Below are 57,671 nucleotides of genomic sequence, written 5' to 3'. Positions count from 1 at the left end.
TTCCTGTTCACCATCGGCGGCGTCACCGGCGTGGTGCTGGCCAACGCCGGCATGGACGTGGCCCTGCACGACACCTACTACGTGGTCGCGCACTTCCACTACGTCCTCAGCCTGGGCGCGGTGTTCGCGATCTTCGCCGGCTTCTACTACTGGATCGGCAAGATGACCGGGCGCCAGTATCCGGAATGGGCCGGCAAGCTGCACTTCTGGACCACCTTCATCGGCGTCAACCTGGTGTTCTTCCCGCAGCACTTCCTCGGCCTGCAGGGCATGCCGCGGCGCTATCCCGACTATCCGGACGCGTTCGCCGGCTGGAACATGGTCTCGTCGATCGGCGCCTACATCGCCTTCGCCTCGACCCTGTTCTTCGTGCTGGTCGCGATCTACACGCTGTTTGCCGGGCGCCGGGTCGGCGACAACTACTGGGGCCAGGGCGCCACATCGCTGGAGTGGACGGTCAGCTCGCCGCCGCCGTTCCACACCTACAACGAGCTGCCGCGCTTCGGGCAGAGCGCCCATCACCACTGAGCCGGGCCTGACTGACGGACGCATGCGTTGACCGACGCAACCTATACGCCGGGCGCACAGCGCGCCGCAGACGACGCGGTCGCGGCGCCCAGCGTCGCGACCGTCGGCGACTATCTCGTGCTGCTGAAGCCGCGGGTGATGTCGCTGGTGCTGCTGACCGCGATCGCCGGCATGGCGGTCGCACCCGGTACACTGCATCCGGCACTGTCGATCGTCGCGGTGCTGTGCATCGCGGTCGGCGCGGGCGCGTCGGGCGCGATCAACATGTGGTACGACCGCGACATCGACGCGGTGATGGCGCGCACCAGCGGCCGGCCGATCCCGACCGGCCGGATCGCGCCGGAGGAGGCGCTGGCCTTCGGCGTGATCCTTTCGGTCTTCGCCGTAATGACGATGGGGCTGGCGCTGAACTGGGCGGCGGCCGGCATGCTGGCGCTGACCATCGGCTTCTACGTCTTCGTCTACACCATTTGGCTGAAGCGGCGGACGCCGCAGAACATCGTGATCGGCGGCGCCGCCGGCGCCTTTCCGCCGATGATCGGCTGGGCCGCGGTCAGCGGCGACATCGGCCTGCCGTCGCTGGCGCTGTTCGCGCTGATCTTCTTCTGGACGCCGCCGCATTTCTGGGCGTTGGCGCTGTTCCGCAAGATCGACTACGCCAAGGCCGGCATTCCGATGCTGCCGGTGGTCGCCGGGGTGCGCGAGACCAAGCGGCAGATGTTCGTCTACACCGTGCTGCTGCTGCCGATCGCTGCCGCGCCGGCCTTCCTCGGCATCGCCGGTTGGCTCTATCTCGGCGGCGCGCTGCTGCTCGGCGCCAATTTCCTGCGCCATGCCTGGATCGTGCTGCGGACGGCGGACGTCGAGATCGGCGACCCCGCGATCCACCGGCCGGCGAAGCGGATGTTCGGTTTCTCCATCCTCTACCTGTTCGGCCTGTTCGTGCTGGTGCTGGTCGACGGCGGGCTGGGTCTGACCGCGCCGCTGGCCGACCTTGTGGCCGCGATGGGCGCGTGATGTCGACCTCGCCCGCGTCGCCGCGCCCCGCGGATCGGGAGAAGGAGGCGTTCGAGCGCCGGCGCCGACAGCGCAACCTGGCGGTTCTCGTCGCTCTGCTGGCGTTCGTCGTCCTGATCTACGTGGTGACGCTGGTGAAGTTCGAAGCCGTGCCGGGGGCCGGCTGAGATGGCGGCGCGGACACGCGGACAGGGGCGCACCGCACTGCTGCTGGCCGGCGTCGTCGTCGGCATGGCGGGCCTGTCGTTCGCCGCGGTGCCGCTCTACGACCTGTTCTGCCGGGTCACCGGCTATGGCGGCACCACCCAGGTCGACCGGACCGGCGGCGCCGCGCGGCCGGTGCTCGACCGCACCATCACCATCCGGTTCAATGCGGACGTCAACCCGGCGCTGCCCTGGTCGTTCCAGCCGGTCGAGCGCACCATCGACCTGCGGGTCGGCGAGAATGCGCTCGCCTTCTATCGGGCCGAGAACCTGGCGCAGACGACGACCACCGGATCCGCCACCTTCAACGTGACGCCCGATAAGGCTGGCCAGTATTTCGTCAAGCTCGACTGCTTCTGCTTCACCGAGCAGACGCTGGCACCGGGCCAGGTCGCCGACATGGGCGTCACCTTCTATGTCGACCCGGCGATCGCCGAAGACCGCAATCTTGACGACGTCACCACGATCACGCTGTCCTACAGCTTCTTTCGCGCCGCCGGGGACGGTATGACGCAGAGCAGTGCGCTCGCCTCGCCCGACTCCGGCAGCTACAACTAGCCGCCGCTCGGCACCACCACCGAACCAGCAGGGCCCGATCCCATGGCAGATCACGCGAAACCGAACCACCCCTACCACCTGGTCGACCCGAGCCCGTGGCCGCTGGTGGGGGCGCTGGCCGGCGGCACGCTGGCGGTGGGCGCGTTGCTGTTCATGCACGAGGACATCGCCTGGGTGCTGATCCTGGGCTTCCTGCTGGTGCTGCTGACCATGTTCCTGTGGTGGCGCGACGTGGTGAAGGAGGCCGAGTACAAGGGCCACCACAACCCGGTGGTGTCGCTGGGCCACCGCTACGGCATGGCGCTGTTCATCGCCTCGGAGGTGATGTTCTTCGCCGCGTTCTTCTGGGCGTTCTTCGACGCCAGCCTGTTCGTCGACGAGCCGAACCAGTATGCGCGGGTCGAGCACACCGGCGGCGTCTGGCCGCCGGTCGGCGTCGAGGCGTTCGAGGCCTTCGACCTGCCGTTCATGAACACGCTGATCCTGCTGCTGTCGGGCGTGACCGTGACCTGGGCGCATGAGGCGCTGCTGCACGACAACCGCCCGCACGTGGTCTACGGCCTCGGGCTCACCGTGCTGCTGGGCCTGAGCTTCACCGCGCTGCAGGCGATCGAATACAGCCACGCCGCCTTCGGCTTCCGCGAGGGCATCTATCCGTCGACCTTCTTCATGGCCACCGGCTTCCACGGCTTCCACGTGATCGTCGGCACGCTCATTCTGGTCGTCTGCTTCTTCCGGGCCGTGGCCGGGCACTTCAAGCCGACCCAGCATGTCGGCTTCGAGGCGGCGGCCTGGTACTGGCACTTCGTCGACGTGGTCTGGCTGTTCCTGTTCGCCGCCGTCTACTGGTGGGGCGGCAACTGAGGCTTGGGCGCGCCGGCGCCTGCTGACGGGCCCGGCGCATGCCGACACCGCTGGCGACCGCGTTCAGCTGCACCTGCCCGCGCTGCGGGCGGGGCAGGCTGTTCGACGGCTACCTCAAGATCGTCGAACGGTGCGACAGCTGCGGGCTGGCGCTGGCCAAGAACGACAGCGGCGACGGCCCCGCCGTGTTCCTCATCTTCGTGCTCGGCGCGCTGATCGTCGGGCTGGCGATCTGGACCGAGGTCACCTTCGCGCCGCCCTATTGGGTGCACGTCGCGATCTGGCCCGTCGTCACCCTGGCGCTGACGCTGGCGCTGCTGCGCCCGCTGAAGGCCTATGTGATCGCCCTGCAGTACCGGCACCGCCGCAGCGACTTTGAGCGCGACTAGCAACCGGCTCCGGCTGACCGTGGCGGCGGTCGCCGCCATCGCCGTCCTGGTCGGCCTCGGCAGCTGGCAGCTGGTCCGGCTCGGCTGGAAGACCGACCTGATCCAGCGGGCCGAGGCGCGGCTCGGCGCGCCGGCGGCGGCACTGCCCGGCGACCTCGCCGACCCCGAAGTCGATTTCCTGCGGGTGACGGTCGACGGCACGGTCGCGGCGCCCGGCGTGCTGTTCCGCCCCGGCGGCTCGGCATCGGGCCGCGCCGGCCTGCGGGCGATGGCGGCGTTCGACGTCGGCCGCAGCGACGGCGCGGTGCTGGTCGATCTCGGCTGGCTGCCGATCGACGCGCGCGGCGCGGCGATCCCGCTGCCCGACGGCCCGGTCCGCATCGTCGGCGCGCTGCGGCTGCCGGAGCCGCCCGGCTGGCTGACCGGCGCCAACGACCCGAACGGCAACCTGTGGCAGAGCTTCGACTGGCCGGCGATGGCCGCGGCACTCGGCGTGCCCGCCCTGGTGCCGGCGCTGCTGCGCGCCGAGACCGTCTCGACGCCCGACGGCGCTCCATGGGTCGCCGATGGACTGGAGCGCGGGCCCGTCGCCATCGACCTGCGCAACGACCACCTGCAATATGCCCTGACCTGGTTCGCCCTGGCCGTGGCGCTTGCCGTGATCTATCTGCTGCTCATGCGCCGCAGCCGGAAAGGACCGATGCACCGATGAACGCAGCCGCCACCCCGCCGGTTTCGGCCTATGCCGAGCTCGAACGGCGCTTCGCCCGCCGGTCCGCGATCCTCGACGCCGCCGGCATGCTGGAGTGGGACTATGCGGCGATGATGCCGGAGGGCGGCGCCGGCGCGCGCGGGCGCCAGCTGGTCGCCCTGCAGCGGGTCGCCCACGACATGCTGACCGATCCGGCGGTCGGCGACCTGCTCGATGCGGCCGAGGGCGACGCCGGCCTCGACGGCTGGCAGGCCGACAACCTGCGGCGCATGCGCCGCATCCATGCCGGCGAGACCGCCGTGCCGGCGGACCTGGTGGAGGCGTTCACCCAGGCCTGCAAGGACTGCGAGATGGTCTGGCGCAAGGCGCGGCCGGCGAGCGACTTCGCTGCGCTGCTGCCCGCGCTGCAGCGCGTGCTCGACCTGGTCCGCCAGGTCGCCGCGGCGAAGGCCGAGCGCTTCGGCTGCGCGCCGTACGACGCCCTGCTCGACGATTACGACCCGGGTGCGACCACGGCGCGGATCGACGCGGTGTTCGAGCCCTATGCGGCGGCGCTGCCCGATCTGCTGGATGACGCCCTGCGGCGCCAGGCGGCCCGGCCGCAGCCGGTCAGGCCCGAAGGGCCGTTCCCGGTCGAGAGCCAGCGGGCGCTGGGTCATGCGCTGATGCGGGCGGTCGGCTTCGACTTCGACCACGGCCGGCTCGACGTCAGCCTGCACCCATTCTGCGGCGGGGTGCCGGACGACGTGCGCATCACCACGCGCTACGACGAGGCCGACTTCGCCTCCGGCCTGATGGGGGTGTTGCACGAGACCGGGCATGCGATGTACGAGCGCGGCCTTCCGGCCGACTGGCGCGGCCAGCCGGTCGGCCACAGCTGCAGCATGGCGCTGCACGAGAGCCAGTCCCTGTTGGTGGAGATGCAGGCGTGCCGGTCGCCGGCCTTCCTGCGCTTCGCCGCCGGGCGGATCCGCGCGGCGTTCGGCGAGCGGCCCGGCCTCGATGCCGACAACCTGGCGCGGCTCTACACGCGGGTGAAGCCGGATTTCATCCGGGTCGACGCCGACGAGATCACCTATCCCGCCCATGTCATCCTGCGCTATCGGCTGGAAAAGGCGCTGATGGCGGGCGCGCTGCCGCTGGCCGACGTCCCCGGCGAGTGGAACCGGGGCCTGCAGGCGCTGATCGGGGTGACGCCGCCCGACGACCGTCGCGGCTGCCTGCAGGACATCCACTGGCCGGACGGCTTGTTCGGCTATTTCCCGACCTATACCCTGGGCGCGATGGCGGCGGCGCAGCTGTTCGATGCGGCGGTGCGCGCCGATCCGGCGATCCCGGACGCGATCGGACGCGGGGACTTCGCGCCGCTGATGGCCTGGCTGCGCACCCACGTGCACGGCCACGGCAGCCGCTATGCGACCGACACGATCCTGCAGCGGGCGACCGGGCGGCCGCTGGATCCGTCGGTGTTCATGGCGCATCTGCGCCGGCGCTATCTGGACGGGTGAACGAGGGAGGCGAGACCGATGTCACGACCCGAACGCCTGCGCCGCACGGTCGGCCTGGGCCTGGCCGCAGCCGCGCTGGCATGCAGCGCTGCGCGGGCCGAGGACGACGACAAGAAGGGCCTGTTCGGCGACCCGGTGGCGCTGGCGCCGTTCACGCTGACCGTCGGCGAGACGGGCGGCTATACCGAGATGACCGGCATCGCCGAGCGCGCCGACGGCGGCTACTGGGTCACCGGCTATGCCGAGGACGGAGTGACCGGGGCCGGAGCCGGTCTCCTGCTGCGCGTCGACCGGGACGGCGCCATCGCCGCCCGGCATGAGATCGTGCTGGACGGGCGCGTGACGCAGTTCTGGTGGCCGGTGCCGCTGGACGACGGCGGCGTGCTGGTGGCGGTTTCGCTCGACCCGTATGTCGACATGCGCGACGGCGGCCTGGCCATCGTCGACGACTCCGGCGCGGTGACCGCCCGGGTCACGCTGGCGGAACTCGGCTATCCCGGCGGCAGCGTGACCCACGTCGCCGCGTTGCCGGACGGCGGCTTCGCGATGACCGGTACGGTGGCGGTCACGCCCGAGACCGACCAGGCGATGGTGGCGCGCGTCGGCGCCGATCTCGCCCTGCGCTGGCTGGCGACCGAGGCCGCGCGCGAGCGCGACCACACGCTGGCGGCATACATCTCGGCCGTGCTTGCCGACGGGTCGACCGTCGCGATCGGCTCGTCGAGCGACGAGTATTTCGAGAAGTCGATCGGCTGGATCGCCCGGTTCGACGAAAACGGCAGCGTGTCCTGGCGGCAATGGCTGACCGGCGGGCTGCTGTCGCTGCCGCGCAGCGGCGTGACCATCTACGGCAACTGGGTCGCGGCGACGCCGGACGGCGGCGCCGTCTATGTCGCCTCGCGCCACGACCTGCAGGGCTTCGCCGAGAGCTCGCTTCTGGGTTGGCTCGACGCGGACGGCCGGGTGGTGGAGACGAGCCAGACCGCGGTCGAGGCCGGGTTCTACGCCCTCGACGTCGCCGACAACGGCGACATCCTGCTGGGCGGCGAGACCGTCGGCGACCAGCCGGTGCCGATCCTGGCGCGGCTGCAGCCCGACGGCACGGTGCGCTGGGCGCAGCCGCTGACCGATCTGCCCGGCGGCTTCGTCTGGAGCGTCGTCGAGGCCAGCGACGGTTCGCTGCTGGCCACCGGCGCCGCGACGCCGGGCGCCGACACCCTCGGCTGGATCGTGCGGGTCGGGGCCGACGGCAGCCGGTCGTGACGGCGCCGGCGCCGCGGTTGCGCCGCGGGCGCGGGATGTAACAAAACTTGCGTCGCGCCCGGCCCGCCGCTTAGCTTGCCGGCGGGCGCGGCGCCGCAGAGGCCGAGGCCGGCCCACCGGTCTGCGGGAGGACAAGGCCCATTGCGCTACGTTAGCACGCGCGGCCAGGCGCCGACGCTGGGTTTCGAGGAGACGCTGCTGGCCGGCCTGGCCGCGGACGGCGGCCTCTATGTGCCCGAGACCTGGCCGCGGCTGGACTTCGATCGCCTGGCCGGGCAGCCGTACAATGCGCTGGCGGAGGCTGTGCTGCGCCCCTATGTCGGCGAAGGGTCGCTGGCCGCGGCGCTGCCCGGGCTGATCGCCCGCGCCTATGCCGGCTTCCGCCATCCGGCAGTGACGCCGCTGCGCGAGATCGGCGACGGGCTGTGGCTGATGGAGCTGTTCCACGGCCCGACCCTGGCGTTCAAGGACGTGGCGCTGCAGTTGCTCGGCCACCTGTTCGACGCGGTGCTGAGCGCGCGCGGCGAGCGCGTGACCATCGTCGGCGCCACCTCGGGCGATACCGGGTCCGCCGCGATCGAGGCCTGCCGCGGGCGCAAGGCGATCGACATCTTCATCCTGCATCCGCGCGGCCGCACCTCGGAGGTGCAGCGACGGCAGATGACCACGGTGGATGCGCCCAACGTCCACAACGTCGCCGTCGAGGGCACGTTCGACGACTGCCAGGACCTGGTCAAGGCGATGTTCGGCGACGCCGCCTTCCGCAGCGAGATGCGCCTGTCGGCGGTCAACTCGATCAACTGGGCGCGGGTGGCGGCGCAGATCGTCTACTACGTCCGGGCCGGGCTCGCCCTGGGCCGGCCGGGCCGGCCGGTCTCGTTCGCGGTACCGACCGGCAATTTCGGCAACGTGCTGGCCGCCTATGCCGCCGGCCGGATGGGGCTGCCGATCGGCCGCCTGATCGTCGGTTCCAACCGCAACGACATCCTGGCCCGCTTCCTCGACAGCGGCCGCATGGCGATGGAGGACGTCGCGCCGACCCTGTCGCCGAGCATGGACATCCAGGTTTCGAGCAACTTCGAACGGCTGCTGTTCGACATGCTCGATCGCGACGGCGCCGCCGTCGCCGGGCTGATGCGGGGCTTCCGCGCCAGCGGCGCCTTCGAGATGCCGGCCGCGGCCTTTGCCGGGGTCAGCGCGCTGTTCGCCGGCGCGCGGTTCGACGATGCCGCGACCATCGAGACCATGCGCCGGGTCTATCGCGAGACCGGCGAGCTGGTCGACCCGCACACCGCGGTCGGCATTGCCGCCGCCTGGCAGCATCGCGACGCGGTCGACGGCCCGGTGGTAGTCGCCGGCACGGCGCACCCGGCCAAGTTCCCGGATGCGGTGGAGCGGGCGACCGGCGTGCGGCCGGCGCTGCCGCCCTTCCTCGCCGACCTCTACGACCGGCCGGAACACTATGCGGTGCTGCCCAACGACCTGGCCGCTGTGCAGCGCCACATCCGCGCCGCGGTCGCGCTGGACGGTGCGGCATGAGCGTCCAGGTCACCACGCTGGAAAGCGGCCTGCGCGTCGTCACCGAGCGCAACCCGGCAGTGGAGACCGCATCGTTGGGGCTGTGGATCGACGTCGGCGCCCGCATTGAGACCGAGGCCCAGGGCGGCATCGCGCACATGCTCGAGCACATGGTGTTCAAGGGCACCGCCACCCGCTCGGCGCAGGACATCGCCACCGAGGTCGAGGACGTCGGCGGCCACGTCAACGCCTATACCGGCCGCGAGCAGACCGCCTACTACGCCAAGGTGCTGAAGGACGATGTCGCGCTGGCCGTCGACGTGACCACCGACCTGGTCTTCGCCGCCGCACTCGACCCCGAGGAGCTGGAGCGCGAGCGCACGGTGATCCTCCAGGAGATCGGCCAGGCCCACGACACGCCCGACGACATCATCTTCGACCACGTCCAGGCGGCCGCCTTCCCGCACCAGGGCATCGGCCGGCCGGTGCTGGGCACGCCGCAAACGGTTTCGACCATCTCGCGCGCCGCGCTGGCGGAGTTCCGCGACCGGCACTACCGGCCGGCGCACTGCGTGTTCGCTGCCGCCGGCAACCTGGAGCACGACCGCGTGGTCGAGGAGGTGGCTCGCCGGGTGGCGGAGCGGGCCCGGTCCGGTAGCGGCACCGCGGCCGCGGCGACGCCCGAGGCGGCCACCTATGTCGGCGGCTTCTACAACGAGGTGCGCGAGCTGGAGCAGGCGCATCTGGTGATCGGCTATCCCGGCGCCGCCTTTGCCGACCCACGCATCTACGCCACCTCGGTCTATGCCACGCTGCTGGGCGGCGGCATGTCCTCGCGGCTGTTCCAGGAGGTGCGCGAGAAGCGCGGGCTGGTCTACTCGATCTACGCCTTCACCCAGTCCTTCTCGGACAACGGGCTGTTCGCCATCTACGCCGGCACCAGCCCGGACGACGCCGACGAGTGCTTCTCGGTGATCGGCGAGGAGCTGGTCAAGGTGGTGCGCGATCTCGACGATGCGGAGATCGCGCGGGCGCGCGCGCAGCTGAAGTCCAGCATCCTGATGTCGCTGGAGAGCACATCGGCCCGCTGCGAGCAGCTGGCGCAGCAGATCATGGTGTTCGGCCATCCGCTGCCGGTCGAGGAGGTGGTGGCCAAGATCGACGCGGTCGACCGCGCGGCGGTGCTGGCGGTGGCCGAAGCGGTCAACGCGGCAGTGCCGACGGTGGCGATGATCGGCCCCGGCGGCGGCGCCGAACATGCCGAGCGCTTCGCGCGGCGGGCGGCCTAGGCGGCGGGCGGGCCTTGGCGCGATGGGTCCCGGCGACTGGGTCGACATGATGCTCAACCGCAGCCCGGCGATCGCCCTCGACGCCGGCCGTGTGGTGCTGCGGCCGCTGCGCATGGCCGACTATCCGGCCTGGGCCGAGGTGCGCCGGCAGAGTCGCGAGTTCCTGACGCCGTGGGAGCCGACCTGGCCGCGCAACGCGCTGTCGCGCAGCGCCTTCCGGGTGCGGGTGCGCCGCAACAACTACGAGATCCGCCAGGACCTCGGCTACAGCCTGGTGCTGTTCCGGCGCAGCGACCAGGCGCTGCTCGGCGGCGTCACCCTCAGCAACATCCGCCGCGGCGTCGCCCAGGCCGGCACGCTGGGCTACTGGATCGGCGCGCCTTATGCCCGCCAGGGCTACATGACCGAGGCGCTCTACTGCCTGATCGGCTATGCCGCCCAGCAGCTGCGGCTGCACCGGCTGGAGGCGGCCTGCCTGCCGTCCAACATTCCCAGCCAGCGGCTGCTGGCGAAGTGCGGCTTCGTCGAGGAAGGCCGCGCCGACGGCTATCTGCGCATCAACGGCGTCTGGCACGACCATCTGCTGTTCGGGCTGGTGCTGGACAGCTGGCGGTTGCGGGTGGCGGCCCGACACGAGCAGGCGCTGCGCGCGCCGGATGCCGGCAAGCTGATCCAGCCGGCCTCGGCAGCCCGCCACGCCAACTGAGCGGCCGCGTCGCCGCCGTCAGGTCGAAGGAGGAAGCCTGCGCGACGCGCCGGCGCGGGAGGTCAGGCGCGACCGGCCTCGCCGGAGAAGGTGGCCGGCTCGATGCCCAGCTTGGCCACCGCCAGGGTCCACTTGTCCTCGCAATTCGGATCGAACAGCAGGTTCTCGTCGGCCGGCACGTGCAGCCAGCCGTTGGCGCGGATCTCGCTTTCCAGCTGTCCCGGGCCCCAGCCGGCATAGCCGAGCGCCAGCATGCTGCGCCGCGGTCCGCGGCCGTCGCTGATCGCCTTCAGCACGTCGACGGTCGACGTCAGCGACAGGCCGTCGTCGACGTGCAGCGTGCCCTCGTGCTCGTAGTCGTCGGTATGCAGAACGAAGCCGCGGCCGGACTCGACCGGGCCGCCGAAATGCACCGGCATGTCGTCGGAGGCCGGTCCCGGCTCGATCTTCAGCTGGCTCAGCATGTCGGCGAAGGACAGGGTGTCGATCAGCTTGTTGACCACCAGACCCATGGCGCCTTCGCCGTTGTGGACGCACATGTAGATCACCGTGCGCTCGAAGCGCTCGTCCATCATCTGCGGCATGGCGATCAGCAGCTGCCCCGCCAGGCTCTCGCTCGCGGAGAGGTCGATGCTGCGTCCCGTATGACCCATGTTCACGGCCTGGATAGCCACCCTGGTTGCTCATCCCCACATAAGCCGACGTGCCGGCGGCGCCAATCACATCAACTGCGATCCCGCGATCGTGACTGCCGCCAAGCTGCACGTCATTGTGACAGGGATCGCGGCTTTCGCCCACTATATTGTCCGCAGTGTCGCGGCGGGTGCGGCAAAATTGTGGCGGTTTCGCCGAGGGTGTAGGTAACGGCACATGCGAATCCGTTCCGTGATCGGCGCCCTCGGCGCTGCCCTCGGCCTTGTCGCCGCCGGCGCCTTTGCGAGCGTCGCGCAGGAGGTCGCGCCGGTCGCCACCCAGCACGCCCAGCTGCGCCTGCTGCCGGCCTCGACCGGCCTGGACGCCGAGGGCCGGGCGACGGTCGGGCTCGAGTTCCGCCTCGACGAGGGCTGGCACATCTACTGGCGCTCGCCCGGCGACGCCGGTCTGCCGCCCGGTGTCGACTGGGCGGCATCGGCCAATCTGGCCGATACCGCGTTTCGCTGGCCGCGGCCGACGCGATACGAGCTGCTCGGCATCCAGACCCTGGCCTATTCCGACCATGTGATCTTCCCGGTCCGGGTGACGGCGGCCGACCCGGCCGCGCCGCTGGACCTCAAGGCCGACGTCGCTTTCCTGATCTGCGCGGAAATCTGCATCCCGGACCGGGCATCGCTGTCGCTCAGCCTGCCGCCGGGGGGCGGCGGCGCCACCGACTTCACCTACGACATCGACCGCTTCGAGGCGCTGGTGCCGCTGGCGCCGCCGCAGGCCGGCCTTGCCATCGCCGGCGTCGCCACCGGCGGCAGCGGCCAGGACGGCAGCCTGACGGTCACCGTGGCGGCGACGGTGCCGATGACCGCGGTGGACCTGTTCGTCGAGGCGGGACCGACCTTCGTGTTCGACCGGCCGCAACCCGCGCTGGCCGCCGACGGCCTCAGCGCCACCTTCGCCGTCCCGGTGCAGGCCTGGGGGGCCGATGTCGCGACCCTGGCCGACGAGCCGCTGACGCTGACGGTGGTCGCCGACGCGCGGGCGATGGAAACTTCGCTGGTGCCTGCGACGTTCGATCCGGCGCGCGCTGACGCGGCGGTGACGGCACCGCCCCCGGCGACGGATACGCCGGCGGCGCCGGCGCCGGTCGACTTCGCCGCCTTCGTCGGCATTCTCGCCGTCGCCGTGCTCGGCGGGCTGATCCTCAACCTGATGCCCTGCGTGCTGCCGGTGCTGTCGCTGAAGGTGCTGTCGGTCGTCAGCCACGGCGGCGGCGACCGGCGCGAGGTGCGGCGCAGCTTCCTGGCCTCGGCGGCCGGCATCCTGGTCTCGTTCATGGTGCTGGCCGCGGCCGCGATCGGCCTGCGCACCGCGGGCGTCGCCGTCGGCTGGGGCATGCAGTTCCAACAGCCGGTGTTCCTGGCGGTGATGCTGGTGATCGTCGCGCTGTTCGCCTACAGCCTGCTCGGCCTGTTCGAGATCAGGCTGCCCGGGACGGTGTCCGACCTGGCCGCCGGCGCGGGCGGGCCGGGGCCGTCGAAGAGCCTGCGCAGCCATTTCCTCACCGGCGCCTTCGCCACCCTGCTGGCAACGCCGTGCACCGCGCCGTTCGTCGGCACCGCGCTCGGCTTTGCGCTGGCCCGCGGTCCCGGCGAGATCCTGGCGATCTTCCTGGCGATGGGCGTCGGCCTCGCCTTGCCCTATCTGCTGATCGCGCTGGTGCCGGCGGTGGCGACGCGGCTGCCCCGGCCGGGGCGCTGGATGGTCTGGCTGACCCGCGTCCTCGGCCTCGCGCTCGCCGCGACCGCCGTGTGGCTGGTGACCGTCCTGGCCGGCCAGATCGGCTGGGAGGCAGCCGGCGGCGCCGCGGCGCTGGTCCTGCTGATCGGCGCCGTGTTCCTGGTTCGCCGCCACCTGCCGGAGGCGCGCATCGGCCGGTTGGCCGGCTATGCGGCGGGCGTGCTGGCGCTGGCCACGGTCGGCTCGGCCGCGATCGCGCCGCAGGCGGTGCGCGAGGCGCCCGAGGCCGGCGGCATCGCCTGGCGCAGCTTCGACCGTTCCTCGATCTCCGGCTGGGTGGTGGAGGGCCGCGTCGTCTTCGTCGATGTTACCGCCGACTGGTGCCTGACCTGCATCTACAACAAGACGACGGTGCTGGATCAGGAGCCGATCCGCAGCCTGCTCGGCCGCGACGGCGGCGTGATCGCAATGCTGGCCGACTGGACCAACCCGGATCCGGCGATCGCCGACTATCTCGCCAGCTTCGGCCGCTACGGCATTCCGTTCAACGCGGTCTATGGACCCGCGGCCCCGCAAGGCATCGCGCTGCCCGAACTGCTGACCGAAGGCGCGGTGATCGACGCGATCAACGCCGCCGCCGGTGCGAGCGGCGCGACCCTCGCCGAGCGCTGAGCGCGATGCCAGCGGAGGCTGCCGGCGGCAAGCCGGTGCTGCAGCCGGTCGACGCCGCCGCCCGCGCACTCGTCCGGCGGCTGGTCCGCGCCGCCCGCCACGCCGCCCTGGCGGTCAGCGAGCCGGACAGCGGCCACCCGCTGGCCAGCCGGGTCGCGACCGCAACCGACATCGACGGCGCCCCGACTCTGCTGATCTCCGCCCTGTCCGGCCATACGCCGGCCCTGCTGGCGGACGGGCGCTGCGCGCTGCTGTTCGGCGAGCCGGGCAAGGGCGATCCCCTGGCGCACCCGCGGGTCACGCTGATCGGCACCGCCGCGCGGGTCGATCGCGCCGCGCCGGAGCACGAGCGGGTGCGCCGCCGCTATCTCGCCCGCCATCCGAAAGCGGCGCTTTATGTCGACTTCGCCGACTTCGCCTTCTTCCGGCTGGCACCGGCGCGGGCCAGCCTGAATGGCGGCTTCGGCAAGGCGTTCGCGCCGACCGCCGCCGACCTGCTGTCGGCGATGCCCGACATCGACGCCCTCGCCAGGGCCGAGGCCGGCGCGGTCGAGCACATGAACGCCGACCATGCCGATGCCGTCGCGCTCTATGCCACCGCGCTGTGCGGCGCCGCCGCCGGGCCGTGGCGGCTGGTGTCGCTGGACCCCGACGGCCTCGACCTCGCCTGCGGCGACGCGATGGAACGGCTCGACTTCGATGCGCCGCTGGCCTCGGCGGACGCCTTGCGCGCGACGCTGGTGGCGCTGGCCCAGCGGGCGCGCACGGCCGCGTCGGGCGGCGGGGTTAGACCGTCTGGCGCGGGAACCACAGCAGACGGACCAACCCGCCGGCGGCGACCGTGGCCCAGGTGCCTTCCAGGATCACGAACGGCAGGAACTCGATCAGCCACGAGGACAGGCAGCTGAGCGACGCGCCGGCGAGGTTGAGCAGCACATAGGGATAGCTGTTCGCCTTCAGACGGCCGGCCAGGTTCAGGAAGAAGGCGACCAGCAGCATGGCGACGCCGATCGAGCCAATGATTTCGGCCTCGGTCATGGGTTTCGGGTCCGTTGCGGTTCCGGCACTTCGATGCCCGATCCTGCCGCTGCCGCGCCGCTCCGACAAGGCCGGGCGCGACCGGGCCGCGGCAGCCCCGCGCATGCGCTACCCTGCCGGCCATGGACGCTGAGTCGCCGCCCGTCCCGCGCCTGCCGCCCGCCTTCGCCGCCTGGTTCGAGGGGCGCGGCTGGGCCGTGCATCCGCACCAGCTCGCCATGCTGGCCGCCGCGGTGGCCGGGCAGTCGACCCTGCTGATCGCGCCGACCGGCGGCGGCAAGACGCTGGCCGGCTTCCTGCCCAGCCTGATCGAGCTGGCCGGCCGCGCGCCGGGCACGGGCGGGCTCCACACGCTCTACGTCTCGCCGCTGAAGGCGCTGGCGGTCGACATCCATCGCAACCTGCTGACCCCGATCGCCGAGATCGGGCTGGCCGTCACGGCCGAGACCCGCACCGGCGACACGCCGGCGCACAAGCGGCAGCGACAACGGCACAGCCCGCCCGACATCCTGCTGACCACGCCGGAATCGCTGGCGCTGATGATGACCTACGCCGATGCGCCGCGGGTGTTCGGGCGGCTGCGCTGCGTCGTCGTCGACGAGCTGCATGCGCTGGCCGGCAGCAAGCGCGGCGACCAGCTGGCGCTGTGCCTGGCCCGGCTCGCCGTCCTGTCGCCCGACTGCCGCCGCGTCGGCCTGTCGGCGACGGTGGCCTGGCCGCAGGCGCTGCGGGCCTGGCTCGGATCGGGCGGCCGGCCGGTGCGCCTGATCCAGGGCGGCGGCGCCAAGCGCGCCGAAGTGCGCATCCACGAGCATGAGGGCGAGCTGCCGTGGTCCGGCCACATGGGCTATCGCGAGGTGCCGGCGATCTACGACGAGATCCGCCGCGCCGGCGTGACCATCGTGTTCGTCAACACCCGCGCCCAGGCGGAGCTGATCTTCCAGGCACTGTGGCGGATCAACGACGACAACCTGGCGATCGCGCTGCACCATGGCAGCCTGGCGGCGGAGCAACGCCGCCGCGTCGAGGCGGCGATGGCCGGCGGCAGCCTGCGCGCGGTGGTCGCCACCGCATCGCTGGACCTCGGCATCGACTGGGCCGCGGTCGACCTTGTCATCCAGATCGGCGCGCCGAAGGGCGCCAGCCGGATGATCCAACGCATCGGCCGGGCCGGGCACCGGCTCGACGTGCCGTCGCGCGCGCTGATGGTGCCGGCCAACCGGTTCGAGGTGCTGGAATGCCGGGCGGCGCTGGAGGCGATCCGGGACCGCGCGCTCGACGGCGACCCGCCGGGTCCCGGCGCGCTCGACGTGCTCGCTCAGCACGTGCTGTGCATGGCCGCCCAGGCGCCGTTCGACGCCGACACGCTGTATGGCGAGGTGGTCACCGCATCGCCCTATGCCGCCCTGTCGCGCAAGGACTTCGACGACGTGGTCGCGTTCTGCGCCAACGGCGGCTATGCGCTGGGCAGCTACGAGCGCTGGCAGCGGCTGCGCAGGACGCCGGAGGGGCTGTGGCGCATGGCGCACCCGCGCTTCGCCCAGCGGCTGCGCATGAATATCGGCACCATCGTCGAGGCGCCGGTGATGACCGTGCGCCTGGTCAAGGGCACCGGCAAGCGCGCCCTGGTCGGCGGCAAGGTGCTCGGCGAGATCGAAGACTACTTCGTCAACGGCCTGGTCGAGGGCGACAGCTTCCTGTTCGCCGGCCGGCTGCTGGTGTTCCAGGGCATCCGCGAGAACAGCGTGATCGCGTCGCCCGGCATCGCCGGCGAGGCGCCGCGGATTCCGGTCTATGCCGGCGGGCGGGTGCCGCTGACCACCAACCTGGCCGACCGGGTGCGCGCGCTGCTGGAGGATTCGCGGCGCTGGGGCGACCTGCCCGGCCCGGTCGCCGAATGGCTGCGCATCCAGCAGTGGCGCTCGGAAATGCCGCCGTCGCACGGCCTGCTGGTCGAGACGTTCCCGCGCCGGGACCGGGAATATCTGGTCGCCTACACCTTCGAGGGCCGCAACGCGCACCAGACCCTCGGCTTCCTGCTGACCCGGCGGATGGAGCGGGCCGGGCTGGCGCCGCTCGGCTTCGTCGCCACCGACTATGTCATCGCGGTGTGGAGCCTGCGCCCGGCCGAGGACGTCGACGCGCTGTTCGACGAGGACATGCTGGGCGACGACCTGGAAGCGTGGATGGCGGAATCCTCGCTGCTGAAGCGCACCTTCCGCAACACCGCGGTGATCGCCGGCCTGATCGAGCGCCGGCTGCCGGGGGCCGAGAAGTCCGGCCGCCAGGTCACCTTCAGCGCCGACCTGATCTACGACGTGCTGCGCCGGCACGAGCCGGACCACGTGCTGCTGCGCGCGACCCGGGCCGATGCCGCCCGCGGCTACACCGACGTTGCCCGGCTCGGCGGCATGCTGCGCCGGGTCAAGGGCCGCATCCGCCATCGCCGGCTCGACCGCGTCTCGCCCTTGGCCGTGCCGGTGCTGCTGGAGGTCGGCAAGGAGTCCGTCTATGGCGGCACCGCCAGCGACGACCTGCTGCACGAGGCGTCGGCCGAGGAGCTGATCGCCGAGGCGCTGTCCGGCGGCGACCAGGGCGTGCTCGCGCTTTAGGTGCCGCCGACGGTTGACGAATCCGCGGGCGCGGGCGACTAAGGCCGCAGCCCGAACGCACCCCCGGTCCCGCTGCGATGTTTCCATTCGCCTCCGCCACGGTCGTCGACGCCGCCTCCGACAGCGGCCGGCGCCGGCTCGCCGATGCGCTGGGCCGCGTCGTGCTGGTGGCGGCGCCGCATTGCGACGACGCGCCCTATTCGTTGGCCGGCACCATGCGCGCGCTGGCCGCGGCCGGCTGCGGCGTGACGATGCTGACGATTTTCGGTCGCTCGGCCTATGCGCCGAACCGGCCCGGGCTCGACATCGACGCCGTTTCCGCGCTGCGCCAGGCCGAGGACGTCGCCGCGGCCGGCGCGATCGCAACCGGCATCGCGGTGCGGGCGCTGGCGCACGAGGACGTGGCCGTGCGCCGTGCGCTGCCGGTGGAGCGGGTGGTGTCGAAGGCAGCGCTCGACGACGACGACCGGGGCTGGATCGACCGGGTCGCGGCGGAGCTGGCGGCCGCGGCCGCCAGCCATGACGCCATCCTGGCGCCGCTGGGCATGGGCTGGCACCTCGACCATCGCATCGTGGCGGCGGCCGGCGCGCGCCTGGCCCGGCAGGGCGCGGCGGTGACCTTCTACGAAGACCTGCCCTATGCCGGCTTCACCCGCGATTCCCGGCTGTGGCTGGCCCAGCTGCGCCGGCTGCGGGCCGTCGGCCTGTGCCTGCGCCCGCTCGACGTGCGCTGCGCGGACCTGCCGGCGCTGAAACGGGCGGTGTTCGACGCCTACCCGTCGCAGGCCAGCGACGCGTTCTGGCGCGGCATCGCGCGGCAGACCGAACGGCGGCAGGGGGCGGAGCGGCTGTGGCTGCGCCGCGGTGCCGGGTCAGCCTGATGGACGCGCCGATCGTCTCCGTCGTCGTCTCGGCGCACAACAAGCAGGCCTATGTCGGCGAGGCCGTGCGGTCCGCCCTGGTCCAGAGCCTGCGCGCGATCGAGGTGGTGGTGGTCGACGACGCCTCCACCGACGCCACCCGCGAGGTGGTCCAGGCGCTTGCAAGCGAAGACCCGCGGGTGCGGCTGGTCGCGCTGTCCGATAACGTCGGCCAGCCGGCCGCGCTCAACATCGGCCTGCGCGAGGCGCGCGGCGAATGGGTCGCCATCCTCGACGGCGACGACTGGGTCGCGCCGACGCTCTATGCCGAACTGATCGCGCTGGCCGAGGCGCATGGGGCGAACGTCGTCGCCGGCAACATGCAATGGGTGTTCGGCAGCGAGGCGCCGCCCTGGCATACCCTGCTGCCGGCCGGCGACGCGCCGCTGCTGCTGTCGGCGGTCGAGTTCATCCGCCGCAGCATGACCGACGACATGATGCCGCTGTCGTTCCTGCAGCCGCTGGTCCGGCGCCGGCTGGTGGTCGACCACGCCATCCGCTACGACGAGTCCGACCGGTTCGACCTCGATTTCGGCATCCTGGTCCGGGCGATCCTGGCGGGCGGGCGGCTCGTGGTGACGCCGAAGGTCGGCTACTACTATCGCCAGGTTCCCGGATCGATGATGTCGACCCGCGGCCCGGAGGTGCTGCGCCGGATGAAGGGCGCCAACGACGCACTCCTTGGGCTGTGCCGGCACTATGGCGACCGAGCTGCCGAGGCGGCGATCGCCCGGCGGTCGCGGTCGGTGCAGCACGAGATCGAGCGGGCGGAGCTGGCCCGTGCGCTGCGCCGCGGCGAATGGGGCACCGCGCTGCCACAGGCGCTGCGCCGGCCCGGCCATGTCGCCGCCCTGGCCTGGCGGCGGCTGCGCGGCCGGCTGTACTGGGCGCGCCGCCGCCGCGCTTTTGCGCAAATGGGCGATCCGGGATAGGATTATTGCAACGATTTGAATTGAATGCTGCGGATGGAATTGATCGTTTGGCCGCCGCGGATGAAAAGATGACAGCGAGGTCCGCCCTGCATTCCGTACCCGGCTCGCAGTGGGTCGACGATCGCGCCGACGCCGCGACGATACCGTTCCACCAGCCGGACATCACCGACCGGGAGGTCGAGAGCGTCGTCGAGGTGCTGCGGTCCGGCTGGCTGACGACCGGCGAGAAGGCGGCGGCGTTCGAGTCCGCCTTCGCCGCGCGGGTCGGCGCCGCACACGGTGTGGCGTTGAGCTCCTGCTCGGCGGCGCTGCACCTGGCGCTCGATGCGGTCGGCGTCGGACCCGGCGACGAGGTGATCGTGCCGGCAATGACCTTCGCGGCCACTGCCGCGGCGGCGGTCCACTGCGGCGCGCGGCCCGTGCTGGCCGACATCTGCGCCGACGACCACACGGTCGACCCGGCTGCGGTCGAGCGGTTGTGCGGTCCGCGGACCAAGGCGATCGTGACTGTCGGCTTCGGCGGCCAGGCCGCGCGGATGGAGCCGATCCTGGCGCTGGCGCGCGGCCGCGGCATTGCCGTGGTCGACGATGCGGCCCATGCCTTTCCCGCCCGGTACCGCGGCCGCATGGTCGGCAGCCTGGCCGACGTCACCTGCTTCAGTTTCTATGCCACCAAGACGATCTCCGCAGGGGAGGGTGGCATGGCCACCACCGACCGCGAGGATTATGCCCGGCGCATCAGGTTGATGGGCAGCCACGGCATCACCCGCAACGCGCACGCCCGCAATGGCGACGCCAACGGCTGGGCCTACGAGGTCCTGGAGCCGGGCTGGAAATACAACATGCCCGACCTGCTTGCGGCGCTGGGCCTGGCCCAGCTGGCGCGGGCGGACGCGATGTGGCGGCGACGCCGGTCGATCGCCATGCGCTATGCCGCGGCTCTCGCCGGCTGCGATGCGATCGAGCCGATCCTGCCGCGGGCGGAGTGCGAACACGCCTGGCACCTGTTCGTGGCCAGGATTTGTCCGGAGCGGCTGGCGCTGGGTCGCGACGGGTTCATCGAGGCGCTGCACGCGCGCGGCGTGCAATGCTCGGTGCATTTCATCCCGCTGCACCTGCAGCCCTGGTACCGCGACCGCATGACCGGCGGCAGCGACCCGTGTCCGGTCGCGACCGAGCGCTACCGGCGGTCGCTGTCGCTGCCGCTGTATTCGTCGCTGCGCGACGATCAGGTCGAACGGGTGATCGAAGCCGTGCTCGACGTCGCGCGGCGCTGGCGGCGATAGCTGGCACAGGCGTCGGCGGGCGTTTGACGCGCCGGACGGCGATGCCTAGCTTCGGTTGTGTCCGCGCGCGGTGAGTCGCCGCGTGCGGCATGCGGTGCCGACGCCCGCCGAACCCACAGCGGACCGATGCCAGGCCGATCCCGGTGAAACGAAGCACGACGGCAACACCGCAACAGCTGGCGCTCGCAACGACCGGCGACGGCACGGCGACGCTCGCGTTCTCGGTCCTGCAGGGGCCGCAGGAGCTGGCGGCGCTGCAGGCGGACTGGGCCGCGCTCTATGGCGGCTGCCCGGACCGGCGCTTCTGTCTTTGTCCGGACTGGGGCGCGCGCATGTGGGCACGCGCGGCCGCCCGCCTGGGCCGGCGTCCGCTGGTGATCGTCGGCCGCGATGCGGAAGGCTGCAGGCTGGTCTGGCCGCTGGTGGTCTATCGCCAGCGGCTGTGGCGGGTGGTGCAACCGATGTCGGAGGACCTGTCCGACTTCGACGACATCCTGGTCGCGGCGCACCCCGATGCGGACCGGTGGCGCAGCGACGCGTGGGCCCTGATGCTGCGCACGGTGCGGCCGGACATGGTGGTATGCCGCCGGGTTCCGGCCGGGTCCGGCCTCGACCGGCTGCTTGGCGAGGCCGCCGGTGCGTGGCAGCGCGAATCCGCCTCGCCCTATGTCGATTTCCGCCGGTTCGACGGCTGGGACGGCTACTACCGCTCGCTCAGCCGCAAGACCCGCAGCACCAACCGCAATCGTCGCAACCGACTGGAGCGGTTCGGCCCGCTGGCCTTCGTCGAGGTGAGCGAGCCGGCGGCGGCAGAGGCGCTGATCGGCTGGATGTTCCGCGAGAAGCACCGCCGGCTCGGCGCGCGGGCGCACAGCCGGCAGGAGAAGACGACCCATGCCCAGTTCGGCGCGGACCTGCCGTTCCTGCAGGACGCCGCGACGACCGCCTTTCGCGGCGGGCAGATGCGGCTGTTCCGGCTTTCCGCCGGCGCGGCGACCGTCGCGGTGATGAGCGGCCTGGTCGCCGAGCGGCGGCTTATCGGCTGGCTCTATGCCTACGACCCCGCCTTCCTGTCCGGCGGACCCGGCCGCGTGCTGCTGCTGGAGAGCCTGCGCTGGGCGCAGCAGGCGGGCTTCGATACGGTCGATTTCATGCCCGACCCGGAACCCTACAAGGCGGAATGGACCGACAAGGCCTATGGCGTGCGCGACGTCAGGCTGGCGACCAGCGCCTGGGGGCGGGTTCTGGTGACCTGGTACCGCAGCCCGCTGCGCGGGCTGCTGATCGCGCTGTACATGCGCCTGCCGCGGCCGATGCAGGCGGTGATCCGCCGGGCCGCCTGACTTGCGCGCTTGACGGGCGGCCGCGCAGCCGTGAACCCGACCGCATTCGCCCTGATCGAGACGGCGGCGGCGCTGGACGGGATCGCGCCGGAGTGGGACGCGCTCTATGCGGCCAGCCGGCGCCGCCATGCCTGTCTGGCCTTTCCCTGGGTGCGCGCGACCTTCCTGCGCCAGGCGCAGCGGCGCGGGCGCCGTCCGGCGGTGGTGGTCGGGCGGCGCGACGGCTGCATCGTCCTGCTCTGGCCACTGGTGGTGTTCCGCAGCCGGCTGTGGCGGGTGTGCCGCGGCCTGTCGGAGGACATGGCCGACTTCGACGACATGCTGTGCCGGCACGGGCCGGAGGCCGAGGCGCTGTGCCGCGGCGCCTGGGCCCATGCGGTCGCGGCGCTGCGGCCGCACATGATGATGTTCCGGCGCGTGCCGGCCGGCGCCGGCCTCGACCGGGCGATCCCGCCTGCCGCATCCAACTGGCAGCGGCCGTCCGCCTCGCCCTGCGCCCTGCTGGGCGGTGCCGACGGCCGGCGCGCCGCGCGGCCCGACGTCCGGCTGCGTGCCGACCTGCGGCGCAAGCGTCGCCTGCTCGAACAGGCCGGTCCGGTGCGGTTCGGCGAGGTGGCGGAGGGGTCCGCGCGCGACGCCGCCATCGCCTGGGCATTCGCGCGCAAGCACGAACGCCTGGGCGCGGCAGCCCACAGCCGGCGCGAGAAGACCGAGCATGCCGCCTTCGGCAACCTGGTGCCGTTCTACGTCGAACAGGCGCAGGCCGACGCCCGCGCCGGCGGCATGCGCGTGCTGCGGCTGGCCGCCGGCGAGGCGACGGTCGCGGTCAGCACGGTGCGGGCCGACGGCCGGCGTGCGGTCGGCTGGCTCTATGGCTACGACGAGACCTTCGCGAGGGCCTCGCCCGGCCTGCTGGCGGTGGCCGAGACGCTGGCCTGGGCCCGCAGCGCCGGCTTTCGCATCTTCGACATGATGCCCGAGCCGGAGCCGTACAAGCGGAAGTGGGCGGCCTGCGGCTATCGCGTCCGCGACGTGCGGGTGGCGACCGGATGGTGGGGCCGGCCGCTGCTGGCCTGGCATCGCAGCTCGCTGCGCGGCATGGCGCTTGCGGTCTACATGCGCGCACCGCGGCCGGTGCAGGCGGCGGTCCGGCGGCTGTTCCGCTGAGGCCCGCGGCCGCGCGTCCGATGCGTCCGCAACCCTTGCCCTGGCGGGCGCAATGACGATATGGAACAGGCGGGAGGCTGGCGCGGACGGAATCCTCGCCAACCCGGTCAGGTCCGGAAGGAAGCAGCCGTAACGAGTTCGTTCCGGGTCGTGCCGGTCTCCTGCACTCCGTCCGGGCCATGGTGGCGGGCGACGGGACCAGCATCCGGCTGTCCACCGCGGCGGCCGCACGGCGGGCGGCGCAGCACCCGATGAACGACGGTCTGATCGACAGCGACAATCCGCAGCCGGCGCTGCTCGACGACGCGGCCGGGGCGACCGGCGGGCCGGCCGAAGCCTATCGCGTGCTGGCGCGCAAGTACCGGCCGAAGAACTTCGCCGAGCTGATGGGCCAGGATGCGCTGGTCCGCACCCTGACCAACGCGATCAACGCCGGCCGTGTTCACCACGCCTATCTGCTGACCGGGGTGCGCGGGGTGGGCAAGACCACCACCGCGCGGGTGATCGCGCGTGCGCTCAACTGCGTCGGGGCCGGCGGCACCGGCGGGCCGACGGCGGAACCCTGCGGGGTGTGCGAGCACTGCGTCGCCATCGCCGAGGACCGCCATGTCGACGTGATGGAGATGGACGCGGCCTCGCGCACCGGCGTCGACGACATCCGCGAGATCCTCGACGGCGTACGCTACCGCCCGGTGACCGCGCGGACCAAGGTCTACATCATCGACGAGGTCCACATGCTGTCGCGCAACGCGTTCAACGCGTTGCTGAAGACGCTGGAGGAGCCGCCGGAACACGTCGTCTTCGTGTTCGCCACCACCGAGATCCGCAAGGTACCGATCACGGTGGTGTCGCGCTGCATGCGCTTCGACCTCAGGCGGATCGACGAGGCGGTGATCGCGTCCTATCTGGCTGAGATCTGCCGGGCCGAGCGGCGCGAGGCGGAGCCGGCGGCGCTGGCCATGCTGGCGCGGGCCGGCGACGGCTCGATGCGCGACGCGCTGTCGCTGCTCGACCAGGCGCTGGCGACCAGCGGCGAGCAGGCGCTGGACGCCGGCGGCGTGCGCGCCATGCTCGGCCTCGCCGACCGCGGCCAGGTGGTCGACCTGTTCGCGCGGCTGATGGACGGCGAGCCGGCGCAGGCGCTGGCGCTGTTCCAGGAGATGTATCGCGACGGCGCCGACCCGCTGGCGGTCAACCAGGACCTGCTGGAGGTGGCGCACTGGCTGACCCGGCTGCGGGTCGCACCCGACGATTCCGACGATGCGGCGATGACCGAGGAGGCGCGTGCCCGCGGCCGCACGCTGGCGGCGCGGCTGACCGTGCCCGGCCTGACCCGGGCCTGGCAGATCCTGCTCAAGGGAATCGCCGAGGTGCAGGCGGCACCGAATGCGCGGGCCGCGTTCGACATGATCCTGATCCGGCTCGCCTATGTCCGCGACCTGCCGGACCCCGGCGCGCTGGCGGCGTTGATCGCCGGCGAGGGCGGTGCGGCGGCGGTGCCGGCACCGCGCCCGGCCGCGTCGCCGGCCGCGACCGGACCGGCCGCCACCGACGCTGCGCCGCCGATGGCCGACCCGTCCGTGTCGGCGCCGCCCGAAGCCGAAACGCCCGCGCCCGATCCCGCCACGGGCAGCCTGCCGGCCTCGTTCGACGAGGTGGTCGCGCTGGTGCTGGACCGGCGCGAGGGCGTGCTGCACGCGCACCTGAAGGCCCATGCCCATCTGGTCCGGTTCCGGCCCGGCCATATCGAGCTGCGGCTCGACCCAGAGGCGCCGGCCGACCTGGCGCCGCGGCTCAGCCAGTTGCTGACCCGCTGGACCGGCCGGCGCTGGCTGGTCGGCATGTCGCAGGACGCCGGCGCGCCGACGTTGCGCCAGCAGGAAGAGGCGCGCAGCGACGCGCGCCTGCGCCGGGCGGCGGAACACCCGCTGGTCCGCGCGGCGCTGGACGCCTTTCCCGGCGCGACCATCACCGCCGTGCGCGACCGCATCGCCGACGCGCCGGAAACGCCCGCCGGGGACGAGGCCGATCCGTTCGCCGAGTCCGACCAGGCCATCAACGACGAGGGATAGGCAATGAAGAATCTCGGCCAGCTGATGAAACAGGCCCAGCAGATGCAGGCCAAGATGGAGGAGATGCAGGCCAAGCTGGCGGAAGCGGAGATCGCCGGCCAGTCCGGCGGCGGCATGGTCAGCGTCACCCTCAACGGCAAGGGGGCGGCCAAGGCGGTCAAAATCGACCCGTCGCTGATCGATCCCGCCGATCCCGAGGTGCTGGAGGACCTGGTGGTGGCGGCGATCAACGACGCGCGGGCCAAGCTGGACAGCTTCACCCAGGAACAGATGGGCCAACTCGCCGGCGGGCTGCAGCTGCCGCCGGGCTTCAAGCTGCCGTTCTGAGCCGCCGATGGCGGGCGCGGAGATCGAGCGCCTGATCCAGCTGATGGCGCGGCTGCCCGGCCTGGGCCCGCGGTCGGCCCGGCGGGCGGTGCTGCACATGCTGAACCGGCGCGACACGGTGCTGGACCCGCTGGTCCAGGCGCTGTCCGCCGCCGCGCACTCGGTCGGTCCGTGTGCCACCTGCGGCAACCTCGACACCGTCGATCCCTGCACCATCTGCAGCGACGCGCGCCGCGACCCGGCGACGATCTGCGTGGTCGAGCAGGTCGGCGACCTGTGGGCGATGGAGCGCGCCGGCGCGTTCCGCGGCCGCTATCACGTGCTGGGCGGGGTGCTGTCGGCGCTGGACGGGGTCGGGCCGGAGGACCTGCGCATCGCCGCCCTGGTTGCCCGCGCCGCCGCGCCGGAGATCCGCGAGGTGATCCTGGCGCTGAACGCCACCGTCGACGGCCAGACCACCGCCCACTATATCGCCGACCGGCTGGCCGACGCCGATGTCGCGACCACCCGCCTGGCCCACGGCGTGCCGGTCGGCGGCGAGCTCGACTATCTCGACGACGGCACCCTGACCGCCGCAATGCAGGCGCGCCGTCCGGCATGACTTGCCCGGCGAACCATCCGGGCTAAGCTGGTGTTATTGGCATCGCCCCGTCCCCTGCAACCGCTCCGGACCGCCCGCCCGTGCTGAGCCATTGCCGCCGTCTGTTGCTCGTTCTCTGCCTCGCGCTGGCGCCGCTGGCCGCGTCGGCGCAGGAGCAGACGGTGGACGGCACCGCCGAAGGCGCCAGCGAGGCCGGCGCCAATTCGCTGCAGCTTCAGCGCGAGCGGGTCGAGGCGCTGATCGGCACGCTGGAGGACCCGCAGCAGCGCCAGGAGCTGATCGCCCAGCTGCGCCTGCTGCTGGAGGCGCAGGACCAGGCCGCGCCGCCGGACCAGCAGGGTTCGGTCGGCGACGAGCTGCTCGGCCAGCTGTCGCAGCAGTTCGAGGCGCTGGGCGAGGCGATCGACGCCATCATCGCCGCACCCGACGACATGGTCGACATGTGGGCGTGGCTGCGCGAGGACGTCGCCAACGCCAACGGCCGGTCGCGCTGGTACGACATCCTGCGCACCGCCGGGCTGAGCCTGCTGGCCGCCTTCGCCGCCTATTTCCTGCTCCGCATCCCGGCGCGCCGCTTCGGCGAGCGGCTGGCGACGCCCGGCCAGGCGCTGTTCTCGCGGCTGTGGCGCGGTGCCGCCGGCTTCGGGCTCGACGCGCTGCCGGTGCTGGCCTTCGCCGCCGCCGGCTCGGCGGCGCTCGCCGCGATCGACGCCGCGTTCATCGCCCGCGCCCTGACCACGACGCTGCTCAACGTGGTGACCATCGCGCTCGCCACCTGCGCCCTGATCCGGGTGATCACCCGGCCGCGCCGGCCGGCGATGCGGCTGCTGCCGCTCAGCGACGGCGAGGCGCGCAACACGACGCGGCGGCTGTTCTGGGTGGTCGGCATCATGGCGGTCGCCTATGCCGTGGCGCAGACGCTGCCGCGCATCGGCATGCCGTGGAGCGCGCGCACCGCCATCCTGACCATCGCCGCGGTCGTCTCCGCCGGGCTGGTGGTCGCGCTGATCGTCCGCCTGCGCCGGCCGATCCAATATGCGATCGAGCGCAGCGCCAGAAAGGGCTCGCTCAGCGGCGACGTGTTCCACTGGGTGGCCCGCAACTGGCACACCATCGCCATCGTGCTGGTGCTGGTGCTGACCGTGACCTACATCGCCGGCGGCGACAGCCTGTTCGTCGGCGTGCTCGGCCAGATCGGCTGGTCGCTGCTGGCCGGGGTGCTTGCGCTCGGCGCCTGGCGGCTGGTGGTGGTGATCAACGAGCGGCGCGACCGCAAGGCCAAGGTCGAGCAGACCGACGGCGACGCGGTGCGCCAGTCGGGCAGCGTGCTGCTGCGGCTGACCGTGCGCTTCGCGATCTTCGCCGCCCTGCTGGCGCTGCTGGTCCACATCTGGGTGTTCGACATCGTCGGTTGGCTCGGCAACGACGCCGGCCGCGCGCTGATGGAATCGCTGGTCACCATCGCCATCATCCTGGCGCTGGCCTTCGCCGCCAACCGCGCGATCGCCGCGGTCATCGACCGCATCCAGCGGTCGCGGCGGGCGGAGGCGGCCGAGCATCGCCGGCGGCGGGTGGAGACGCTGCTGCCGCTGCTGCGCAACGCCGCCGGTGTGATCATCGGCGCGGTCGCGCTGCTGATCGTGCTGTCCGAGATCGGCCTCGACATCACGCCGCTGCTGGCGTCGGCCGGCGTGATCGGCATCGCCATCGGCTTCGGCGCGCAAAGCCTGGTCAAGGACGTGATCACCGGCCTGTTCATCCTGATGGAGGATGCGGTCGGGGTCGGCGACGTGGTCACGGTCGCCGGCTATACCGGCGTGGTCGAGGAGATGTCGATCCGCACCATCCGCCTGCGCGACTTCGCAGGCAACCTGCACGTGATCCCGTTCGGCGTGGTCGACGCGGCCACCAACATGACGCGCGACTTCTCCTACGCCGTGTTCGAGGTCGGCGTGTCCTACGACAGCGACGTCGACCAGGTGATCGCGTGCATGCACGACGTCGACGCGGCTCTGCGCGAGGATGCGGAGATCCGCGCCAACATCCTGGAGCCGATCCAGGTGGTCGGCCTGGATTCGTTCGGCGACAACGCGGTCGTCATCAAGGCGCGGATCAAGACCCGGCCGGGCCAGCAATGGGTCGTCTACCGCGCCTACAACCGGCTCTTGAAGATCTATTTCGACGAGCGCGGCATCGAGATTCCGTTCCCGCAGATGACGCTGCATTCGCCGGCCAGGCATACCGGCGCCGCCGGCGCGGCAGCGCCGGCGACGCTTGCCCCGGAATCGATCGATTCAGAGAGTATACCGACCGAGAGCAACAACTGAGCGGCCGGCGCCGCCGGGCGCCTTGGGCTTTGCACCGGCGCCGCGGTTTCACTATGCTCCGCGGCGAGACGACATGTGTTCGGGGCCGTGCGGGGCGCCGGCCGCGACGAACCATGGAGGCAAGACGATGGGACTGTGGGACAAGATCAAGGGTGAGTTCGTCGACATCGTCGAATGGACCGACGACAGCAACGACACCATGGTCTACCGCTTCGAGCGTTACGGCAACGAAATCAAGTTCGGGGCGCAGCTGACCGTGCGCCAGGCGCAGGTCGCGGTGTTCGTCAACGAGGGCCAGTGCGCCGACATCTTCGGTCCCGGCATGTACACGCTGGAAACCCAGAATCTGCCGCTGCTGTCCACGCTGCAGAACTGGCGGCACGGTTTCTCCAGCCCGTTCAAGGCCGAGGTCTATTTCATCTCCACGCGCCGCTTCACCGACCTGAAGTGGGGCACCAAGAACCCGATCATGCTGCGCGACCCGGAATTCGGGCCGATCCGGCTGCGCGCCTTCGGCACCTATTCGATCCGGGTCAAGGAGGCCGACATCTTCCTGCGCGAGATCGTCGGCACCGACGGCCATTTCACCACCGACGAGATCACCGACCAGCTGCGCAACCTGATCGTCTCGCGCTTCGCCAACGTGATCGGCCAGTCGAACATTCCGGCCCTCGACCTGGCCGGCAACTACGACCAGCTCGGCGATTTCCTGACCCAGCGGATCGCGCCGGAATTCGAGGCCTACGGGCTGGAGTTGATCAAGATCCTGGTCGAGAACATCTCGCTGCCGCCGGAGGTCGAGAAGGTGCTCGACAAGCGCTCCAGCATGGGCGTGATCGGCGACCTCAGCAAATACATGCAGTATCAGAGCGCCGAGGCGATCGGCGACGCGGCCACGGCATCCGGCGGTGCCGCCGCCAGCGGGATGGGCATGGGCATGGGTTTCGCCATGGCCAACCAGATGGCCCAGAGCATGGGCCAGGCCCATGCACCGGCCGGCGGCCAGGCGGCGACCCCGCCGCCGCTGCCGCAGGGCACCGTCTACCACGTCGCCATCGACGGCAAGCAGGCCGGGCCGTTCGATCGGGCGACGCTGACCGCCCAGGCCCAGTCCGGACAGTTGACCCGCGACAGCCTGGTCTGGTGCGCCGGGATGGCCAACTGGACCAAGGCGGGCGAGGTGGCCGACCTGGCCGCGCTGTTCGCCGCGGCACCGCCGCCGCTGCCGCCGGCCGGTTGAGGCCGCCCTTCCACCGCAGCCGAGAGCCCGCATGACATCGAATCCCTGGACGGCGCTGGAGGCGCCGCCACCGCTGGATGCGCCCGAGCCGGAGGATCCGTTCGATCCGGAACTGGACGCGCAGGCCGCGGCCGATGCCGCGCGCGAGCGCACCTTCCCGTGTGCGCAGTGCGGCGCCAAGCTGACCTTCCAACCCGGCACCCATGCGCTGGTCTGCGGCCACTGCGGCCACGAGAACCCGATCCCGCAGTCGGGCGAGGAAATCCGCGAGATCGACTTCAATGCCACGGTCGCCAGCCGGCTGCGCGACGAGGACTATGAATCGACCCGCGTGGTGAAATGCCAGAGCTGCGCGGCGGAATACTCGGTCGATCCGACGGTGCAGGCGGAATCCTGCCCGTTCTGCGGCTCGCCGCAGGTGGTCGACGGCGGCAGCAACCGGCACCTGAAGCCGCGCTCGCTGCTGCCGTTCGTGATCGACTCCAAGACCGCGCCGGAGCTGTTCCGCAAGTGGCTGGGCGGGTTGTGGTTCGCACCGAACCGCGTCAAGCAGTTCGCCCGCCTCGAGGGCGAGTTCACCGGCATGTACGTGCCCTACTGGACCTACGACGCGGCCACGCGGACCTACTATCGCGGCCAGCGCGGCACCCGCTACACCACCACCGTCGGTGTCGGCAAGGACCGTCGGACCGTGACCAAGATCCGCTGGCGCAACGTCAGCGGCGTGGTCTGGCGCGATTTCGACGACGTGCTGGTGCTGGCCAGCAAGTCCCTGCCGCGTTCGCAGACGGAGCGGCTGGAGCCGTGGGACCTGGACGCGCTGGTGGCCTACGACGACGCCTATCTGTCCGGCTTCCGGGCAGAGGCCTATCACGTCGACCTGGAGGAAGGCTTCGGCGAGGCCAAGTACAAGATGGAGCAGGTGATCCGCGGCGACATCCGCCGCGACATCGGCGGCGACGCCCAGCGCATCACCTCGATGAGCACCGAGCACAGCAAGGTCACGTTCAAGCACGTCCTGCTGCCGATCTGGATCAACGCCTATCGCGACGCCAAGAAGGTCTACCGCTTCGTCATCAACGGGCGCACCGGCGAGGTGCAGGGCGAGCGGCCGATCAGCTGGATCAAGGTCGGGCTGCTGGTGCTGGGCATCGCCGCGGCGGTCGCGGTCGGCTGGTACCTCTACACGCAGTTCGGCCAGTGACGCGTTGACGAAATGCGCCGACTCGGCAGTAGCGTTAACGCGCGGTTAGCAAAGCCGCATTTACCCTAACGGCGAAGAACAGCGCCAACCCAACCCGCGACAAGGGGGCGGTCATTCCGAGCCAGGACCTAGCGCAGCGCGAATTGGCCGGCGGGGCTATCGAAAGCCTGCGCGCCGTGCTCCGCGTGTTGCCGGATCCGGTGTTCACGGTCGATGCCGGCGGTCGCCTGACCCCGATGACGCCGGCCGCGGCGCAATACGCCACCGCACTCATCGCGCAGAACCCGGTCGCGCTGGCGCAGATCCGGCGTGCGGCCGCACTGGCCCGCACCGGCATGGCGCCGGAGCCGCTGCCGATCAGCGCGAGCATCGACGGCGCCGTAATGTGCTTCCAGCTGATGGCGGCAGCGAGCGACGGCGAGGCGGTCGTCGTGCTGCGCGACGTCACCGCCGAGGCCTCGGTGCGCGAGGTGCTGCTCGATTCCCGCCAGCGCTACAAGCAGCTGGTCGAGATCACCGCCGATTTCGTCTGGGAGTGCGACGAGACCGGCGTGTTCTCGTTCATTTCCGAGCCGGGCGCCTTCGGCTTCCCGCCCAATCGCATCGTCGGCCAGTCGCCGGACCGCTTCCTGGTCCCCGGTGCCGCCGGCGCGGACTGGCCCTGCCGCAGCGCCGCCCCGGTGCGCGGCCGCGAGGTCAGCGTGCGCGATGCCGCCGGCGGCGTCCAGCGCTTCGTGCTGGATGCTGCACCGATCGAGACCGGCGGCGACGGACGGCGCGGCGTGCGCGGCATCGCCCGCCAGCTGACGGACGAGCGCGCCCCGGCCGCGCAGGAGACGGCCAGCGGCGGCGCCGCGGCATCGATCCGCCACGCCATGCAGACCGAATGGCAGCCGGCCCAGATGCTTGCCCGCGGCCTCGCCGCGGCGATCGAGGCGTTCGGGCTCGACGGCTGTGCCGTCTATGGCTGGCGCGACATCGACCGCTGGACGTCGCTGGCCCGGGCCGGCGAGGCGCCGGCCGACGACATCGCCGACGAGTTGCTGGACGGGCTGCGCGAGGGGCGCAGCCGGGTGCGGACCGCCTTCGAGGCGGAGCGGATGATCGCCGCCGCGGTGCACAGCCGCGGCGAGCGCGTCGGCGCCCTGCTGCTGCGCGGCGGTGCGCTTGCCCACTGGGGCGAGACCGAACTGGCGGTCCTGTCGGCGATCGAGCCGTGCTTCGCCACCGCGATCCAGCAGGCCCTGGAGATGCAGCGCCTGACCCGGCTGTCGCGCACCGACGGGTTGACCGGCCTGCTGAACCGGCGCGCCTTCCTGCTGGAGCTGACCGGCGCACTGGCCCGCGCCAGCCGCCACGCCACATCCGGCGCGCTGTTCTACGTCGATCTCGACCAGTTCAAGCAGCTGAACGACCGCTGCGGCCACGAGGCCGGCAACGTCGCGCTGGCCGAGGTCGGCGCCATCCTGGCCGGCGCGATCCGTCCCTACGACCTGGCCGCCAGGCTCGGCGGCGACGAATTCGCCCTGTGGCTGGAAGACATCAGCGCCCGCGACGCGGGGCGCAGCGCCCGCCGCATCGCGCAGACCATCGCCGCGCGGACGGTCAGCCTGGACCCGGGCCGGGTCGGCCTCGGCGCCTCGATCGGCGTGGCGATGTTCGATCCGGACCGGCCGGAATCGCCGGACGACCTGATCGAGCGGGCCGACCGCGCGATGTATCGCGCCAAGCGCGGCAACGCCGGTTCGGTCGTGCTCGCCCGGGCCCGCCGCCAGGCCGCGACCGCGGCACGCCAGGCGGCCGAATAGGGCCTGCCTCGGGCCCCGGCGGCCGGCCGCGCGGCTTGATTCAGCAGCCGTTGACACCCATCTGAGATGCTGACCGGTATGGCCATGCCCGCGTGCCGGTCGCGTGGATGCCGCATCGGCGGGTCCTGCGCACGGTGACGCTTCGGATGGGAGGTGCCGGTGACGCGTGTATCGCTGTTCAACAGCCCGCTGCTGCTGGGTTTCGACCAGATCGAGCAGTCGCTCGATCGCATGTCCAAGTCGGCTTCGGACGGCTATCCGCCGTACAACATCGAGCGCCTCGGTCCTGACCGCCTGCGCATCTCGCTGGCGGTGGCGGGCTTCACGGCGTCCGATCTGTCGGTCCGCGTGGAAGGCAACCAGCTGGTCGTCGCCGGCGCCCATGGCGAAGGCGACGAAGGCCGCGTTTTCCTGCACCGCGGGATCGCGTCCAGGCAGTTCCGGCGGAACTTCCTGCTCGCGGATGGCCTCGAGGTGGTCGATGCCTCCATGCGGCATGGCCTCCTGCACATCGACCTGCAGGAGCCTGCGGCCGTCGAACAGGTCAAGTCGGTGACGATCCGCGACCTGGAACAGACCGCGTCACAAACGGGTGATGACTAGAATGCGCCACATTCGCGTGGTGCAGTCGATCACCGAACCCGAGTTCAAGGAGGACCCGGATGCGTGTTGAACAGCCCCTGCGCCTGCTGAGCCCGGCGGATTTCCTGCGCCTGGGCACGGACGACGTCGCCTATATCAAGCCGGTGGAAACGCCGAACGGCCGCGCCTATGCGATCCACGGTGCCGACGGGTCGGCGCTGGCGGTGGTGCCGAGCTACGCCCTGGCCGAGGCGACGATCAAGCGGAACGACCTGGAGCCGGTTGCCGCCCACTGAGGCCGCCGCAGCGGCGGCCGCGCTACTCCCCGGCCGCCCGGTGCTGGACGTTGGCCACGATGTCGACCACCTGCTGCGGCAGGGTGGCCTGACGCAACTGGCCGCGGATGGTCTTGTCCCGCAGCATCCGCGCCACGCGCGCCAAGGCGCGCAGATGGTCGCCGCCCTCGCTGGCCGGCGCCAACAGCAGGAAAACGAGGTCGACCGGCTCGTCGTCCGGTGCGTCGAACGGGATCGGTTTCGCCAGCCTGGCGAACAGGCCGTAGATCTGCGTGATGCCGTCAGGCCGGGCGTGCGGGATGGCGACGCCTTCGCCGACGCCGGTCGAGCCGAGGCGCTCGCGCTCAAGCAGCATGTCGAACAGCACGCGCTGATGCAGGCCGGTCATCTCCGCGGCGCGGTCGGCCAGATGCTCGAACACCTGCTTCTTGCTCATCGCCTGGAGGTCGAGGATCACACCCTGCTTGTGCAGCAGGTCCTGGGATTCCATGGTGCTTGCCGATCCGTTGCCCGTAGGTCGAATGCGCTCACGCCGCGCTGTGCGGGTCGATCCAGCCGACATTGCCGTCGCTGCGCCGGTAGACCACGTTGAGCGTGCCGTTGGCGGCATTGAAGAAAACGAGCGCCGGCTTCTCCGAAAGGTCCAGGGCCATGACTGCGGCGCTCGGCGTCATGGTCATGATCTTGGCCGGCTCCTCGGCGATGATCACCGGGTGGTGGCCGGCGGGCTCCTCCGCATCCGCGTCGGCATCCGCCTCGGTCTCGGCCGCGACGATGTAGTATTGCGCGACCCTGTGGCTGTTGGCTTCCGCGGCCTTGTGGTGGTCCTTCAGCCGGCGCTTGTAGCGGCGCAGGCGCTTGGCGATCCGGTCGACCGCCTGGTCGGCGGCGGCATAGGCCTCCTCGGCCGCGCCGGCCGCGCGCATGGTGATGCCGGCGCTGGCGTGGACCGCCGCATCGACATGGAACTCGTGGCCGCGGCGCGAGACAACGACGCTGCTCTCGATCGCCTGGTCGAAATACTTGGCCACCTCGGTCTCGATCCGCGCACGGATATGCCCGCTCAACGCCTCGCCGACGTCGATCTGGTGTCCGGAGATGTCTATTCGCATAGGGCGCAAGCACTCCGCTTCGCTGGTATCGCTTCGGCCGCCGCGCTGTGCCGGCGGCGATCGGTGCCGGGGCCGTAAGTCCTCACCGATCGCGCCCCCCAACGAAAGAGGCGCGGACCATAGGATCGGGCCGGTACGGAGTCAACGCCTTGCCATATCGCCTTGGTCGCACGCCGATGGCGACCGGTTCATCGGCAGGGCGCCGGCCGCGGCCGGTCACAGACCTGCTGCCAGCGAGCGCCGGCGCTGCACCGAAGAGGGGATGCGCATGGCGTCACGATATTTCGCAACGGTGCGCCTGGCAATCATCACACCGTCGTTGCGCAGGGCGGCCACGATCTGGTCGTCCGACAGCACCGTCGCCGCGGTCTCGCCGTCGACCAGGCCGCGGATGCGATGCCGCACCGCCTCGGCCGAGACGCTGTCGCCGTCGCTGCCCTGGATCGCCGCGGTGAAGAAGTATTTCAGCTCGAACAGGCCGCGCGGCGTGGCGATGAACTTGTTGGTGGTGACCCGGCTGACGGTGCTCTCGTGCATGCCGATCGCGTCGGCGATGTCGCGCAGGATCAGCGGTTTCAGATGGGAGACGCCGTAGCGGAAGAACCCATCCTGCTGGGCCACGATCTCGCTGGCCACCTTCAGGATCGTGGTCGCGCGCTGGTGCAGGGCCTTGACCAGCCAGTTGGCGGAATTGAGCTGGTCGGTCAGGAACTCGCGGTCGGCCGAGCCGCGCGCGTTCTTGCGGATGCGGGCATAGTAGGTGGCGTTGACCAGCACGCGGGGCAGCGTCTCGGCATTGACCTCGACGTGCCAGCCGCCGTCTGCGGCCGGCCGCATCAGCACGTCGGGAATGACCGCCTGCACCGCGTCGTCGCCGAAGGCCAGCGCCGGCTTGGGGTTGAGCTGGCGGATCTCGGCCACCATCTCGGCCAGGTCCTCGGCGTCAACGCCGCAGATCCGCATCAGCGCCTTCGAGTTGCGCGCAGCGAGCAGGTCGAGATTGGCCAGCAGCGCGGCCATCGCCGGATCGAAGCGGTTGCGCTCGCGCAGCTGCAGCTCCAGGCATTCGGCCAGCGTGCGGGCGAAGATGCCGGGCGGGTCGAACTGCTGCAGCCGCGCCAGCGTCGCTTCGACCGTCGCGCGCTCGCACCCCAGGCGTTCCGCGATCGTCTCCAGCGGCGTGGTCAGCCAGCCGGAATCGTCCAGGCTGTCGATCAGGTGGGCGCCGACCGCCCGCATCATGCGGTCGGCGACGTCCACGGTCAGCTGCTCGGTCAGGTGATCGCGCAGCGACGGCGCACGCGCCAGGTTCTGGTCGGGGGTGAAGCCGTCGTCGTCGAACGAGCCGCTGCGGCCGGCGCCGAAGCCCCAGGCCGCATAGAGGCCGTCGCCGCCGCCAACCGCGGAATCCGAGCCGCCGTCCTCGCCCCACACCGAGCCGAAGTCGGTATCGAGCGGGGCCTCCCGGCTGGAAATGATGGATTCGCCGGCTGCGGCCATGGTGTCGGCCGCGCTCGACGCCCGCGGCTGCGCGTCCGGTTCGCGCGCGGCGAGGTCGTCCTCGCGCTCCAACAGCGGATTGCGCTCCAGTTCGGCCTCGACATAGGCGCCGAGCTCGAGATTCGACAGCTGCAGCAGCTTGATGGCCTGCTGCAGTTGCGGCGTCATCACCAGCGACTGGCTTTGACGCAGGTCGAGGCGCTGCCCTAGTGCCATGGCGCACCGACGTCGGATGTCGATCGAAACTGCATTGACCGCCCGCTAGAGGCTGAACCGCTCACCGAGATAGACTCGACGGACGTCCTCGTGCGCAACGATTTCCCTCGGTTTGCCTTCCATCAGGACCGCCCCGTCATGCAAGATATAGGCCCTGTCTACCGTCCCTAAGGTTTCCCGAACGTTATGATCGGTGATGAGGACGCCGATTCCGCGCGTTTTCAGGTGCAGGATCAGGTCGCGGATATCGTTGACGGCAATCGGGTCGATGCCGGCCAGCGGCTCGTCGAACAGCATGAACGCCGGTTGCGAGGCCAGCGCGCGGGCGATCTCGACCCGGCGGCGCTCGCCGCCGGACAGCGCGATCGCCGGCGTGCGCCGCAGGTGGGTGATCGAGAACTCGGCGAGGAGGTCGTCCAGCGCGGCCTCGCGCCGGTCGCGGTCCGGGTCGACCGCCTGCAGCACCGCCCGGATGTTGTTCTCCACGCTGAGCCCGCGGAAGATCGACGGCTCCTGGGGCAGGTAGCCGATGCCGAGCCGGGCGCGGCGATACATCGGCAGGTCGGTGATGTCGCGCCCGTCGAGCGAAATGGTGCCGTAGTCGGCGCTGATCAGGCCGGTCACGATATAGAACAGCGTGGTCTTGCCGGCGCCGTTCGGTCCGAGCAGGCCGACGGACTCGCCGCGCTGCACCTTCAGGCTGACGTCGCGCAGCACCGGGCGCTTGCGATAGCGCTTGCCGACGTTGCGCGCGGCCAGCCCCTCGTTCTCCGTCACCAGCCGCGGCCTGTCGTGGCCGGGCGTCGGGTCCTTGTCGCTCATTGGCGCGTTCCGCCTGCGAAGGGTGGCACCTGGCAGGGGCTCGCGCCCGCCGGCTGCTCTTCCTGTTGCACGAAATACATCCGCGCATTCTCGACCTTGAAGATGCGCGTGACCAGATCATATTCGGCCGCGGTGCCTTGCAGCTGGTTGCTGCCCTGGGCGATGCGGACGTTGCCGTTGAGGAACGCGACCTCGTCCTGGGCGTAGTAGATCGCGGTGTCGGACTCGGCCCGGTCGGTCGCGGTCAGGATCAGCACCGAGCCATAGGCCTCGACCCGGTCGAGCTGCTGGCTCTGCAGCGCGGCGTCGGAGCCGCCGGCTGCGGCGCCGTCTCCGGCCGCGGCGCCGTCGCCGGCCGCATCCCCGGCGCCGGAGCCGGTGCCGCCGCCACGGCCCTCGGCGACGCAATAGGCGGTCAGGATGTCGGCGGCCAGCCGCTCGCTGCCGGTGCAGGCGACGGCGTCGCCGCGCGCCACCGCCATGCGCTGGGCGGCCCAGTATTCCAGGCTTTCGCTGGCGGTCAGGACCTCGTTGGGCGTGCTCAGGCTCAGGGCGTCGCCGGTGACCACGACGATGCCGTTGGCGACGTCGTAGACCGCCTTGTCGCCGACCACGCGCTGGTCCGGTCCCAGGATCAGCACGTCGCCGACCGCATCGATGCGGAAGATGTCGGTGCCGTCCGATTCCGGCGTGTAGTAGGCGATCAGCTCATGGGCGCGGACCGAGGTGTCGCCGCGCGTGGCGGTGGCATTGCCGCGCGCGACATAGGCCGAGCGGTCGCGCTGCCACTCGATGCCGTCGTCGGCATCGATGGTGACCGGCTCTTCGCCGCCGCCGAAGTCGAGGCCCTGGGCCCGGGCGCCGGCCGGAACGGCGGCCAGGGCGGCAAGCGCCAGGCAGGCGGCGTGGCGCGGCCTCATTCGACCGGCAGCTCCTCTTCGACGCGCAGCACCATGTGCGCGCGGCCGGTGAAGATGATCACGGCGCCGCGGTCCTCGATGACGAAGCCCTCCGACTGGATGTCGCCGAACGACCCGAAGCCGGCCACCGGCTGGTCGCCCTCGGCCCGGCCGGCGACGAAGTCGATGGTCGCGACCTGAGTGTGGAACTCGTAGCCGGCATCGTGGAACAGGGAGACGTCGCCGGACAGGTCGAGGCGCTTGTCCTGGTCCGAATAGTGCCCGCTGTCGGCGCGCAGCATCACCCAGGTGCCGTCGTTCAGGGTCACGTCGGCCGCCGGGTTGGTCAGCGCCATCCGCATGGTCTCGGTGTCCATCTGTTCGGCGAGGTCGGCGGTGATGACGTAGGGCATGCCGGATTCGTCGCGGCTGGTGTAGCGCGGGTTGGTCATCGTCAGCCGTTCGGCGTCATCCAGCGAGATCGGCGCCTGCGAAACGGCGATCGCGTCCTCGACCGAGTTGAACTCCGGCCACAGCGCGACCAGCAGGACGACCACCACGGTGATCACCGGCAGCAGCAGCCGCAGGCCCTGGACGAAGCGGGAATAGCGGATGCCGCTGTCGCCGCGCCGGCGCATCGCGGCCAGGTCGAGCATCGCGGCCATGCGCTTGCCGCGGTCGCGATGCGCCTCGCCGTCGGCCCGGCTGCCGCCGGCGCCGTGCGCGGCCTCGGTCTCGATCGCCAGCGGCGGGACGCCCGCTGCCAGGATGTGGGGCTCGTGCTGGTGCGATACCGGCCTGCCGTCGGCGACCACGAACATGGCGATGATCTTGCGGGCGTTGAGCACGGCCAGGATCTCGGCCGCCAGCGCCTCGGGCACCGTCGTCAGCGGCGCGCGGGTCATCACGGCGGAAACCGGCATCTGCAGCAGGCCGGGGCCGAGGTGCCGGCGCAGGTCGCCGTCGGTGATCATGCCGGCCAGCCGCCCGTCGTCATCGATCACGCCGATGCAGCCGAACCGCTTGGTCGCCATCGCGACCACCGCCTGGCTCATCGGCGGGTCCAGCGCGATCAGCGGCATCTCGGGGCCGGTGTGCATCACGTCGCGCACGCGCAGCAGCCGACGGCCGAGCTGGCCGCCGGGGTGGAAGACGCGGAAGTCGTCTGCGGTGAAGCCGCGCCGCTCCAGCAGCGTGACCGCCAGCGCGTCGCCGAGCGCCAGCATCATCGTCGTCGAGGTCGTCGGCGCCAGCGCCAGCGCCCCGGCCTCGCGCGCCGCCGGCAGCACCAGCCGCACGTCGGCCGCCTGGGCCAGCGTGCTGGCCGCGCCCGACGTGATCGCGATCAGCGGGATGGCGAAGCGCCGGGTATAGGCGATGACGTCGTTCAGCTCCGGCGTCTCGCCGGAATTCGACAGCGCCAGCACGACGTCGTCGACGCCGACCATGCCGAGGTCGCCGTGGCTGGCTTCGGCCGGGTGGATGAACAGCGCCGGCGTGCCGGTCGAGGCCAGCGTGGCCGCGATCTTGCGCGCGATGTGGCCGGACTTGCCCATGCCGGTGACCACGACGCGGCCGGACACCGCGTTCATCTTCTCGATCGCCGCGACGAAGGCCGCGCCCAGCGAATCGGCCAGCAGCGCCAGCGCCTCGGCCTCGAGGCGCAGCACGTCGCGCCCCACCTCGGCCGCATCGAACGGCCCCGTGGATGTCACCGTCGCGGAAAATGCCATCGCCAGTCCGTCGTCTGCCATCCGATCCGCCCGCGGCGCGGCGCGCCGCGCCGATTCAGGCGTGGGCGAATATATCCTCGTCGGCCCAGCCGGCCAAATCGAGCGCCACGCGCGCCGGCAGGCAGCCGAAGCAGTCCTCGGCCAGCTGCCGACGGCCCTCGCGCGCCAAACGCTCGTCCAGCGCCGCACGCAGGCGGTGCAGGTACAGGACGTCGCTGGCGGCGTAATCCTGCTGCTCGGCGGTCAGATCGGCCGCACCCCAGTCCGAACTCTGCTGCTGCTTCGACAGCTCGACGCCGAGCAGCTCGCGGCACAGGTCCTTCAGGCCGTGGCGGTCGGTGTAGGTCCGCACCAGCCGCGAAGCGATCTTGGTGCAGTAGACCGGCCGCGGCATTGTGTCCATCGCATGGGCGAAGGCGGCCATGTCGAAGCGGGCGAAGTGGAACAGCTTCAGCACCCTAGCGTCGGCCAGCATCGCGCGCAGCCGCGGCGCGGCGTAGGCGGTCGGATTGTCGCGCGGATTGTCGAAGCGGACCAGGTGGACGGTGCCGTCGCCGGCACTGAGCTGCGCCAGGCACAGCCGGTCGCGGCTGTGGCGCAGGCCCATCGTCTCCGTGTCGATCGCGACGCAGTCGCCGAGATCGAGGCCTTCGGGCAGGTCGCCGTGATGAACGGTGATCTTCATCGGCACGCCGGGCTGCAGCTCCTCTGAAGCCAACTCGGCGGACAAGCCGGCACTCTGCAACGACGAGAAAGGGGTGGTGCCCAGGAGAAGACTCGAACTTCCACGAGCTTGCGCCCACTGGCACCTGAAGCCAGCGCGTCTACCAATTCCGCCACCTGGGCAATCGAGAGCGCACTAGTTAGTGGGCGATACCGCGCTTGTCAATGCGCCGCTGTCGCGGCATCTATGCGGCGTTCCGCAAGCGGAGCGCCCGCGGCCAGCGGCGGCGGGCGCCGGCCACTGCAAGAGGTTCCTGTCCATGGCAACCCGTTCGGTGACGATCTTCGGCGGCTCGGGGTTCATCGGCCGGCATGTGGTGCGCCTGCTGGCCGCCCGCGGCGACCTGGTCCGCGTGGCCGTGCGCGACACCGATTCCGCGCTGTTCCTCAAGCCGATGGGCGACGTCGGCCAGGTCACGCCGGTGGCGGCGCCGATCGGCGACGACGCGCGGGTCGCCGCCGCCTGCCACGGCGCCGACCTGGTGATCAATCTGGTCGGCATCCTGTACGAGCGCGGCCGCCAGCGCTTCCATACCGTCCATGTCGAGGGCGCGCGCCGGGTGGTGCAGGCGGCCCGGCAGGCCGGGGCGACCGGCATGGTGCACATGTCCGCGCTGGGCGCGGACCCGCATTCGGACTCCGACTATGCCGCAAGCAAGGCGGCCGGCGAGGCCGCGGTGCGCGAGGCCTTCCCGGAGGCGGTGATCCTGCGGCCGTCGGTGGTGTTCGGGCCGGAGGACGACTTCTTCAACCGCTTCGCGGCAATGGCCCGGCTTGCGCCGGCGCTGCCGGTGGTCGGCGTGTGCCCGACCGTGGCCGACCTCAAGGCCGGGCGTTTGACCGGCGACGGCGGCCCGAAGTTCCAGCCGGTCTATGTCGGCGACCTGGCCGAGGCGCTGGTCCGCGCCGCCGCCGACCCGGCCGCGGCCGGCAAGACCTATGAGCTGGGCGGACCGAAGGTCTACAGCTTCCAGGAGGTGCTGGAGCTGGTGCTGCGGCATGTCGCCCGCAAGCGGCCGCTGGTGCCGATGCCGTTCTTCGCCGCCGGCATCTTCGCCGGCTTCGCCGGCCTGCTGCCGAAGCCGCCGCTGACCCGCGACCAGCTGCGCCTGCTGCACCACGACAACGTTGTCAGCGGCGGGCAGCCGGGCTTTGCCGACCTCGGCATCGTGCCGATCGCGCCGGAGGCGGTACTGCCGCGCTATCTCGACCGCTTCCGCCCCGGCGGCCGCTTCACCGCCCGCCACGCCTGAGCAGACCTCTCAGACCGCGTAGTAGTGCACATCACCTTCGACGTCGACGACGAAGCCGCCTCCCGTCATGCCGACGAACTTCGCGATCAGATAGGTGCCGGTGCCATTGGACAGGTGCAGTGCTACATAGTCCATGGCCGGGGTCTCGACCGCGTGGAAGCTGAACACCGCATCGCCGTAGACGTCGTCGAAATACGAGGTCAGGTCGATGCGGTCTCCGTCGGCCCAACTGTAGTCGAGGACCAGTTCGGGTTGGGCGTCCTGTCCGAGGATGAATCGGTCCGCGCCGGCGCCACCTTGCAGGACATTGGACCCGCGCCCGCCGTCGAGCACGTCGTCACCCCCGCCGCCGTAGAGGGTGTCGTTGCCGTCGCCGCCGAACAGCCGGTCGTTGCCTGTGCCGCCGTCGAGCAGGTCGGCGCCGGCATCGCCGCGCAGCTGGTCGTCGCCCCAGTCGCCCCACAGTTGGTCATCGTCAGCGCCGCCGATTAGGAGGTCGTCGCCGCCATGGCCGTGGATGCGGTCGTCGCCGGCATCGCCAGCGATGATGTCGCCCTGGTCGTTCGTCAGGTCGTAGGCTGCGTCGGCGCCGTTCAGGATGTCGTCGCCGCCGTCGCCGAAGATAAGGTCGGCTCCCTTGCCGCCGGTGACCAGGTCGTTGCCGCTCCCGCCGAACACCAGGTTGTTTCCGGTGCCGGTCGCGATCACGTCGTCACCGGCGCCGCCCTTAATCGTGTCGTTGCCGAGCTCACCATAGATACGGTCGTCGCCGGCACCGCCCTCCAGGACGTCGCTGGCCGCCGTGCCGCGGATGGTCTTGCCGGCGGGCCTGAACGGGATCGGGTCGAACAGAATCAGGGGGCTGATGGACGGCATCGGCTTTCTCCCTCGCGCTTTGACGTGCACTCGCGCACAAGGTCAGACGCGGCAAGGAGCCGATGAGTTCACCCGGCGAGGGCATCGTCGCGCTGCGCTCAGGCTCCGCCGCCGCCGCCGCCGCCGAAGCCGCCGAAGCCGCCGAACCACCAGATCAGGAATGCGCCGAAGGCGATACGGTAGATCACGAAGGGCAGGTAGCTGGCGCGGCGCACCCAGGCCAGCATCAGCCAGATCGCGACGAGTGCTGCAGCGAACGACAGCGCCGCGCCGATCAGCGCGTCCTGGGTCACCGCGATGTCGCCGGCCTCCATCAGGTCCTTGCCGGCCAGGATGCCGGCGCCGGCGATCGCCGGGATCGCCAGCAGCAGCGAGAAGCGCGCCGCCTCGGTCCGCTCGTAGCCGAGCAGACGCGCCGCGGTGATGGTGATGCCGGCGCGGCTGGTGCCGGGCACCAGCGCCAGCACCTGCGCCAGCCCGACGAACAGGGCGCCCGCCGGCCCCATGTCGCGCAGCGTGGCGTCGCGCGGCGCCAGCCGGTCGGCCAGCCACAGCACGATGCCGAAGCCGATCGACGCGGCGCCGATCACCACCGGGTCGCGCAGGGTCTGGTTGATGAAGGCGGGGTCGGACTCGTTGACCTTGGCCAGTGCATAGCCGGCGGCGACGAGCGGCAGCGTGCCGACGATGACGTTCCAGACCAGGCGGGATTCCGCGCCGGCCCGTCCCAGCAGCGGGCTGACCAGCCCGTAGGCCATGCGGCCGACGTCGCGCCAGAAATAGACCAGCACCGCCGCCAGCGTGCCGACATGCACCGCGATGTCGAAGGTCAGTCCCTGGTCCGGCCAGCCGAGGATCTGGGACGTCACCACCAGGTGGCCGGACGAGCTGATCGGCAGATATTCGGTGGCGCCCTGGACCAGGGCGAGCACGATGACCTGGATGATGTCCACGCTATGACCCTGTTCAGGCGGTGCCGGGCCGAACCGCAGGCGCCCGACTCCGCCGCCCCGCGACGCGTCGGGCGCGAAGTATAGGCACGCCCTCGCCGCCGCGCCACGGCCAGACGCCGTCCGCGGCCGGCGCGCGGATCGCCGCCGCACGCCATTTGGTTCTCATACCGGACCTAAATCCGTTTAGGTCGCCCCGATGTTGCCGCAATCCATGCCCGCGAAACACGGGCACGCCGAAAGTAGTTACCTCCTACTGACCTAATTACAGGGAATCCGTTTGGCAGCGCCGCCGGACTTCGCTATAAGTCCTGCGGCGGCGACGGGGCCGGGCTGTCCGGCGCTCCGTGCCGCCGGCCGGAAGCCGGCAGGACGGCCGGCCCGATGCGCCAGCATCGGACAACCGGCGGCACCAAGCAAGACAGGCGCAAGACGCGCGGGAGAGGAAACGGCATGGGCGAGCGCATGCTCAGGTTCGTCACGGTCGACCAGGGGCCGCCGCCGAAGCGCGCGGCCGAGGAGCGGCGCGACGACTTCCGCGAGATCTATCGCGAGTTCGCCCGCGACAAGGCGGCGGAGCAGGCCTCGCGCTGTTCGCAGTGTGGCGTGCCGTTCTGCCAGATCCATTGCCCGGTTCACAACAACATCCCCGACTGGCTGAAGCTGACCGCCGAGGGCCGGCTGGAGGAGGCCTACGAGGTCTCCGCCGCCACCAACAGCTTCCCGGAGGTCTGCGGCCGGATCTGCCCGCAGGACCGGCTGTGCGAAGGCAACTGCGTCATCGAGCAGTCGGCCCATGGCACCGTCACCATCGGCGCGGTGGAGAAGTACATCACCGAAACCGCCTTCGCGAACGGCTGGGTCCGGCCGATCGTGCCGGCACGCGAGCGGGCGCAGTCGGTCGGCATCGTCGGCGCCGGGCCGGGCGGGCTGGCCGCCGCGGCCCGTCTGCGCGCACGCGGCTACAAGGTCACGGTCTACGACCGCTACGACCGTGCCGGCGGGCTGCTGATCTACGGCATCCCCAACTTCAAGCTGGAAAAGCAGGTGGTGGAGCGGCGCAACGCCTGGCTGGCCGACAGCGGGGTCGCGTTCCGGCTCGGCTTCGAGGTCGGCCGCGACGCCTCTCTCGCCGAACTGCGCGCGCGCCACGACGCGCTGCTGATCGCCACCGGCGTCTACAAGGCGCGCGACATCCAGGTGCCCGGCGTCGGGCTCGACAACGTGGTGCCGGCGCTGGACTTCCTGATCGCGTCCAACCGCAAGGGCCTGGGCGACGCCGTCGCCGCCTTCGACGCCGGCGCGCTGAATGCGTCCGGCAAGGCCGTCGTTGTCGTCGGCGGCGGCGACACGGCGATGGACTGCGTGCGCACCGCTGTGCGCCAGGGCGCGCGGTCGGTGACCTGCCTCTACCGCCGCAACCGGGCCAACATGCCGGGCTCGCAGCGCGAGGTGGCCAACGCCGAGGAGGAGGGCGTGGTGTTCGAGTGGCTCGCGGCGCCCGAGGCGTTCCTCGGCGACGTCGCCGGCGGCGGGCGCACCGGCGGGGTCACCGGCGTGCGCGCCCATCGCATGCGCCTCGGCGTCGCCGATTCGAGCGGCCGGCAGACGCCGGAGCCGGTGCCGGACTCCGCCTTCACCTGCGAGGCCGACCTCGCCATCACCGCGCTCGGCTTCGACCCTGAGGACATCCCCGGCATGTTCGGCGCGCCGGAGCTGCCGGTCACGCGCTGGGGCACGATCAAGGTCAACTGGTCGACGATGATGACGTCGCTGGACGGCGTGTTCGCCGCCGGCGACATCGTGCGCGGCGCCTCGCTGGTGGTGTGGGCGATCCGCGACGGCCAGGACGCCGCCGCTTCCATCCATCGCTATTTGCAGGCGAAGGCCGGCGCCGGTGCGCCGGCGGCGATCGCCGCGGAGTGACTGCCATGACCGACCGCCGCGACCCGAACGGCGCCCGTTTCGTGCCCGAGTACCTGGCCAACAGGGCCAGGCTGATGGCGGGCGGCGCCTATGACCCGGCGTTCGAGCACGACGCCTGCGGCGTCGGCCTGATCGCGGCGATCGACGGCAAGCCCAGCCGCACGGTGGTGCAGTACGGCATCGACGCGCTGAAGGCGGTGTGGCACCGCGGCGCGGTCGACGCCGACGGCAAGACCGGCGACGGCGCCGGCATCCACGTGCAGATCCCGCAGGAGTTCTTCAAGGAGCACATCCGCGGCACCGGCCACGAGCCGGGCACCGGCAAGCTGGCCGTCGGCATGGTGTTCCTGCCGCGCACCGACTATGCGGCGCAGGAGCGCTGCCGCACCATCGTCGAGAGCGAGATCATCCGCTTCGGCTACACCATCTACGGCTGGCGCCAGGTGCCGGTGAACGTCGATGTGGTCGGCGAGAAGGCCAACGCGACCCGGCCGGAGATCGAGCAGATCATGATCGCCAACAACCGCGGCGTCGACGACGAGCGGTTCGAGTGCGACCTGTTCATCATCCGCCGCCGGATCGAGAAGGCGGCGTTGCTGGAGAACATCACCGACTTTTACATCTGCGCGCTGTCGTGCCGGTCGATCATCTACAAGGGCATGTTCCTGGCCGAGGACCTGACCAACTTCTACCCGGACCTGCTCGACGAGCGGTTCGTGTCGAACTTCGCCATCTTCCACCAGCGCTTCTCGACCAACACCTTCCCGACCTGGCGGCTGGCGCAGCCGTTCCGCACCCTCGCCCACAACGGCGAGATCAACACGCTGCGCGGCAACACCAACTGGATGAAGAGCCACGAGCCGCGGATGGAATCGGCGGCGTTCGGCCCGTATATCGAGGACATCAAGCCGGTCATCCAGCTCGGCAGCTCCGATTCCGCCGCGCTGGACGCGGTCTGCGAGGTGATGATCCGTGCCGGTCGCGACCTGCCGCTGGTCAAGACCATGATGATCCCGGAGGCGTGGTCGAAGCGCCCGACCATCGGCCAGGAGCTGAAGGACCTCTACGCCTACTGCAACGCGGTGATGGAGCCGTGGGACGGCCCCGCCGCCGTCGCCGCCTATGACGGCCGCTGGGTGCTGGCCGGGATGGACCGCAACGGCCTCCGGCCGCTGCGCTACACCATCACCGACGACGGGCTGCTGATCGTCGGGTCGGAGACCGGGATGGTGCGGCTGAAGGAGTCGCACATCATCGAGAAGGGCCGCTGCGGCCCGGGCGAGATGATCGCGGTCGACCTGGTCGAGGGCCGCTTCTACGACAACGACACCCTGAAGTCGTCGCTGGCGCGCCGCGCCGACTACGGCGCCTGGGTCAGCAACATCACCTATCTCGACGACCTGGGCAGCCGCGACGCGGCGCCGGTGCCGGCCCCGACGATGGAGCGGGCGGAACTGCGTCGCCGCCAGGTCGGCTATGGCTGGTCGATGGAGGATGTCGAGCTGATCCTGCAGCCGATGGTGGAGACGGCGAAAGAGGCGGTCGGCTCGATGGGCGACGACACGCCGCTGGCGGTGCTGTCGGCCAAGTATCGCGGCCTGCACCACTTCTTCCGCCAGGACTTCAGCCAGGTCACCAACCCGCCGATCGACAGCCTGCGCGAGACCGGGGTGATGAGCCTGAAGACCCGGCTCGGCAACCTCGGCAACATCCTGATCGAGGACGCCAGTCAGTGCGACATCCTGGAGCTGGAGTCGCCGGTGCTGACCAACGCCCGCTATGCCGCCCTGCGCAACGCGCTGGGCGACGCGGCGGTGGAGATCGACTGCACCTTCGACGTGCCCGGCGAGAATGCCGGCGAGAGCCTGGCCGAGGCGATCCGCCGGATCTGTCAGCAGGCCGAGGACGCCGTGCGCGGCGGGCCGCGCCACGTCATCCTCAGCGACCGCGCGGTCGCGGCGGGCCGCGCGCCGGTGCCGATGATCCTGGCCGCCGGCGCGGTCCACACCCACCTGGTGCACCAGCAGTTGCGCACCTGGACGTCGCTGAACGTGCGCTGCGGCGAGGCGCTGGACGTGCACTATTTCGCGGTGCTGATCGGCGTCGGCGCCACCACGGTCAACGCCTATCTGGCCGAGGAGACCGTCGTCGACCGCCATGCCCGCGGTCTGTTCGGCGAAAAGGACCTCGCCGCCTGTATCGAGGACTACGCCCACGCCATCGACGCCGGGCTGCTGAAGATCATGTCGAAGATGGGCATCTCGATCGTCAGCTCCTATCGCGGCGGCTACAATTTCGAGGCGATCGGCCTGTCGCGGACGCTGGTGGCGGAGTTCTTCCCCGGCATGGTCTCGCGTATCTCCGGCATCGGCCTGGCCGGCATCCAGCACAAGACGCTGGAGGCGCACCGCCGCGCCTGGGACGAGGACGTGGTGGCGCTGCCGATCGGCGGCTTCTACCGCTATCGCCGCGGCGGCGAGGCGCACGGCTTCCACGGCCCGCTGATCCACACGCTGCAGCACGCGGTCGCCACCGACAGCTTCGCCACCTTCAAGAAGTACACCGCCGGCCTGCGCGAGCTGGAGCCGATCCACATCCGCGACCTGCTGGACTTCAAGCCCGGCCGGGTGCCGGCCTCGCTCGACGATGTCGAATCGATCACGGCGATCCGCAAGCGGCTGGTCTCGCCGGGCATCTCGCTCGGCGCGCTGAGCCCGGAGGCGCACGAGACGCTGTCGATCGCGATGAACCGCATCGGCGCGCGGTCGGACAGCGGCGAGGGCGGTGAGGACCCGGCCCGCTACAAGCCGCGGCCGAACGGCGACAACGCGTCGAGCGCGATCAAGCAGGTCGCCTCCGGCCGCTTCGGCGTCACCGCGGAATATCTGAACAACTGCCGCGAGCTGGAGATCAAGATCGCCCAGGGCGCCAAGCCGGGCGAGGGCGGGCAGCTGCCCGGCTTCAAGGTCACCGAGATGATCGCGCGGCTTCGCCACTCGACGCCGGGCGTGACCCTGATCTCGCCGCCGCCGCATCACGACATCTATTCGATCGAGGATCTGGCCCAGCTGATCTACGACCTGAAGCAGATCAACCCGGAGGCCAAGGTCTGCGTCAAGCTGGTGGCGCGGTCCGGCATCGGCACCATCGCCGCCGGCGTGGCCAAGGGCCATGCCGACGTGATCCTGATCTCCGGCCATTCCGGCGGCACCGGCGCCAGCCCGCAGACCTCGATCAAGTACGCCGGCCTGCCGTGGGAGCTGGGGCTGGCCGAGACGCACCAGGTGCTGATGCTCAACCGGCTGCGCCACCGGGTGCGGCTGCGCGTCGACGGCGGCATCAAGTCCGGCCGCGACGTCGTCATCGCCGCCATCCTCGGCGCCGAGGAATTCGGTATCGGCACCACCTCGCTGGTGGCGATGGGCTGCATCATGGTGCGGCAGTGCCACTCCAACACCTGCCCGGTCGGCGTGTGCACCCAGGACCCGCGGCTGCGCGACAAGTTCACCGGCACGCCGGAGAAGGTGGTCAACCTGTTCACCTTCCTGGCCGAGGAGGTGCGCGAGATCCTGGCCGAGCTCGGCTTCCGCTCGCTGGAGGAGATCATCGGGCGGACCGACCTGCTGCACCAGGTCAGCCGCGGCAGCGCCCATCTCGACGACCTCGACCTCAACCCGATCCTGGTCCGCGCCGACGTCGGCGACTATCCGCCGTTCTGCACCATCGAGGGCCGCAACCCGGTGCCGGAGACGCTGGACGCCCAGATGATCGAGGACGCGGAGCCGCTGTTCCGCGAGGGCGAGAAGATGCAGCTGACCTACAACGTCAGGAACACCCATCGCGCGATCGGCGCCAAGATGGCCTCGCTGATCACCCGCACCTTCGGCATGGACAGCCTGCAGCCGGGCCACGCCACCATCCGGCTGCGCGGCTCGGCCGGCCAGTCGCTCGGCGCCTGGGCGGTGCGCGGGATGAAGCTGGAGGTGTTCGGCGACGCCAACGACTACACCGGCAAGGGCCTGTCCGGCGGCACCATCGTGGTGCGGCCGATGACCTCCAGCCGGCTGGCCGGCAACCGCAACGTCATCATCGGCAACGTCGCGCTGTACGGCGCCACCGCCGGCAGGCTGTTCGCGGCCGGCCGCGCCGGCGACCGGTTCTGCGTGCGCAACTCCGGCGCGACGGCGGTGGTCGAGGGCTGCGGCTCGAACGGCTGCGAGTACATGACCGGCGGCACCGCCGTCATCCTCGGCCCGGTCGGCGACAACTTCGCCGCCGGCATGACCGGCGGCATGGCGTTCGTGCTGGACGAGGAGGACGGCTTCCACGACTGCCTCAACCCGGATTCGGTCGTCGTCCAGCGGGTGCTGGCGCCGCACTGGAACGCCGTGCTGTTCGACCTGATCCGCGAGCATGCCACCGAGACCCAGTCGGCCTATGCCGACGGCCTGCTCAACGACTGGGAGCGTTCTGCGCTGAAGTTCTGGCAGGTGGTGCCGACCGAGATCCTGCCGATGCTGCAGCATCCGCTGGCGCCGCCGGCGGGCGAGGCGGCGGAGCGGGCCTGAGCGCGGGCGGGGCGCGGCGGTGGAGGGCCCGTTCGATCCCTCCCGCCCGTGCGTGCTGTTCGACCTGGAGCTGACCGCCTGGCAAGGCTCGATGCAGGCCGGCTGGTCGCGGCCGGGCGAATGGCGCGAGGTGATCCAGATCGGCGCCGTCCGGCTCGGCCCCGGCTCGGCGCTGGCGGAGCGGGGCGCCTTCACCTGCCTGGTCCGGCCGGTGCGCAACCCGGAGCTGTCGGACTACATCGTCGCGCTGACCGGCATCAGCCGGCAGGCGATCGCGGCCGAAGGGCTGGATTTTCCGGAGGCGCTGGCCCGCTTCGACGCCTTCGCCGGCACCGACGACGCCCCGCTCTACTGCAACGGCGCCGATCACGAGATCCTGGCCGAGAATGCCGGCTGGCACGGTATTCCGCCGTCGCGCCACCAGGGCCGGATGGTGAATTTCCGCCGCCACCTCGGCACGCTGCTCGGCGTGGGTGCGGCCGATTTCCACAGCATCCAGGTGGCCGCGCTGGCCGGCGCCGGGCCGGAGCCGGCGCGAACGCACCAGGCGCTGGCCGACGTGCGCACGGTCGCCGCCGGGCTCAGGCATCTGATTGCGGACGGCCGCCTCTAGCCATCGCGACGCGAATGGCTATTCTGCCGGCCCCATGCGCACGCTGATTCACATGTGGCTGTCGCCGTCCTGCCGGGCGGTGCGGATCGCCCTGGCCGAGAAAGACCTCGACTTCGACATGAAGGTCGAGAACGTCTGGGACCGCCGGCCTTCGTTCCTGGCGCTGAACCCCGCCTGCGAGGTGCCGGTGCTGCAGGACGGCGACCGCGTCATCGCCGGCGGCTATGCGGTGTACGAGTATCTCGACGAGGTCTACCCGCAGCCGTCGCTGTACGGCGGCGACTCGATCCAGCGGGCGGAGATCCGGCGGCTGGTCGACTGGTTCGACGGCAAGTTCGCCCGCGAGGTCACCGACAACCTGGTCACCGAGAAGATCGTCAAGCGCTTCTATGGCCGCGGCCAGCCCGATTCGACGGCGGTCCGCGCCGGCCACGCCAACATCCATTACCACCTCGACTACATCGGTTACCTGACCGACCGGCGCAAATGGCTGGCCGGCGACGAGCTTTCGATGGCCGACGTGGTCGCCGCCGCCCAGATCAGCTGCATCGACTATCTGGGCGACGTGCCGTGGGGCGAGCACGACCTGACCCGCGAATGGTATGCCCGGGTCAAGTCGCGGCCCAGCTTCCGCCCGCTGCTGGCCGACCACCTGCCCGGCGCCCGGCCGCCGCAGCACTATGCCGACCTGGACTTCTAGCCGCGCTTTACCTCGCCCGGCGGCCCGCACATATTGACGCCATGGCCATTCTGAAGATCGCGCGCATGGGCCACCCGGTCCTGCGCTCTCCCGCCCGCCCGGTCGACGACCCGACCCATCCGGCGATCCGTCGCCTGGTCGAGGACATGATCGAGACGATGGAGGACGCCGACGGCGCCGGCCTGGCCGCGCCGCAGGTGCACGTGCCGCTGCGCGTGGTGATCTTCCACGTCCCGCGCGGGCGCGACGGCGACGCGACCATGCCGCTGACCGTGCTGGTCAATCCGGTGGTCGAGCCGCTGGACGACACCATGGACGACGGCTGGGAGGGCTGCCTGTCGGTGCCCGGCATGATGGGGCTGGTGCCCCGCCACCGGCGGGTGCGCTATCGCGCGGTCACGCCGGCCGGCGAGGCGATCGACCGCGTCGCCGAGGGCTTCCACGCCCGCGTGGTCCAGCACGAGTGCGACCACCTGGACGGGGTGCTCTATCCGGCGCGGATGACCGACATGAGCCGGTTCGGCTTCGTCGAGGAAATCCGGCGCGGCTTCGCCGGCGACGAGATGGTGGAGGAGGAGGCGGTCGCATGAGGGACGGCGCGATGGAGGACCGGCTGCGCCGCGACCGCGACGCGCTGGTCGAGGCGATGCTGCCGCATGTACCGTTCGACGGCTGGACGCCGGGCTGCGCGCGGCGCGCCGCCGCCGACGCCGGGCTGGAGCCGGAGGACGCCGGCCGGCTGTTCCCCGCCGGACCGATCGACATCGTCGCGCACTACTGCGACCTGGCCGACCGGCGCATGCTGGTGGCGCTGGCGGAGCGCGACCTGCCGTCGCTGCGGGTGCGCGACCGGATCGCCACCGCGGTCCGCGTGCGGCTGGAGGCCCATGCCGGCGAGCGCGTCGCGATCCGCCGGGCGATCGCCGTCACCGCGATGCCGCCGCACGCCGCGGCCGCGGCCCGGGCGCTGTACCGCACCGTCGACGCGATCTGGCGGGTGGCGGGCGACACGGCCACCGACTTCAGCTTCTACACCAAGCGCGGGCTGCTGGCCTGGGTCTACACCTCGACCCTGCTCTACTGGCTGGACGACGAGTCGGAGGGCCAGGCCGACAGCTGGGCGTTCCTCGACCGGCGCATCGGCGAGGTGCTGCAGATCCCGAAGATCCGCGGCCGGGTCGAGCGCGCCTTCCGCTTCGCGCCGAACCCGGTGCGCACCGCCCGCGCGTTCCGCCGGGGCGCCGCCCAGTTCCGCGCGCGGCGCTGAGGGCGGCGCGACCCTGCGCCGCGTTCCGCCGCCTGCGCCAGAAGGGGAAGCTGACGCCGCCATGCCCGCTCCATCCTCGATCCTGGACCTGATCGGCGACACGCCGATGCTGGAACTGACCCGGTTCGACACCGGGCCCTGCCGCCTGTTCGTCAAGCTGGAGAACCAGAACCCGGGCGGCTCGATCAAGGACCGCATCGCCCTGGCGATGATCGAGGCAGCGGAGAAGGACGGCCGCATCCGGCCGGGCGACCTGCTGATCGAGGCCACCGCCGGCAACACCGGCCTCGGCCTCGCCCTGGTCGCGGCGCAGAAGGGCTATCGCCTGACCATCGTCATGCCCGACAAGATGGCCCAGGAAAAGCAGTTCCACCTGAAGGCGCTGGGCGCCACCGTGATCACCACCCGCTCGGACGTGGAACGCGGCCATCCGGCCTATTACCAGGACATGGCCGAGCGGCTGGCCCGCGAAACGCCGGGCGCCTTCTGGGTCAACCAGTTCGCCAACCCGGCCAATCCGCTGGCGCACGAGACCACGACCGGCCCGGAGATCTGGGAGCAGATGGACCGGCAGGTCGACGCCATCGTCTGCGGCGTCGGTTCCGGCGGAACGCTGACCGGGCTCGGGCGCTATTTCGCGGGTGGCCCCGGCGCTGGAGATGGTGGTGGCGGACCCGCGCGGCTCGATCATCGCCGACATGGTCAATGTCGGCCGGCCGACCGCCGCGCTCGGCAGCTGGGTGGTGGAGGGCATCGGCGAGGACTTCGTTCCGCCGAACTGCGATCTCGCGCTGGCCAGCCAGGCGATCACCATCGGCGATGCCGAGGCGCTCGACACCGCCCGGCTGCTGCTGCGCGAGGAGGGCGTGCTGGCCGGATCGTCCAGCGGCACCCTGGTCGCCGCAGCGCTGCACTATTGCCGGTCGCAGACGGTGGCGAAGCGAGTGGTGACCTTCGTCTGCGACAGCGGCAACAAGTACCTGTCGAAGATGTTCAACGACTACTGGATGGCCGACCAGGGCTATCTCGACCGGCCGTATCACGGCGACCTGCGCGACATCATCGCGCGGCCGGCCAGCGACGGCGGGGTGGTCTCGGTCACCTCCGGCGACAGCCTGCTCACCGCCTATGGCCGCATGCGCCGGGCCGATGTCAGCCAGGTGCCGGTGATCGACGACGGCCGGCTGGTCGGCATCCTCGACGAAAGCGACATCCTGGCCGCCGCCTATGGCGACCGCGGCGCCTTTCGCGCCCCGGCCGCCTCGGCGATGTCGACGCGGCTGAAGACGCTGGCCCCGTCGGCGGCGATCGACGACCTGCTGCCGATCTTCCGCGACGGCGAGGTGGCGGTGATCCAGGCGGACGGCGTCTTCCACGGCCTGATCACGCGGATCGACCTGATCAACCACCTGCGCCGGTCGGTGGACCGCTGAGGCGCGGCCGGGCCGCCATGGCCGATCACACCCACCACCACCCGCACGGTCACGGCCATGCCGACAGCGAGCGGCGGCTGCTGATCGGCATGGCGCTGACCGGCGGCTTCATGGTGGTCGAGGCGGTCGGCGGCTGGCTGGTCGGCTCGCTGGCGCTGATCGCCGACGCCGGCCACATGCTGTCGGACTTCGGCGCGCTGGCGCTCAGCTGGGGCGCGTTCCGCATGTCGGCGCGGCGGGCCGACGCGCGGCGCACCTTCGGCTATCACAGGGCCCAGGTGCTGGCCTCGCTGGCCAACAGCCTGGCCCTGCTCGCGCTCGGCGGCTGGATCGCGGCGGAGGCGATCGGCCGCTTCAGCGCACCGGTGGAGATCCGCTCGCTGCCGATGCTGGTCGTGGCGGCGATCGGCCTGGCGGTCAACCTGGCGGTGTTCCGCGTGCTGCACGGCGGCGACCGCGACAACCTCAACATGCGCGGCGCCGCGCTGCACGTGCTCGGCGACCTGCTCGGCTCGGTCGCGGCGATCGCCGCCGCGCTGATCATCATGACCACCGGCTGGTACGGTGCCGACCCGGTGCTGTCGCTGGCGGTGGTGGTGCTGATCCTGCGCTCCGCCCTGGCGATCCTGCGCCGCTCCATCCACATCCTGCTCGAAGGCGCGCCGGACGACGTCGACACCACCGAGGTCGGCCGCCGGCTGAGCGACGCCGTGCCTGCGGTCCACGACGTCCACCATGTCCATGTCTGGTCGCTGAGCAGCGACCGTGCCATGATGACCCTGCACGCCGTGGTCGATCCCGGCGCCGATATCGACAGCACCCGCGACGAGATCCATGCCGCCGTGGCGCGTCTGTTCGGCGTCACCCACGTCACCGTCCAGTTGGAGCACAGTCGTTGCGGCGACCCGGCATGATCCGGCTTCACGGCCTGCGTTCCGCCCGCCATCGGCTTCCGTGCGGCTGAGATGAGCGAAGCGCCCATCTTCCGGCCCGCGATCTACGTCTGCGGCGTGTTCTGCTCGCAGCTGGCGGCGGCGATGCTGGTGCCCGCCGCGGTCGATGCCATCGATCGCAACCCCGACTGGCGCACCTTCACCGAGTCGGCGATCATCGTCGGCTTCCTGTCGGTGACGGCGATGCTGGCGACGCGCAGCTCGTCGCCGAAATTCACCCTGCGCTTCGCCTTCTTCGCCGTCGTGCTGATCTGGGTGGTGACCGCAATCGCCGGCGCGCTGCCGTTCTGGATGTCGGGCCGGGGCATGTCGTTCACCGATTCCGTGTTCGAATCGATGTCGGGCATCACCACCACCGGCTCGACCGTCATCATCGGCCTGGACGAGGCGCCGCGCGGCCTGTTGCTGTGGCGGTCGATGCTGCAGTGGATCGGCGGCATCGGGTTCGTCGCCATGGGCCTGTTGATGCTGCCGTTCCTGCGAGTCGGCGGCATGCAGTTCTTCCGCATCGAATCGTCGGACCGCTCCGACAAGCCGTTCCCGCGCTTCCTGCAGTTCTCGACCGCGCTGGTCATGCTCTATTTCGGGCTGACGGTCGCCTGCGGGCTCGGCTACGTGCTGGCCGGCATGCCGGTGTTCGAGGCGGTCAACCACGCCATGACAACGTTGTCGACCGGCGGCTTCTCCACCCACGACTATTCGCTCGGCCACTACCAGTCGGATGCCATCCTGTGGGTCGCGGTGCTGTTCATGGTGATCGGCTCGCTGCCGTTCACCCTGTACATCCGCGCCCTGTTCATCAGCCGCGCGACCAGTCTGACCGACCCGCAGATCGTCCTGTTCCTGGCCCTGGTCGCGGTCATCGCCGCCTCGATGGCGACCTGGCTGTCGCTGGAGACCGGCCGGCCGTTCCTCAGCGCGCTGACCCAGACCACTTTCCACGTGGTCTCGATCATCACCACCACCGGCTATGCCGCCGGCGACTACACCACCTGGGGTCACGCGGCGGTCGGCATGTTCCTGATGCTGACCATGGTCGGCGGCTGTGCCGGTTCGACCGCCGGCGGGCTGAAGTCCTATCGGCTGCTGGTGATGTTCGAGCTGCTGCGCTCCGGGCTGACCCGTCTGCTGTATCCGCACGGCGTGCTGCAGCTGCGCTACGGCGGCCGCACGCTGGAGCCGGACATCCTGCGCTCGGTCAACGTGTTCCTGACCGCCTTCCTGTTCTCGCTGGTCGCGCTGACGCTGGGCCTCGCATTCACCGGGGTCGAGTTGGTGACCGCGCTGACCGGCGCGATGACGGCGCTGGCCAATGTCGGTCCCGGCCTCGGCAGGGAGATCGGGCCGGCCGGCAACTTCGCCACGCTGAACGAGCCGGCGAAGTGGCTGCTCACCGTCGGCATGCTGCTGGGCCGGCTGGAGATCATGTCGGTGCTGGTGCTGTTCTCGCCGGCATTCTGGCGCGGCTGACCGCGCCGCGAGCGCCGGCGGTGCCGGTCTATTTCGTCAGGGCGTCGAACGTGCCGTCCCAGCCTTCCGGCGGCGGCGCTGCGATCGCCGCGGCGATCCGCCCGGCATAGAGGGCGTGCGCCCGGCCGAGGCCGAACTCGGCATAGGCAGCCTGGTCCCCGAGCTGAGCGCGCGCTTCGTCCCACCGCCGGCCGAGAAACGCAGCCTGCATCGCGGCATGGCGGCCGGCGAGGGCCGTGAAGGCCGGCGACGCGGCCACGGCCGACGGCCCGATCAGCGCGTGCAGTGCCGCCGGCTGTTGCCGGCCTTTCACGCGGACGCGGTCGAGTTCCAGCGTGGCGAAGGCGCCGGCCGCGGCGACGGTCTCGCCGCTGACCAGGATGTCGACGCCATAGGTCTTGGCCTGGCCCTCGATCCGCGCCGCCAGATTGACGCAGTCGCCGAGCGCCGAGTAGGCGAATCGCTGGGTCGAGCCCATGTTACCGACGAGGCATGGACCCGAGTGCAGGCCGATCCCGAAGCGCAAGATCGCGCCCACACCGGGTTCGCGGGCGATTTCGTAGTTCAGCGCCGCGAGCGCGTCGCGCATCGCCAATGCGGCCTCGCAGGCATTGCGGGCATGGGCCTCGTCGGTCAGCGGTGCATTCCAGAACGCCATGATCGCGTCGCCAATGTACTTGTCGATGGTGCCACCGCGCTCCAGGATCGCAGCCGACATCGGCGTGAGGAAGCGGTTGATCAACGCGGTGACCTGCTCCGGCGTGCGGCCCTCGGACAGGCTGGTGAAGTCGCGCATGTCGCAGAACATCACGGTCAGGTCGCGGGTCTCGCCGCCCAGCTTCAGGCCGGCCGGATCGGCCGCCAGCCGGTCGACCAGCGTCGGCGAGAGATAGTGGGCGAAGGCGGTGCGGACCCGGCTGCGCTCGGCCTCCGCGCGCAGATAGTCCGGTCAGCACCGCCGTCACGAACACCGCCAGGATGCCCAGTGCCGCCGTGACCGGGTCGAGCAGCAGGCCGGCCTCGGCAAAGGCCAGCCAGCTGCCGCCGAGTGCGGCCGCCAGCGCCGCCAGCGTCGCCGCGGCGCAGACGATCGGGCCGAGCCGCGGCAGCAGCAGAACTAGTCACAGGCCGAGGACGGCGATGAAGGCGAATTGGCGCCGGCGGCCCAGTCGGGTCGGTTGAGGGCGATGCCGGCAATGACCTGCTCGATCAGCTGGGCGTGCAGCTCGACCCCCGGGCCGGCCGGGTCGAGCGGGCTTGCGCGCAGGTCCGCCAGCCCGGCGGCG

The 57,671-nt window shown here is 71.2% G+C and carries 50 protein-coding genes, 1 tRNA gene, 1 other RNA gene and 3 pseudogenes (2 of these 55 running past the window's edge); 40 read left to right on the top strand and 15 right to left on the bottom strand.

What is annotated here, in order from left to right:
* The 12 genes from ctaD to R3F55_08330 all read left to right on the top strand — a co-directional run.
* Window positions 1-528 carry the 3' end of a cytochrome c oxidase subunit I gene (ctaD, locus tag R3F55_08385; GenBank protein MEZ5667433.1) on the top strand. The gene continues 1,098 nt to the left of window position 1, outside the view, so 528 of the gene's 1,626 nt are visible here — the last part of the coding sequence; its start codon lies beyond the left edge, outside the window; it ends in the stop codon at window positions 526-528.
* A 27-nt stretch (window positions 529-555) separates the two neighbouring features.
* Complete coding sequence (locus tag R3F55_08380) at window positions 556-1,545, top strand: heme o synthase (protein MEZ5667432.1); 990 nt, start codon at window positions 556-558, stop codon at window positions 1,543-1,545.
* Window positions 1,545-1,712: a hypothetical protein gene (locus R3F55_08375; GenBank protein MEZ5667431.1), complete on the top strand. Its 168-nt coding sequence runs from the start codon at window positions 1,545-1,547 to the stop codon at window positions 1,710-1,712. Before R3F55_08380 ends, R3F55_08375 begins: the two co-directional genes overlap by 1 nt.
* Before the next feature lies 1 nt (window position 1,713).
* A complete protein-coding gene (locus tag R3F55_08370) occupies window positions 1,714-2,307 on the top strand; it encodes a cytochrome c oxidase assembly protein (GenBank protein MEZ5667430.1) in 594 nt (197 codons plus the stop codon).
* Window positions 2,308-2,349: 42 nt separating this feature from the next.
* On the top strand, window positions 2,350-3,171 hold the full coding sequence (locus tag R3F55_08365) for a cytochrome c oxidase subunit 3 (protein ID MEZ5667429.1): 822 nt from the start codon (window positions 2,350-2,352) through the stop codon (window positions 3,169-3,171).
* A gap of 38 nt (window positions 3,172-3,209) precedes the next feature.
* Window positions 3,210-3,560 (top strand): DUF983 domain-containing protein, encoded by a 351-nt coding sequence (locus tag R3F55_08360; protein MEZ5667428.1) that lies wholly within the window; start codon window positions 3,210-3,212, stop codon window positions 3,558-3,560.
* Window positions 3,547-4,272, top strand: coding sequence for an SURF1 family protein (locus R3F55_08355; GenBank protein MEZ5667427.1), 726 nt, complete (start codon window positions 3,547-3,549; stop codon window positions 4,270-4,272). Before R3F55_08360 ends, R3F55_08355 begins: the two co-directional genes overlap by 14 nt.
* Complete coding sequence (locus R3F55_08350; GenBank protein ID MEZ5667426.1) at window positions 4,269-5,780, top strand: carboxypeptidase M32; 1,512 nt, start codon at window positions 4,269-4,271, stop codon at window positions 5,778-5,780. Before R3F55_08355 ends, R3F55_08350 begins: the two co-directional genes overlap by 4 nt.
* A gap of 18 nt (window positions 5,781-5,798) precedes the next feature.
* Window positions 5,799-7,043 carry a hypothetical protein gene (locus R3F55_08345; GenBank protein MEZ5667425.1) on the top strand — a complete coding sequence of 415 codons (1,245 nt, stop codon included), beginning with the start codon at window positions 5,799-5,801 and terminating at the stop codon, window positions 7,041-7,043.
* 141 nt (window positions 7,044-7,184) lie between these two features.
* Entirely contained in the window at window positions 7,185-8,582 is a 1,398-nt protein-coding gene (gene thrC, locus R3F55_08340) for a threonine synthase (GenBank protein MEZ5667424.1), read from the top strand.
* Window positions 8,579-9,850, top strand: coding sequence for a pitrilysin family protein (locus R3F55_08335; protein ID MEZ5667423.1), 1,272 nt, complete (start codon window positions 8,579-8,581; stop codon window positions 9,848-9,850). The genes thrC and R3F55_08335 overlap by 4 nt, the downstream gene beginning before the upstream one ends.
* Window positions 9,851-9,872: 22 nt before the next feature.
* A complete protein-coding gene (locus R3F55_08330) occupies window positions 9,873-10,556 on the top strand; it encodes a GNAT family protein (protein MEZ5667422.1) in 684 nt (227 codons plus the stop codon).
* Window positions 10,557-10,618: 62 nt separating this feature from the next.
* Here the strand turns inward: R3F55_08330 and R3F55_08325 are convergent, their stop codons facing one another.
* Window positions 10,619-11,209: a YqgE/AlgH family protein gene (locus R3F55_08325; GenBank protein ID MEZ5667421.1), complete on the bottom strand. Its 591-nt coding sequence runs from the start codon at window positions 11,207-11,209 to the stop codon at window positions 10,619-10,621.
* Between the two features lie 217 nt (window positions 11,210-11,426).
* On the opposite strand from R3F55_08325, the gene R3F55_08320 reads away from it, so the two are divergent.
* Together R3F55_08320 and R3F55_08315 are read left to right on the top strand one after the other, a co-directional pair.
* Window positions 11,427-13,616 carry a protein-disulfide reductase DsbD family protein gene (locus R3F55_08320; protein MEZ5667420.1) on the top strand — a complete coding sequence of 730 codons (2,190 nt, stop codon included), beginning with the start codon at window positions 11,427-11,429 and terminating at the stop codon, window positions 13,614-13,616.
* A 5-nt stretch (window positions 13,617-13,621) separates the two neighbouring features.
* Window positions 13,622-14,353 (top strand): annotated as a pseudogene (locus tag R3F55_08315) (DUF2470 domain-containing protein).
* Between the two features lie 49 nt (window positions 14,354-14,402).
* On the opposite strand, the gene R3F55_08310 reads toward R3F55_08315, so the two are convergent.
* The gene (locus tag R3F55_08310) at window positions 14,403-14,654 is read right to left on the bottom strand and encodes a hypothetical protein (GenBank protein ID MEZ5667419.1); all 252 of its coding nucleotides are present in this window, start codon (window positions 14,652-14,654) and stop codon (window positions 14,403-14,405) included.
* Window positions 14,655-14,776: 122 nt separating this feature from the next.
* Here R3F55_08310 and R3F55_08305 point away from each other — a divergent pair, with 122 nt between their 5' ends.
* From R3F55_08305 to R3F55_08230, 16 genes are all read left to right on the top strand, one after another.
* Window positions 14,777-17,266: a ligase-associated DNA damage response DEXH box helicase gene (locus R3F55_08305; protein ID MEZ5667418.1), complete on the top strand. Its 2,490-nt coding sequence runs from the start codon at window positions 14,777-14,779 to the stop codon at window positions 17,264-17,266.
* Between the two features lie 77 nt (window positions 17,267-17,343).
* Window positions 17,344-18,147: a PIG-L family deacetylase gene (locus R3F55_08300; protein ID MEZ5667417.1), complete on the top strand. Its 804-nt coding sequence runs from the start codon at window positions 17,344-17,346 to the stop codon at window positions 18,145-18,147.
* Complete coding sequence (locus tag R3F55_08295) at window positions 18,117-19,118, top strand: glycosyltransferase family 2 protein (GenBank protein MEZ5667416.1); 1,002 nt, start codon at window positions 18,117-18,119, stop codon at window positions 19,116-19,118. The genes R3F55_08300 and R3F55_08295 overlap by 31 nt, the downstream gene beginning before the upstream one ends.
* Before the next feature lie 68 nt (window positions 19,119-19,186).
* On the top strand, window positions 19,187-20,404 hold the full coding sequence (locus R3F55_08290; GenBank protein MEZ5667415.1) for a DegT/DnrJ/EryC1/StrS family aminotransferase: 1,218 nt from the start codon (window positions 19,187-19,189) through the stop codon (window positions 20,402-20,404).
* A 143-nt stretch (window positions 20,405-20,547) separates the two neighbouring features.
* Complete coding sequence (locus tag R3F55_08285) at window positions 20,548-21,747, top strand: GNAT family N-acetyltransferase (GenBank protein MEZ5667414.1); 1,200 nt, start codon at window positions 20,548-20,550, stop codon at window positions 21,745-21,747.
* 30 nt (window positions 21,748-21,777) lie between these two features.
* A complete protein-coding gene (locus R3F55_08280; GenBank protein ID MEZ5667413.1) occupies window positions 21,778-22,914 on the top strand; it encodes a GNAT family N-acetyltransferase in 1,137 nt (378 codons plus the stop codon).
* Between the two features lie 71 nt (window positions 22,915-22,985).
* An RNA gene (gene ffs, locus R3F55_08275) (signal recognition particle sRNA small type) lies at window positions 22,986-23,080 on the top strand.
* 85 nt (window positions 23,081-23,165) lie between these two features.
* Entirely contained in the window at window positions 23,166-24,986 is a 1,821-nt protein-coding gene (locus R3F55_08270; protein ID MEZ5667412.1) for a DNA polymerase III subunit gamma/tau, read from the top strand.
* A gap of 3 nt (window positions 24,987-24,989) precedes the next feature.
* Complete coding sequence (locus R3F55_08265; protein ID MEZ5667411.1) at window positions 24,990-25,313, top strand: YbaB/EbfC family nucleoid-associated protein; 324 nt, start codon at window positions 24,990-24,992, stop codon at window positions 25,311-25,313.
* Window positions 25,314-25,320: 7 nt separating this feature from the next.
* Window positions 25,321-25,914 (top strand): recombination mediator RecR, encoded by a 594-nt coding sequence (gene recR / locus R3F55_08260; protein MEZ5667410.1) that lies wholly within the window; start codon window positions 25,321-25,323, stop codon window positions 25,912-25,914.
* A gap of 104 nt (window positions 25,915-26,018) precedes the next feature.
* Window positions 26,019-28,241, top strand: coding sequence for a mechanosensitive ion channel (locus tag R3F55_08255; protein MEZ5667409.1), 2,223 nt, complete (start codon window positions 26,019-26,021; stop codon window positions 28,239-28,241).
* Between the two features lie 127 nt (window positions 28,242-28,368).
* On the top strand, window positions 28,369-29,481 hold the full coding sequence (locus tag R3F55_08250; GenBank protein ID MEZ5667408.1) for an SPFH domain-containing protein: 1,113 nt from the start codon (window positions 28,369-28,371) through the stop codon (window positions 29,479-29,481).
* 31 nt (window positions 29,482-29,512) lie between these two features.
* Window positions 29,513-30,685 carry a primosomal protein N' (replication factor Y) - superfamily II helicase gene (locus tag R3F55_08245; protein MEZ5667407.1) on the top strand — a complete coding sequence of 391 codons (1,173 nt, stop codon included), beginning with the start codon at window positions 29,513-29,515 and terminating at the stop codon, window positions 30,683-30,685.
* A 176-nt stretch (window positions 30,686-30,861) separates the two neighbouring features.
* Window positions 30,862-32,493, top strand: coding sequence for a sensor domain-containing diguanylate cyclase (locus R3F55_08240; protein ID MEZ5667406.1), 1,632 nt, complete (start codon window positions 30,862-30,864; stop codon window positions 32,491-32,493).
* A 159-nt stretch (window positions 32,494-32,652) separates the two neighbouring features.
* Window positions 32,653-33,096 (top strand): Hsp20 family protein, encoded by a 444-nt coding sequence (locus R3F55_08235; GenBank protein MEZ5667405.1) that lies wholly within the window; start codon window positions 32,653-32,655, stop codon window positions 33,094-33,096.
* Window positions 33,097-33,155: 59 nt separating this feature from the next.
* Window positions 33,156-33,371: a hypothetical protein gene (locus R3F55_08230; protein ID MEZ5667404.1), complete on the top strand. Its 216-nt coding sequence runs from the start codon at window positions 33,156-33,158 to the stop codon at window positions 33,369-33,371.
* 22 nt (window positions 33,372-33,393) lie between these two features.
* Here R3F55_08230 and ptsN read toward each other — a convergent pair whose 3' ends face one another.
* From ptsN to R3F55_08185, 9 genes and pseudogenes are all read right to left on the bottom strand, one after another.
* Window positions 33,394-33,861 carry a PTS IIA-like nitrogen regulatory protein PtsN gene (gene ptsN, locus R3F55_08225; protein MEZ5667403.1) on the bottom strand — a complete coding sequence of 156 codons (468 nt, stop codon included), beginning with the start codon at window positions 33,859-33,861 and terminating at the stop codon, window positions 33,394-33,396.
* 37 nt (window positions 33,862-33,898) lie between these two features.
* Window positions 33,899-34,483: a ribosome-associated translation inhibitor RaiA gene (gene raiA / locus R3F55_08220; GenBank protein ID MEZ5667402.1), complete on the bottom strand. Its 585-nt coding sequence runs from the start codon at window positions 34,481-34,483 to the stop codon at window positions 33,899-33,901.
* 216 nt (window positions 34,484-34,699) lie between these two features.
* The gene (gene rpoN / locus R3F55_08215; protein MEZ5667401.1) at window positions 34,700-36,199 is read right to left on the bottom strand and encodes an RNA polymerase factor sigma-54; all 1,500 of its coding nucleotides are present in this window, start codon (window positions 36,197-36,199) and stop codon (window positions 34,700-34,702) included.
* A gap of 45 nt (window positions 36,200-36,244) precedes the next feature.
* The gene (lptB, locus tag R3F55_08210; protein MEZ5667400.1) at window positions 36,245-37,021 is read right to left on the bottom strand and encodes an LPS export ABC transporter ATP-binding protein; all 777 of its coding nucleotides are present in this window, start codon (window positions 37,019-37,021) and stop codon (window positions 36,245-36,247) included.
* Window positions 37,018-37,941 (bottom strand): LptA/OstA family protein, encoded by a 924-nt coding sequence (locus tag R3F55_08205; protein MEZ5667399.1) that lies wholly within the window; start codon window positions 37,939-37,941, stop codon window positions 37,018-37,020. The genes lptB and R3F55_08205 overlap by 4 nt, the downstream gene beginning before the upstream one ends.
* Window positions 37,938-38,558 carry an LPS export ABC transporter periplasmic protein LptC gene (gene lptC, locus R3F55_08200; GenBank protein ID MEZ5667398.1) on the bottom strand — a complete coding sequence of 207 codons (621 nt, stop codon included), beginning with the start codon at window positions 38,556-38,558 and terminating at the stop codon, window positions 37,938-37,940. The genes R3F55_08205 and lptC overlap by 4 nt, the downstream gene beginning before the upstream one ends.
* A gap of 153 nt (window positions 38,559-38,711) precedes the next feature.
* Window positions 38,712-39,653: pseudogene (locus R3F55_08195) on the bottom strand (KpsF/GutQ family sugar-phosphate isomerase).
* A 55-nt stretch (window positions 39,654-39,708) separates the two neighbouring features.
* Window positions 39,709-40,338, bottom strand: coding sequence for a ribonuclease D (locus R3F55_08190; GenBank protein MEZ5667397.1), 630 nt, complete (start codon window positions 40,336-40,338; stop codon window positions 39,709-39,711).
* A 74-nt stretch (window positions 40,339-40,412) separates the two neighbouring features.
* Window positions 40,413-40,499: transfer RNA gene (locus tag R3F55_08185), tRNA-Leu, on the bottom strand.
* A gap of 137 nt (window positions 40,500-40,636) precedes the next feature.
* On the opposite strand from R3F55_08185, the gene R3F55_08180 reads away from it, so the two are divergent.
* On the top strand, window positions 40,637-41,629 hold the full coding sequence (locus R3F55_08180; protein MEZ5667396.1) for a complex I NDUFA9 subunit family protein: 993 nt from the start codon (window positions 40,637-40,639) through the stop codon (window positions 41,627-41,629).
* Between the two features lie 9 nt (window positions 41,630-41,638).
* On the opposite strand, the gene R3F55_08175 is transcribed toward R3F55_08180, so the two are convergent.
* Both R3F55_08175 and R3F55_08170 read right to left on the bottom strand, forming a co-directional pair.
* Window positions 41,639-42,505, bottom strand: a complete 867-nt coding sequence (locus tag R3F55_08175) for a calcium-binding protein (GenBank protein ID MEZ5667395.1) — start codon at window positions 42,503-42,505, stop codon at window positions 41,639-41,641.
* Between the two features lie 98 nt (window positions 42,506-42,603).
* The gene (locus R3F55_08170; protein MEZ5667394.1) at window positions 42,604-43,458 is read right to left on the bottom strand and encodes an undecaprenyl-diphosphate phosphatase; all 855 of its coding nucleotides are present in this window, start codon (window positions 43,456-43,458) and stop codon (window positions 42,604-42,606) included.
* Between the two features lie 450 nt (window positions 43,459-43,908).
* On the opposite strand from R3F55_08170, the gene R3F55_08165 reads away from it, so the two are divergent.
* From R3F55_08165 to R3F55_08125, 9 genes and pseudogenes are all read left to right on the top strand, one after another.
* Window positions 43,909-45,381, top strand: a complete 1,473-nt coding sequence (locus R3F55_08165) for an NAD(P)-dependent oxidoreductase (GenBank protein ID MEZ5667393.1) — start codon at window positions 43,909-43,911, stop codon at window positions 45,379-45,381.
* A 5-nt stretch (window positions 45,382-45,386) separates the two neighbouring features.
* A complete protein-coding gene (gene gltB / locus R3F55_08160; protein ID MEZ5667392.1) occupies window positions 45,387-49,949 on the top strand; it encodes a glutamate synthase large subunit in 4,563 nt (1,520 codons plus the stop codon).
* 19 nt (window positions 49,950-49,968) lie between these two features.
* Window positions 49,969-50,562 carry an exonuclease domain-containing protein gene (locus R3F55_08155; protein MEZ5667391.1) on the top strand — a complete coding sequence of 198 codons (594 nt, stop codon included), beginning with the start codon at window positions 49,969-49,971 and terminating at the stop codon, window positions 50,560-50,562.
* Window positions 50,563-50,596: 34 nt separating this feature from the next.
* Window positions 50,597-51,262 (top strand): glutathione S-transferase family protein, encoded by a 666-nt coding sequence (locus tag R3F55_08150; protein ID MEZ5667390.1) that lies wholly within the window; start codon window positions 50,597-50,599, stop codon window positions 51,260-51,262.
* A 41-nt stretch (window positions 51,263-51,303) separates the two neighbouring features.
* Window positions 51,304-51,852, top strand: coding sequence for a peptide deformylase (def, locus tag R3F55_08145; GenBank protein ID MEZ5667389.1), 549 nt, complete (start codon window positions 51,304-51,306; stop codon window positions 51,850-51,852).
* On the top strand, window positions 51,849-52,529 hold the full coding sequence (locus R3F55_08140) for a COQ9 family protein (protein ID MEZ5667388.1): 681 nt from the start codon (window positions 51,849-51,851) through the stop codon (window positions 52,527-52,529). Before def ends, R3F55_08140 begins: the two co-directional genes overlap by 4 nt.
* A 61-nt stretch (window positions 52,530-52,590) precedes the next feature.
* Window positions 52,591-53,962: pseudogene (locus R3F55_08135) on the top strand (cystathionine beta-synthase).
* 17 nt (window positions 53,963-53,979) lie between these two features.
* Window positions 53,980-54,876: a cation diffusion facilitator family transporter gene (locus R3F55_08130; protein MEZ5667387.1), complete on the top strand. Its 897-nt coding sequence runs from the start codon at window positions 53,980-53,982 to the stop codon at window positions 54,874-54,876.
* Window positions 54,877-54,927: 51 nt separating this feature from the next.
* Complete coding sequence (locus tag R3F55_08125; protein ID MEZ5667386.1) at window positions 54,928-56,385, top strand: TrkH family potassium uptake protein; 1,458 nt, start codon at window positions 54,928-54,930, stop codon at window positions 56,383-56,385.
* A 28-nt stretch (window positions 56,386-56,413) separates the two neighbouring features.
* Here the strand turns inward: R3F55_08125 and R3F55_08120 are convergent, their stop codons facing one another.
* Both R3F55_08120 and R3F55_08115 read right to left on the bottom strand, forming a co-directional pair.
* On the bottom strand, window positions 56,414-57,193 hold the full coding sequence (locus R3F55_08120) for an adenylate/guanylate cyclase domain-containing protein (GenBank protein MEZ5667385.1): 780 nt from the start codon (window positions 57,191-57,193) through the stop codon (window positions 56,414-56,416).
* A 309-nt stretch (window positions 57,194-57,502) separates the two neighbouring features.
* Window positions 57,503-57,671: the final stretch of a CHASE2 domain-containing protein gene (locus R3F55_08115; GenBank protein MEZ5667384.1), read on the bottom strand. Its footprint extends 989 nt past the window's final position; 169 of the gene's 1,158 nt are visible here — the last part of the coding sequence; its start codon lies off the right edge, out of view — the gene reads right to left on this strand; it ends in the stop codon at window positions 57,503-57,505.

This window comes from Alphaproteobacteria bacterium, assembly GCA_041396705.1.
Lineage (GTDB): Bacteria > Pseudomonadota > Alphaproteobacteria > CALKHQ01 > CALKHQ01 > CALKHQ01.
The sequence above is the reverse complement of the archived record's forward strand: the minus strand, read 5'-3'. Positions and strand labels throughout refer to the sequence as shown.

Coding starts and splice junctions, on each gene's coding strand:
- R3F55_08150 (MEZ5667390.1), top strand. CDS start 50,597: ATGCGCACGCTGATTCACATGTGGCTGTCGCCGTCCTGCCGGGCGGTG.
- ptsN (MEZ5667403.1), bottom strand. CDS start 33,861: ATGGAATCCCAGGACCTGCTGCACAAGCAGGGTGTGATCCTCGACCTC.
- R3F55_08140 (MEZ5667388.1), top strand. CDS start 51,849: ATGAGGGACGGCGCGATGGAGGACCGGCTGCGCCGCGACCGCGACGCG.
- R3F55_08205 (MEZ5667399.1), bottom strand. CDS start 37,941: ATGAGGCCGCGCCACGCCGCCTGCCTGGCGCTTGCCGCCCTGGCCGCC.
- recR (MEZ5667410.1), top strand. CDS start 25,321: ATGGCGGGCGCGGAGATCGAGCGCCTGATCCAGCTGATGGCGCGGCTG.
- R3F55_08125 (MEZ5667386.1), top strand. CDS start 54,928: ATGAGCGAAGCGCCCATCTTCCGGCCCGCGATCTACGTCTGCGGCGTG.
- R3F55_08230 (MEZ5667404.1), top strand. CDS start 33,156: ATGCGTGTTGAACAGCCCCTGCGCCTGCTGAGCCCGGCGGATTTCCTG.
- R3F55_08245 (MEZ5667407.1), top strand. CDS start 29,513: ATGACATCGAATCCCTGGACGGCGCTGGAGGCGCCGCCACCGCTGGAT.
- R3F55_08345 (MEZ5667425.1), top strand. CDS start 5,799: ATGTCACGACCCGAACGCCTGCGCCGCACGGTCGGCCTGGGCCTGGCC.
- R3F55_08375 (MEZ5667431.1), top strand. CDS start 1,545: ATGTCGACCTCGCCCGCGTCGCCGCGCCCCGCGGATCGGGAGAAGGAG.
- R3F55_08120 (MEZ5667385.1), bottom strand. CDS start 57,193: ATGTTCTGCGACATGCGCGACTTCACCAGCCTGTCCGAGGGCCGCACG.
- R3F55_08165 (MEZ5667393.1), top strand. CDS start 43,909: ATGGGCGAGCGCATGCTCAGGTTCGTCACGGTCGACCAGGGGCCGCCG.
- lptB (MEZ5667400.1), bottom strand. CDS start 37,021: ATGAGCGACAAGGACCCGACGCCCGGCCACGACAGGCCGCGGCTGGTG.
- lptC (MEZ5667398.1), bottom strand. CDS start 38,558: ATGCGCCGGCGCGGCGACAGCGGCATCCGCTATTCCCGCTTCGTCCAG.
- R3F55_08320 (MEZ5667420.1), top strand. CDS start 11,427: ATGCGAATCCGTTCCGTGATCGGCGCCCTCGGCGCTGCCCTCGGCCTT.
- R3F55_08350 (MEZ5667426.1), top strand. CDS start 4,269: ATGAACGCAGCCGCCACCCCGCCGGTTTCGGCCTATGCCGAGCTCGAA.
- rpoN (MEZ5667401.1), bottom strand. CDS start 36,199: ATGGCACTAGGGCAGCGCCTCGACCTGCGTCAAAGCCAGTCGCTGGTG.
- R3F55_08180 (MEZ5667396.1), top strand. CDS start 40,637: ATGGCAACCCGTTCGGTGACGATCTTCGGCGGCTCGGGGTTCATCGGC.
- R3F55_08250 (MEZ5667408.1), top strand. CDS start 28,369: ATGGGACTGTGGGACAAGATCAAGGGTGAGTTCGTCGACATCGTCGAA.
- R3F55_08370 (MEZ5667430.1), top strand. CDS start 1,714: ATGGCGGCGCGGACACGCGGACAGGGGCGCACCGCACTGCTGCTGGCC.
- R3F55_08305 (MEZ5667418.1), top strand. CDS start 14,777: ATGGACGCTGAGTCGCCGCCCGTCCCGCGCCTGCCGCCCGCCTTCGCC.
- R3F55_08325 (MEZ5667421.1), bottom strand. CDS start 11,209: ATGGGTCATACGGGACGCAGCATCGACCTCTCCGCGAGCGAGAGCCTG.
- R3F55_08290 (MEZ5667415.1), top strand. CDS start 19,187: ATGACAGCGAGGTCCGCCCTGCATTCCGTACCCGGCTCGCAGTGGGTC.
- R3F55_08190 (MEZ5667397.1), bottom strand. CDS start 40,338: ATGAAGATCACCGTTCATCACGGCGACCTGCCCGAAGGCCTCGATCTC.
- R3F55_08330 (MEZ5667422.1), top strand. CDS start 9,873: ATGGGTCCCGGCGACTGGGTCGACATGATGCTCAACCGCAGCCCGGCG.
- R3F55_08270 (MEZ5667412.1), top strand. CDS start 23,166: ATGAACGACGGTCTGATCGACAGCGACAATCCGCAGCCGGCGCTGCTC.
- gltB (MEZ5667392.1), top strand. CDS start 45,387: ATGACCGACCGCCGCGACCCGAACGGCGCCCGTTTCGTGCCCGAGTAC.
- R3F55_08265 (MEZ5667411.1), top strand. CDS start 24,990: ATGAAGAATCTCGGCCAGCTGATGAAACAGGCCCAGCAGATGCAGGCC.
- R3F55_08365 (MEZ5667429.1), top strand. CDS start 2,350: ATGGCAGATCACGCGAAACCGAACCACCCCTACCACCTGGTCGACCCG.
- R3F55_08335 (MEZ5667423.1), top strand. CDS start 8,579: ATGAGCGTCCAGGTCACCACGCTGGAAAGCGGCCTGCGCGTCGTCACC.
- def (MEZ5667389.1), top strand. CDS start 51,304: ATGGCCATTCTGAAGATCGCGCGCATGGGCCACCCGGTCCTGCGCTCT.
- R3F55_08360 (MEZ5667428.1), top strand. CDS start 3,210: ATGCCGACACCGCTGGCGACCGCGTTCAGCTGCACCTGCCCGCGCTGC.
- R3F55_08310 (MEZ5667419.1), bottom strand. CDS start 14,654: ATGACCGAGGCCGAAATCATTGGCTCGATCGGCGTCGCCATGCTGCTG.
- R3F55_08175 (MEZ5667395.1), bottom strand. CDS start 42,505: ATGCCGTCCATCAGCCCCCTGATTCTGTTCGACCCGATCCCGTTCAGG.
- raiA (MEZ5667402.1), bottom strand. CDS start 34,483: ATGCGAATAGACATCTCCGGACACCAGATCGACGTCGGCGAGGCGTTG.
- R3F55_08130 (MEZ5667387.1), top strand. CDS start 53,980: ATGGCCGATCACACCCACCACCACCCGCACGGTCACGGCCATGCCGAC.
- R3F55_08300 (MEZ5667417.1), top strand. CDS start 17,344: ATGTTTCCATTCGCCTCCGCCACGGTCGTCGACGCCGCCTCCGACAGC.